31 protein-coding genes and 1 CRISPR repeat array (1 of these 32 running past the window's edge) are annotated in these 44,679 nt (G+C 72.0%); of the genes, 16 read left to right on the forward strand and 15 right to left on the reverse strand.

Annotated features, from left to right (window positions below):
- A CRISPR array of direct repeats spans positions 1-737; the repeat unit is 36 nt; unit sequence GTGATCCGGAGCGATTCGCTCCGGCCTCATTGAAGC (it extends 2,134 nt beyond the left edge of the window).
- 135 nt (positions 738-872) lie between these two features.
- From C7456_RS11010 to C7456_RS11025, 5 genes are all read right to left on the reverse strand, one after another.
- On the reverse strand, positions 873-1,760 hold the full coding sequence (locus C7456_RS11010) for a cytochrome c oxidase subunit 3 (RefSeq protein ID WP_109723798.1): 888 nt from the start codon (positions 1,758-1,760) through the stop codon (positions 873-875).
- Positions 1,761-1,870: 110 nt separating this feature from the next.
- The gene (locus C7456_RS17650; protein ID WP_281268518.1) at positions 1,871-2,005 is read right to left on the reverse strand and encodes a hypothetical protein; all 135 of its coding nucleotides are present in this window, start codon (positions 2,003-2,005) and stop codon (positions 1,871-1,873) included.
- A 55-nt stretch (positions 2,006-2,060) separates the two neighbouring features.
- Positions 2,061-3,677: a cytochrome c oxidase subunit I gene (ctaD, locus tag C7456_RS11015; RefSeq protein ID WP_109723799.1), complete on the reverse strand. Its 1,617-nt coding sequence runs from the start codon at positions 3,675-3,677 to the stop codon at positions 2,061-2,063.
- A gap of 56 nt (positions 3,678-3,733) precedes the next feature.
- A complete protein-coding gene (coxB, locus tag C7456_RS11020) occupies positions 3,734-4,657 on the reverse strand; it encodes a cytochrome c oxidase subunit II (RefSeq protein WP_109723800.1) in 924 nt (307 codons plus the stop codon).
- A gap of 20 nt (positions 4,658-4,677) precedes the next feature.
- A complete protein-coding gene (locus tag C7456_RS11025) occupies positions 4,678-5,163 on the reverse strand; it encodes a DUF2244 domain-containing protein (protein WP_245889840.1) in 486 nt (161 codons plus the stop codon).
- 214 nt (positions 5,164-5,377) lie between these two features.
- On the opposite strand from C7456_RS11025, the gene putA reads away from it, so the two are divergent.
- The 7 genes from putA to C7456_RS11060 all read left to right on the forward strand — a co-directional run bounded on the left by putA (position 5,378) and on the right by C7456_RS11060 (position 18,937).
- On the forward strand, positions 5,378-8,533 hold the full coding sequence (putA, locus tag C7456_RS11030) for a bifunctional proline dehydrogenase/L-glutamate gamma-semialdehyde dehydrogenase PutA (protein WP_109723801.1): 3,156 nt from the start codon (positions 5,378-5,380) through the stop codon (positions 8,531-8,533).
- Positions 8,534-8,894: 361 nt separating this feature from the next.
- Positions 8,895-9,941, forward strand: a complete 1,047-nt coding sequence (locus tag C7456_RS11035) for an AraC family transcriptional regulator (RefSeq protein ID WP_109723802.1) — start codon at positions 8,895-8,897, stop codon at positions 9,939-9,941.
- A gap of 209 nt (positions 9,942-10,150) precedes the next feature.
- The gene (locus tag C7456_RS11040; RefSeq protein ID WP_109723803.1) at positions 10,151-12,262 is read left to right on the forward strand and encodes a TonB-dependent siderophore receptor; all 2,112 of its coding nucleotides are present in this window, start codon (positions 10,151-10,153) and stop codon (positions 12,260-12,262) included.
- 245 nt (positions 12,263-12,507) lie between these two features.
- Positions 12,508-13,743, forward strand: coding sequence for a parallel beta-helix domain-containing protein (locus C7456_RS11045; protein ID WP_109723804.1), 1,236 nt, complete (start codon positions 12,508-12,510; stop codon positions 13,741-13,743).
- Positions 13,744-13,757: 14 nt separating this feature from the next.
- Positions 13,758-14,900 carry an SO2930 family diheme c-type cytochrome gene (locus C7456_RS11050; RefSeq protein WP_109723805.1) on the forward strand — a complete coding sequence of 381 codons (1,143 nt, stop codon included), beginning with the start codon at positions 13,758-13,760 and terminating at the stop codon, positions 14,898-14,900.
- 61 nt (positions 14,901-14,961) lie between these two features.
- Positions 14,962-17,433 (forward strand): TonB-dependent receptor, encoded by a 2,472-nt coding sequence (locus C7456_RS11055; RefSeq protein WP_109723806.1) that lies wholly within the window; start codon positions 14,962-14,964, stop codon positions 17,431-17,433.
- A 97-nt stretch (positions 17,434-17,530) separates the two neighbouring features.
- Positions 17,531-18,937: a coniferyl aldehyde dehydrogenase gene (locus tag C7456_RS11060; protein ID WP_109723807.1), complete on the forward strand. Its 1,407-nt coding sequence runs from the start codon at positions 17,531-17,533 to the stop codon at positions 18,935-18,937.
- A gap of 231 nt (positions 18,938-19,168) precedes the next feature.
- On the opposite strand, the gene C7456_RS11065 is transcribed toward C7456_RS11060, so the two are convergent.
- Positions 19,169-20,596: an OmpP1/FadL family transporter gene (locus tag C7456_RS11065; RefSeq protein WP_109723808.1), complete on the reverse strand. Its 1,428-nt coding sequence runs from the start codon at positions 20,594-20,596 to the stop codon at positions 19,169-19,171.
- A gap of 236 nt (positions 20,597-20,832) precedes the next feature.
- On the opposite strand from C7456_RS11065, the gene C7456_RS11070 reads away from it, so the two are divergent.
- Both C7456_RS11070 and C7456_RS11075 read left to right on the forward strand, forming a co-directional pair.
- Positions 20,833-21,129: a YcgL domain-containing protein gene (locus tag C7456_RS11070; RefSeq protein ID WP_109723809.1), complete on the forward strand. Its 297-nt coding sequence runs from the start codon at positions 20,833-20,835 to the stop codon at positions 21,127-21,129.
- A 90-nt stretch (positions 21,130-21,219) separates the two neighbouring features.
- Positions 21,220-24,678 carry an ankyrin repeat domain-containing protein gene (locus tag C7456_RS11075; protein WP_109723810.1) on the forward strand — a complete coding sequence of 1,153 codons (3,459 nt, stop codon included), beginning with the start codon at positions 21,220-21,222 and terminating at the stop codon, positions 24,676-24,678.
- Positions 24,679-24,803: 125 nt separating this feature from the next.
- On the opposite strand, the gene C7456_RS11080 is transcribed toward C7456_RS11075, so the two are convergent.
- A complete protein-coding gene (locus tag C7456_RS11080) occupies positions 24,804-26,636 on the reverse strand; it encodes a monovalent cation:proton antiporter-2 (CPA2) family protein (protein ID WP_109723811.1) in 1,833 nt (610 codons plus the stop codon).
- A gap of 62 nt (positions 26,637-26,698) precedes the next feature.
- Here C7456_RS11080 and C7456_RS11085 point away from each other — a divergent pair, with 62 nt between their 5' ends.
- The 3 genes from C7456_RS11085 (at position 26,699) to C7456_RS11095 (ending at position 28,660) form a co-directional block, all read left to right on the forward strand.
- Entirely contained in the window at positions 26,699-27,481 is a 783-nt protein-coding gene (locus C7456_RS11085) for a glutaminyl-peptide cyclotransferase (protein ID WP_109723812.1), read from the forward strand.
- A gap of 82 nt (positions 27,482-27,563) precedes the next feature.
- Positions 27,564-28,199, forward strand: coding sequence for a DUF5671 domain-containing protein (locus C7456_RS11090; RefSeq protein WP_109723813.1), 636 nt, complete (start codon positions 27,564-27,566; stop codon positions 28,197-28,199).
- Positions 28,196-28,660 (forward strand): hypothetical protein, encoded by a 465-nt coding sequence (locus C7456_RS11095; protein WP_109723814.1) that lies wholly within the window; start codon positions 28,196-28,198, stop codon positions 28,658-28,660. The genes C7456_RS11090 and C7456_RS11095 overlap by 4 nt, the downstream gene beginning before the upstream one ends.
- 108 nt (positions 28,661-28,768) lie before the next feature.
- On the opposite strand, the gene C7456_RS11100 is transcribed toward C7456_RS11095, so the two are convergent.
- Both C7456_RS11100 and hemB read right to left on the reverse strand, forming a co-directional pair.
- Positions 28,769-29,710, reverse strand: a complete 942-nt coding sequence (locus C7456_RS11100; RefSeq protein WP_109723815.1) for an alpha/beta hydrolase — start codon at positions 29,708-29,710, stop codon at positions 28,769-28,771.
- Positions 29,711-29,851: 141 nt separating this feature from the next.
- On the reverse strand, positions 29,852-30,844 hold the full coding sequence (gene hemB / locus C7456_RS11105; protein WP_109723816.1) for a porphobilinogen synthase: 993 nt from the start codon (positions 30,842-30,844) through the stop codon (positions 29,852-29,854).
- 182 nt (positions 30,845-31,026) lie between these two features.
- Here hemB and C7456_RS11110 point away from each other — a divergent pair, with 182 nt between their 5' ends.
- On the forward strand, positions 31,027-32,559 hold the full coding sequence (locus tag C7456_RS11110; protein ID WP_109723817.1) for a S53 family peptidase: 1,533 nt from the start codon (positions 31,027-31,029) through the stop codon (positions 32,557-32,559).
- Between the two features lie 178 nt (positions 32,560-32,737).
- On the opposite strand, the gene C7456_RS11115 is transcribed toward C7456_RS11110, so the two are convergent.
- The 6 genes from C7456_RS11115 to C7456_RS11140 all read right to left on the reverse strand — a co-directional run bounded on the left by C7456_RS11115 (position 32,738) and on the right by C7456_RS11140 (position 40,623).
- Positions 32,738-33,559 (reverse strand): heme ABC transporter ATP-binding protein, encoded by an 822-nt coding sequence (locus tag C7456_RS11115; protein ID WP_211306311.1) that lies wholly within the window; start codon positions 33,557-33,559, stop codon positions 32,738-32,740.
- Positions 33,556-34,617, reverse strand: coding sequence for a FecCD family ABC transporter permease (locus tag C7456_RS11120; RefSeq protein ID WP_109723818.1), 1,062 nt, complete (start codon positions 34,615-34,617; stop codon positions 33,556-33,558). The genes C7456_RS11115 and C7456_RS11120 overlap by 4 nt, the downstream gene beginning before the upstream one ends.
- Complete coding sequence (locus C7456_RS11125; protein ID WP_170120208.1) at positions 34,614-35,384, reverse strand: heme/hemin ABC transporter substrate-binding protein; 771 nt, start codon at positions 35,382-35,384, stop codon at positions 34,614-34,616. The genes C7456_RS11120 and C7456_RS11125 overlap by 4 nt, the downstream gene beginning before the upstream one ends.
- Positions 35,385-35,718: 334 nt before the next feature.
- Positions 35,719-36,804, reverse strand: coding sequence for a hemin-degrading factor (locus tag C7456_RS11130; RefSeq protein ID WP_170120209.1), 1,086 nt, complete (start codon positions 36,802-36,804; stop codon positions 35,719-35,721).
- Between the two features lie 14 nt (positions 36,805-36,818).
- Positions 36,819-39,131, reverse strand: a complete 2,313-nt coding sequence (locus tag C7456_RS11135; RefSeq protein ID WP_109723821.1) for a TonB-dependent hemoglobin/transferrin/lactoferrin family receptor — start codon at positions 39,129-39,131, stop codon at positions 36,819-36,821.
- Between the two features lie 406 nt (positions 39,132-39,537).
- Positions 39,538-40,623, reverse strand: a complete 1,086-nt coding sequence (locus C7456_RS11140; RefSeq protein ID WP_109723822.1) for an ABC transporter ATP-binding protein — start codon at positions 40,621-40,623, stop codon at positions 39,538-39,540.
- Positions 40,624-40,803: 180 nt separating this feature from the next.
- Here C7456_RS11140 and C7456_RS11145 point away from each other — a divergent pair, with 180 nt between their 5' ends.
- From C7456_RS11145 to C7456_RS11155, 3 genes are all read left to right on the forward strand, one after another.
- Positions 40,804-42,159 (forward strand): GH1 family beta-glucosidase, encoded by a 1,356-nt coding sequence (locus C7456_RS11145; RefSeq protein ID WP_109723823.1) that lies wholly within the window; start codon positions 40,804-40,806, stop codon positions 42,157-42,159.
- A 45-nt stretch (positions 42,160-42,204) separates the two neighbouring features.
- Positions 42,205-43,224, forward strand: a complete 1,020-nt coding sequence (gene glk / locus C7456_RS11150) for a glucokinase (RefSeq protein ID WP_109723824.1) — start codon at positions 42,205-42,207, stop codon at positions 43,222-43,224.
- Between the two features lie 152 nt (positions 43,225-43,376).
- Entirely contained in the window at positions 43,377-44,060 is a 684-nt protein-coding gene (locus C7456_RS11155; RefSeq protein ID WP_109723825.1) for an HAD family hydrolase, read from the forward strand.
- Positions 44,061-44,679 lie beyond the last annotated feature (619 nt).

Genomic DNA, 44,679 nt, shown 5'->3' on the forward strand with positions numbered 1-44,679 from the left:
ATTGAAGCATCCCATTCTTGCCGAGCATATTTCAATTGGCGAACGTGTGATCCGGAGCGATTCGCTCCGGCCTCATTGAAGCAGCCAGCCGCTGACTGTCGCTTCAGTCGTGCGCGCAGGTGATCCGGAGCGATTCGCTCCGGCCTCATTGAAGCTGGTTGGTGGCCGTCCGTGGCCGTGGGCAATCAGGCCGGTGATCCGGAGCGATTCGCTCCGGCCTCATTGAAGCTGAAGCTCGCCGGTGCCGTTGTCGTTGGTATCGACGGGTGATCCGGAGCGATTCGCTCCGGCCTCATTGAAGCGCCTTGCCAGTCAGCTCGTATTCGTCAACGATCTCTGTGATCCGGAGCGATTCGCTCCGGCCTCATTGAAGCTGGCTCCAGAGATGCCCTTGCCCCTACCAATCAGCCCGTGATCCGGAGCGATTCGCTCCGGCCTCATTGAAGCCCGGTGCTCTGCTTCGCCGTCGCCTGCACCTTGTCGGTGATCCGGAGCGATTCGCTCCGGCCTCATTGAAGCGGGAAATGGTCCAGGACGCCCTCGACGTACTTCAGGAAGTGATCCGGAGCGATTCGCTCCGGCCTCATTGAAGCGTGGCCAGCAGGCGGTCGAAGCGGATATCGTGATTGGTGATCCGGAGCGCTCCGCTCCGGCATCATTGAAGGATCGCACGCGACAGTGGCGACTGCTCGATGTGCAGCATGATCCGGAGCGCTTCGCTCCGGCACCATTGAAGCTACGATTTTGTCATTGAGGTCGCGATCGTGCGCCGTGATCCGGAGCACTTTCACTCCAGCCTCATCGAAGCATACAGAAGACTCAGCTCACAACCCTGCCATCTATGACCGAAATCAATATCGTTTCAGCAGGCGTCAGAGGATGTAAACGAACATGAACAGCCCCAACCAAACCACGTCCACGAAGTGCCAGTACCAGGCCACCGCCTCGAAGCCGAAGTGGTGGTCCTTGTTGAAGTGGCCCTTCAGCACGCGCAGCCAGATCACCGCCAGCATGATCGTGCCCAGCGTCACGTGCATGCCGTGGAACCCGGTGAGCATGAAGAAGGTGGAGCCGTACACGCCGCTCTGCAGGGTGAGGTTGAGCTCCTTGTAGGCCTCGATGTACTCGTGCGCCTGGAACCACAGGAAGGTGGCGCCCAGCAGCACGGTCAGGCCCAGGAACAGCAGCACCTTGCCGCGGTGGCCGGCCTTCAGCGCGTGGTGCGCGATGGTGATGGTGACGCTGGAGGAAAGCAGGATCAGCGTGTTGAGCAGCGGCAGGCCCCACGGCGCGATGGTCTGGAAGTCGCCGCCGACGTGCTCGGGGCCGTTGCCGCCGGTGGCGCCCCAGGCCGCGCTGTACTGGCTCCACAGGAACTGGTGGGTGAGCACGCCGTGGCCCTCGCCGCCCAGCCACGGCACCGAGTAGCTGCGCGCGTACCACAGCGCGCCGAAGAACGCGCCGAAGAACATCACCTCGGAGAAGATGAACCACATCATGCCCATGCGGAACGAGCGGTCCACCTGGTCGTTGTAGTTGCCGGCCAGCGATTCCTTGATCACCGAGCGGAACCAGCCGAAGAACATCGCCAGGATGCCCAGCGCGCCGATCAGGAGCACCGTCTTGCCGAAGCCCGACTCGCCCGGTTCGGCGTTGAGCCAGTGTGCGGCGCCATACACGGTGACGAACATGACCACCGCGGCGACGATCGGCCATTGGCTCTTGGACGGAACGAAATAAGCGCCTTGCTGCTGACCCATGGTGAGATCCCCGTGGAATTCTCTTGATTTGGCTTACCACCCCGCCCTACCGCGCGGGTACTGCATGCGATGCGCCGCCGGCCGGGGCCGCGGCGCGCCGCTCCGGACCGCTACGAGATCCGCAGCATGCTCAGGATCGACAGCAGGAAGATCGCCACCGCGATCGTGCCGGTCACCCAGAGGGTGCGGCGCACGCCGCGCCGGCGTGCCTCCTGCTGCTGGTCCATCGTTTGCGGGCTCGTCATCGGTCCGGTTCCGCCGGGCGCGGCCGCCGCGGGGCGGCGCGCCCGGCCGGTCGCGTCAATCCTCGACGTGCCCGTGCGCCAGTTCCTCGTCGTGGATCACCGGCGGCACCTCGAAGGTGTGGAACGGCGCCGGCGACGGCACGGTCCACTCCAGGCCCTTGGCGCCTTCCCACACGCGGTCGGCGGCCTTCTTCTTGGAGAAGAACACGCAGTGGATCACCACGCCCAGGAAGATCAGCTGCGAGGCGCCGAACAGGAAGCCGCCGATCGAGCTGATCATGTTGAAGTTGGCGAACGCGACGTTGTAGTCCGGGATGCGGCGCGGCATGCCGGCCAGGCCCAGGAAGTGCTGCGGGAAGAACAGCACGTTCACCCAGATCACGCTGTTCCAGAAGTGCACCTTGCCCCAGAACTCCGAGTACATGTGGCCGGTCCACTTCGGCAGCCAGTAGTAGGTGGCGGCGATGATGGCGAACACCGCGCCGGTCACCAGCACGTAGTGGAAGTGCGCCACCACGAAGTAGGAGTCGTGGTACTGGAAGTCGGCCGGCACCAGCGCCAGCATCAGGCCGGAGAAGCCGCCGATGGTGAACAGGATCACGAAGGCGATGGCGAACAGCATCGGCGTCTCGAAGGTCATCGAGCCGCCCCACATGGTGGACACCCAGTTGAACACCTTCACGCCGGTCGGCACCGCGATCAGCATGGTGGCGTACATGAAGAAGATCTCGGCGCCCAGCGGCAGGCCCACCGCGAACATGTGGTGCGCCCACACGATGAACGACAGGAAGGCGATCGAGGCGATCGCGAACACCATCGCCTTGTAGCCGAAGATCGGCTTGCGCGCGAAGGTCGGGATGATCTCCGAGACCAGGCCGAAGGCCGGCAGGATCATGATGTAGACCTCGGGGTGCCCGAAGAACCAGAAGATGTGCTGGTACAGCACCGGGTCGCCGCCGCCGGCCGCGTTGAAGAAGCTGGTGCCGAAGTACTTGTCGGTGAGCAGCATGGTCACCGCGCCGGCCAGCACCGGCATCACCGCGATCAGCAGGAACGCGGTGATCAGCCAGCTCCACACGAACACCGGCATCTTCAGGAGGTCCATGCCCGGCGCGCGCATGTTGAGGATGGTGGCGATGATGTTGATCGCGCCCATGATCGAGCTGATGCCCATCAGGTGCACGGCGAACACCACGTAGGCCAGCGAGTCGGTCTGCAGCGCCAGCGGCGGGTACATCGTCCAGCCGCCGGCCGGGCCGCCGCCGGGCAGGAACAGCGTGGACAGCATCAGCGCGAAGGCGAACGGCAGGATCCAGAACGAGAGGTTGTTCATGCGCGGCAGCGCCATGTCGGGCGCGCCGATCATCAGCGGGATCATCCAGTTGCCCAGGCCCACGAAGGCCGGCATCACCGCGCCGAAGATCATCACCAGCGCGTGCAGCGTGGTCATCTCGTTGAAGAAGTACGGCTGCACCAGCTGCATGCCGGGCTTGAACAGCTCGGCGCGGATCACCATGGCGAAGCTGCCGCCGATGAAGAACATCAGCAGCGAGAAGACCAGGTACAGCGTGCCGATGTCCTTGTGGTTGGTGGACATGCACCAGCGGACGAAGAAGTTGGACGGCGCGCCGTGGTGCCCGTCGTGGTGGTCGTGGGTGGCTGCGTGGGCCATGGCCTTGCACCTCTACCTAATGCGAATGCTCTGGAATGGCGGACCGCGGAGCGCGGTCAGCCCTGATGCGCCGGGGCGGCTGGCACCTGCGCGGTGGCCGGCGCAGCGGCGCTGCCGGCGGCGGCCGGGGCCGGCGCGGCGGCGGGCTTCTGCTGCGCCGCCAGCCACTGCTCGAACTCGGCCTTCGGCACCGCCTTCACCACGATCGGCATGAAGCCGTGGTCCTGGCCGCACAGCTCGGCGCACTGGCCGCGGTACACGCCCGGCTCCTTGATGTTGGTCCAGGCGGCGTTGACGATGCCGGGGATGGCGTCCATCTTCCAGCCGAGCTGCGGCACCCACCAGGAGTGGATCACGTCGCCGGCAGTGATCACGAAGCGGATCTTCACGCCCACCGGCACCACCAGCGGGTGGTCCACGTTGAGCAGGTAGGTGTTCTCGCCGTTCTCCTGCACCGCCTTCGGGTCCAGGCCGGAGCGCAGCTCGCGGGTCTCGTCGCTCAGCGCGTCGAGCCGGGACATGAAGCCGACGTGCTCGACCGGCTTGCCCTGGTAGTCGACGTAGTCGTAGCGCCACTTCCACTGGTAGCCGGTGACCTTCACGGTCATCTGCGCGCCGGTGGTGTCGGCGAAGGTGGTCAGGCCGCCGGTGGCCATGTAGGCCAGCACGATCAGGATCAGCACCGGGACGGTGGTCCACACGATCTCGAGCATCGTGTTGTGGGTCCACTTCTCGGCCACCGCGCCGCGCGACTTGCGGAAGCGGAACATGGCGATGAACATCGCGCCGAACACCAGGATGCCGATCGCCACGCACACGCCGAGGGCGACGTTGTTGAGCAGGTAGGGCCGGTACGACCACTCGGTCACGCCGCGCGTCATGTTCAGCTGCCCCGGCCGGGGGTTGGCCCACGCCGCGCCGGCGAACAGCGCACAGACCGCCGCCGCCCATGCCTTGATCCTGATGCCGCCAGAAGTCATGTCTTGCACCTTTGTTGAACCTACCTGCGCGGCTGGCCCTGCATCCCGGCCAGCAGCACCTTGAGTTTCCCCGACAGCTCGGCGCGCTCCTCCTCGGCGAGGAAGCTGCCGATCTCCAGCTCGCGCCCGTGCGAACGCAGCAGGAGCCGGTTGTGTCCATGCCCCGGCGCCAGCCGCACGCGCACCCAGTAGGACTGGAAACGCACGCGCCGCCGCCCGGGCAGGGATTGCACCTCCAGCGACGACGAGTCGAGGGTGATGCGCTCGCTGCGGTCCCCCGCGCGCCAGGCCCGCCCGAGGGCGAAGGCCACCGCGAAGGATTCCACCAGGGCGAACAGCGGGGCGAACACGTTGCCCTGCCACGCCCCCAGTCCGGCCGTTGTCAGCGCCAACACCGCCAGCACCACGATCAAGCGACGCAGGCCGCGTCGGCTGAGTGCGCGGTTGGGCTTGAGCCACAGCGTCACGCACGGCAGGCCGCCGTCGGCAGGTCGAAGCACGATCATGGAAGATCCGGCGTGCCTGGAACGGCGGAATGATAGGCCCCACCGACCCCGGCCGGCAAGAATGTCGCACCCGCTTGACCTGGATCAGGGCTTGCGCGGCGCCCCGCGCGGCCCCGCGCGGGACGCCTGCGGCGGCGCGTACGGATGCGTGCGGGCGACGCCGGAGCGTACAATCGCGCGCTTTCCCCATCCCGCGATCCCGCCGGTTTTCCCCGTGAGCCAACCCATCCTCAGCCCCGAACTTCCCGCCGGCGCGTCGCCCGCGCGCGCGCGCATCACCGCCGCGTGGCTGCGCGACGAGACCGAGGCGGTCAACGACCTGCTCGCCCAGGCCACGCTGCCGCCGGCCGAGCGCGAGCAGGTGATCGACGTCGCCGCCGGCCTGGTCACGCGCGTGCGCGCCCGCGCCAAGGACCAGAGCGCGGTCGAGTCCTTCATGCGCCAGTACGACCTCTCCAGCGAGGAAGGCGTGCTGCTGATGTGCGTGGCCGAGGCGCTGCTGCGCATCCCCGACAAGGCCACCGCGGACAAGCTGATCCGCGACAAGCTGGGCGACGCCGACTGGAAGAAACACTTGGGTCAAAGCGAGTCGCTGTTCGTCAACGCCAGCACCTGGGGCCTGATGCTCACCGGCAAGCTGGTCAACCTGGCCGAGGAGACCCGCCGCGACTTCACCGGCGCGCTGCGCCGCCTGGTCGGCCGCGCCGGCGAGCCGGCGATCCGCCTGGCGGTGCGCCAGGCCATGCGCATCATGGGCCACCAGTTCGTGATGGGGCAGACCATCGACGAGGCGCTGGACCGCTGCGCGAAGAAGGAATACGCGATGTACCGCTATTCCTACGACATGCTCGGCGAGTCCGCGCTCACCGCCGAGACGGCCGAGCGCTACCAGGAGGACTACCGCCGCGCGATCGCCCGCATCGGCGCGCGCGGGCCGTTCGCCAACCACACCGACGCGCCGTCGATCTCGGTGAAGCTCTCCGCGCTGCACCCGCGCTACGAGGTGGCCAGGCGCGGGCAGGCGCGCCGCCAGCTCACCGAGAAGCTGCTGGAGCTGTCGCAGCTGGCGATGAAGCAGGGCATCGCGCTCTCCGTGGACGCCGAGGAGGCCGACCGCCTGGAGCTCTCGCTGGACATCATCGGCGAGGTGTTCGCGCATCCCTCGCTGGAGGGCTGGAACGGCCTCGGCATCGTGGTGCAGGCCTACTCCAAGCGCACCCCGTTCGTGATCGACTGGCTGATCGAGACCGCGCGCGCCAGCGGCCGCCGCTGGTACGTGCGCCTGGTCAAGGGCGCCTACTGGGACGCCGAGATCAAGCGCGCGCAGGAGCAGGGCCTGGCCGGCTACCCGCTGTACACGCGCAAGCCCAACACCGACGTGTCGTACCTGGCCTGCGCGCACAAGCTGTTCGACGCCGGCAGCGAGCTGATCTACCCGCAGTTCGCCACCCACAACGCGCACACCATCGCCGCCGTGCACCACATCGCGCGCGGCCGGCCGTTCGAGTTCCAGCGCCTGCACGGCATGGGCACCGACCTGTACGCCGAGGTGATCGGCCCGGACAAGTTGAACGTGCCCTGCCGCGTCTACGCGCCGGTGGGCACGCACGAGGACCTGCTGCCCTACCTGGTGCGCCGCCTGCTGGAGAACGGCGCCAACACCAGCTTCGTCAACCGCGTGGTGGACGAGTCGCTGCCGGTGCGCGAGCTGGTGGCCGACCCGTGCGAGACGGTGCGCGGCTTCGCCTCGATCCCGCACCCGCGCATCCCGCTGCCGGTGAATCTCTATGGTGAACTTCGGAAGAACTCCATGGGCGTGAACTTCTCCAACGACAACGAACTGAAGGTCCTCGCCGAGGCCGTCAACGCGCAGGCCGGCCCGTGGACCGCCGGGCCGCTGGTGCCCGGCGGCCAGGGCAACGGCCCGGCCGTGCAGGTGACCAACCCGGCCGACCGCCGCCAGGTCGTCGGCAGCTACGTCAGCGCCGACGCCGCGCTGGTGGACCGGGCGCTGGCCAACGCGGTCGCCGCGCAGCCGGACTGGGACCGCCTGCCCGCCGCCAGCCGCGCCGCCATCCTGGAGCACGCCGCCGAGCAGCTGGAGGCGCGCCGCGGCGAGTTCATCGCGCTGTGCGTGCGCGAGGCCGGCAAGACCCTGCCCGACGCCATCGCCGAGATCCGCGAGGCCGCCGACTTCCTGCGCTACTACGCGACGATGGCGCGTCGCCTGTTCGGCCATCCGGAGCAGCTGCCCGGCCCCACCGGCGAGAGCAACCAGCTCTACTTGAACGGCCGCGGCGTGTTCGTCTGCATCAGCCCGTGGAACTTCCCGCTGGCGATCTTCCTGGGCCAGGTCTCGGCGGCGCTGGCCGCCGGCAACGGCGTGATCGCCAAGCCGGCCGAGCAGACCAGCCTGATCGGCCACGCCGCGGTGAAGCTGCTGCACGAGGCCGGCGTGCCGGCCGCGGTGCTGCAATACCTGCCGGGCGACGGCGCGGTGGTCGGCGCGGCGCTGACCCGCGACCCGCGCGTGGCCGGCGTGGCCTTCACCGGCTCCACCGAGACCGCCTGGGCGATCAACCGCGCGCTGGCCGCGCGCAACGCGCCGATCGCCGCGCTGATCGCCGAGACCGGCGGCCAGAACGCGATGATCGCCGACTCCTCCGCGCTGCCCGAGCAGGTCGTCAAGGACGTGATCGCCTCCGCCTTCCAGTCCGCCGGCCAGCGCTGCTCGGCCGCGCGCGTGCTGTTCGTGCAGGAGGACATCGCCGACAAGGTGGTCGGCATGCTGGCCGGCGCGATGGCCGAGCTGAAGGTGGGCGACCCCGGCCAGCTGTCCACCGACGTCGGCCCGGTGATCGACGAGGACGCGCGCAAGATCCTCGCCGAGCACGCCGCGCGCATGGACAAGGAGGCGAAGAGGATCGCCGAGGTGCCGCTCGACCCCGCGGCCACCGCGCACGGCACCTTCTTCGCCCCGCGCGCCTACGAGATTCCCTCGCTCGCCACGCTGACCCGCGAGGTGTTCGGCCCGGTGCTGCACGTGATCCGCTGGAAGGGCGAGGACCTGCCCAAGGTGATCGAGCAGATCAACGCCACCGGCTACGGCCTGACGCTGGGCGTGCACAGCCGCATCGACGACACCGTGGAATACATCCGCAGCCACGCGCGCGTGGGCAACTGCTACGTCAACCGCAACCAGATCGGCGCGGTGGTCGGCGTGCAGCCGTTCGGCGGCGAGGGCCTGTCCGGCACCGGCCCGAAGGCGGGCGGCCCGCACTACCTGCTGCGCTTCGCCGGCGAGCGCACGCTCACCATCAACACCACCGCCGCCGGCGGCAACGCCTCGCTGCTGACCATCGGCGAGTGAGGGGCGGCGCGCCGGCACGGTTCGCGCAGCCGGCGAATCCCCGAGGTGTTTTTTCGCGGCCGCAGGCCGCTCCCACGGGCTCGCGGCAGCCTGGGTGGGAGCGGCCTCCGGCCGCGATGGTCCGCCGCCGAAACCGCCCGGAAGCATCGCCGCCCGCATGGCACCGGCGGCCAGCGCCGGGCCCGCTACGTCCGCCCCCAGCGACACGGCCGGCGTGTTTTTCGCGGCCGGAGGCCGCTCCCACAGGCCCGCGGATGCCACGGCAGGTTGTGCGCCGCGCAAACGGCGCCGGGGCGCGCGTGCTAAAAAAGCGGGCAGCCGGCATCCGCCGGCCGCGACCGCCGCCGCCATCGCCCTCGCCATGCTCCGCACCGTCCCGTCCGCCTCCCGCGACCCGCGCTACACCGCGGCGGAGATCCCGCCGAACGTGCTGGTCTACCTGACCGAGCTGGCGACGGCGCGCGGCGTGCCCTGCGAGGGCTGGTTCGCCGGGCTGGGACTGCAGCGCGGCCAGCTCAGCGACCCCTCGCTGCGCGTGTCCTACCGCCAGGCCAGCACGGTGATCCGCCGCGCGCTGCGCAGCTTCGGCGCGGGCGACATCGGCCTGGTGGTGGGCCGCAACGAGACGCTGGGCAGCTTCGGCCTGCTCGGCCTGGCGATGATGACCTCGCGCACCTTCGGCGAGGCGATGCGCGTGGGCATCGAGCACCACAAGGTCTGCGGCGCGCTGCTCGAGGTCGGCTTCGAGGCGCTGGACGAGCACGAGGTGGCGCTGGTGGCCTGGCCGCGCTTCAGCGACCCGGAGCTGCTGCCGTTCCTGTGCGAGGAGCTGTTCGCCAGCTCGCTGGCGATCGCGCGCCAGCTGCTCGGCCCGGCCTTCCGGCCCGGCGGCGTCGAGCTGAGCTATCCCGCGCCCGCCCACGCGGCGGCCTACCGCGAGGTGTTCGGCTGCGAGCCGCGCTTCGGCGCCGCCTGCAACCGCGTGCGGGTGGACGCGGCCTGGCTGGCGCGCGAGCTGCCCGGCTACAACCCGCTCACCGCGCGCCAGGCGCTGGCGCTGTGCAAGCAGCAGAACAGCCGCGACGGCGCCAGCCAGGAGATCGTGGCGGCGGTGGAGCGCCTGCTGCGCAGCCGCCTGCGCCAGCCGCCGACGATCGGCGACGTGGCGCGCACGCTCAACCTGAGCGAACGCTCGCTGCGCCGGCGGCTGGCCGAGAGCGGGCGCATCTTCCGCGAGATCCACGACCGCGTGCGCGCCGAGCGCGCGCTGCAGCTGCTGCACGACGGCACGCTCAGCGTGGCCGAGATCGGCCGCGAGATCGGCTTCAGCGATCCGCGCGAGTTCCGCCGCGCCTTCAAGCGCTGGACCGGGATGCCCCCGCGCAGCGCCCGCCGCCACGCGGCCTGATCCTTCCTCCCCCCGTACCCGCCGCACCGGCGGCCGCCGCGCGGCGGCAGGCCGGCGCCGCGCCCTGCGGCGAACCGCCGCGCGTGGAAGCCCCCCACCGGCCGGCACGGCACTTGAGTTAAAAATAAGAATCATTATTATCTTGTCGCTCGCCCGTGGCCGCGCCTGGCCAGCAGGGGCATCCATTTCCGCAGGGACCCAGTTACCCCATGTCCACCCGCCTTCCCCGCAGCGCCCTCCTGGCGGCGCTCACGCTCGCCCTCGCCGGCACCGCCCACGCCGCCGGCCAGACCGACGCCGGCACCGCGCCGCCCAGGGCCGGCGCGCGCCAGGACGACCCGCACGGTGCCACGCTCGAAGCGGTGAACGTCGTCTACTCGACCACCAAGACGGAAACGCCGGCGGTGGAGATCCCGCAGTCGGTCAGCACGGTCACGCCCGACCGCATGCAGCTGCACGGCGTGCAGGGCCTGGACGAGGCGGTGCGCTACCTGGCCGGCGCGGTGGGCGGCAGCTACGGCGCCGATCCGCGCAGCGACTGGATCCTGGTCCGCGGCTACGACCCGGCCAAGTTCCTCGACGGCCTGGCGCTGCCCAACGGCGACTGGACCGCCGACTCGCGCATCGAGCCCTACGGCCTGGAGCGCGTGGAGGTGAACAAGGGGCCATCCTCGGCGATGTACGGCCAGCTGCCGCCCGGCGGCATGATCGGGATGACCAGCAAGCGCCCCAGCCTGGAGGCGCCGCACGAGGTCGTGGCCACGGTGGGCAGCTTCGACCAGAAGCAGCTGGCCGGCGACACCGGCGGCCAGCTCGACGACGCCGGCCACTGGCTGTGGCGCGTGGTGGCGCTGGCGCGCCAGGGCGATTCCAACATCAGGCACTCGCAGGACGACCGCTACTACCTCGCGCCCAGCCTGACCTGGCAGCCGGACGAGGACACCTCGTTCACCCTGCTGCCGCGCTACCAGCGCACGCTGTCCGACGGCGTGGGCGGCTTCCTGCCCGCGCAGGGCACGCTGTATCCCAACCCCAACGGCCGCATCCCGCGCGACGTGAACCCGGGCGAGCCGGGCTACGACTACTACCACAAGACCGACGAGTCGATCGGCTACGCCTTCACCCACCGCTTCGACGACGTGTGGTCGTTCCGCCAGGACCTGCGCCTGCAGAACGCCAAGGTGGACCACCGCTCGATCGGCAGCCTCGGCCTGCAGGACGACCTGCGCACGCTCAACCGCTACAACTACCCGCTGGTGGACCACGCGAACGTGTTCGCCGTGGACAACCAGGTCGAGGCCAGGCTCGACCAGGGCAGCCTGCGGCACGACGTGCTGGTGGGCGTGGACTACCTGCACAGCCGCAACGACTACAAGTCGGGCTTCGGCGCGGCCGCGCCGATCGACATCTTCGACCCGGTGTACGGCGCGCCGATCCCGCCGGCGCCGTACACCTTCCACACCAACAGCCTGCTCGAACAGCTGGGCGCCTACGTGCAGGACCAGGTCATCCTCGGCAAGTGGGGCATCGTCGCCAGCGGCCGCCAGGACTGGGTCAGCAACGACGTGAAGGACCTGATCGCCGGCACGCGCCGCAAGCAGGACGACAACGCCTTCTCCGGCCGCCTGGGCGTCAACTACGCCACCGACCTCGGCCTGGTGCCGTACCTCGCCTACTCGCACTCGTTCAAGACCACGGTGGGCCAGACCTTCGACGGCCGCGCCTACAAGCCGATCACCGGCGACCAGTACGAGGCGGGCGTGAAGTACCAGACGCCCGGCGGGCGCTCGCTGATCACGGCGGCGGTGTACCGGCTCACCCAGAAGAACGCGCTGACGGTCGATCCCGACCACATCTTCTTCTCGCTGCAGCAGGGCCAGACGCGCACGCGCGGCGCCGAGCTGGAGGCGGACGTCGCGGTGACCGACCACCTCGACGTGACCGCGGCCTACGCCTACACCGACGCCAAGGTCACCCGCGCCAACGACGCCACGCTGGGCAAGCAGGTGGCGCTGGTGCCCCGGCGGCAGGCCTCGCTGTCGGCCGACTACGCCGTGCACGAAGGCGCGCCGGCCGGCCTCGGCTTCGGCGGCGGCGTGCGCTACGTCGGCCCGCACTACGGCGACGCGAACAACCAGTTCCGCACCGGCGGCTACGTGCTCTACGACGCCAACGCGCACTACGACGTGGATCGCTGGCGCTTCCAGGTCACCGCCGCCAACCTGTTCGACCGCGCATACGTCACCGCCTGCAACAGCGCCATGTGGTGCTACTACGGCTACCCGCGCGAGATCACCGTGTCGGCGCGCTACCGCTGGTGAGCGGCCGCCGCGCCCCGGACCGATCCACCGGTCCGGGGCATCCCGCCTCACGGCGCGCCGCCGGCAGGCCGCCAGGCGGCCTTGCCCCGCCGGCGCGGCGCGGAAAGGCCCGCCCGCATTCAAACGCTCGTCACACTGGCCGATTACCCCCCCTTGCGGCGCCGCTTCGACCCTCCCCTCCGCCCCGGCATTCCGTGACAGTTGCAGCGTCACGCCGACATCCGCTACCGGGGAGGTAAGCGACCATGCGCAGGACCCTTCCGTTGCTCGCCTTGCCGCTGGCGCTGGCCGCCTGCAACCGCGCGGCGCCGCCGGCGCAGAGCGGCGCCGACACCGCGTTCGAGGCCAGGCTGCAGGAACAGCTGCTGGACGCCAGACCCGGCAGCGTGATCGAGATTCCCGCCGGCCACTACCACCTGCAGCGCGGCCTCAGCCTGCGCACCGACGGCGTCACCATCAGGGGCGCCGGCATGGACAAGACCGTGCTGTCGTTCAAGGGCCAGGTGGTCGGCCCCGAGGGCCTGCTGGTCAACGCCAACGACTTCACCATCGAGAACCTCGCCCTGGAGGACACCAAGGGCGACGCGCTGAAGATCAACCAGGGCCGCAACGTCACCATCCGCGGCGTGCGGGTGGAGTGGACCGACGGCCCCAGGACCACCAACGGCGCCTACGGCCTGTACCCGGTGAAGACGCAGAACGTGCTGATCGAGGACTCGGTGGTGATCGGCGCCTCCGACGCCGGCATCTACGTCGGCCAGTCGCAGAACATCGTGGTGCGGCGCAACCGCGCCGAGCAGAACGTGGCCGGCATCGAGGTCGAGAACTCGATCGGCGCCGACGTCTACGCGAACACCGCGACCAAGAACACCGGCGGCATCCTGGTGTTCAACATGCCCAACCTGTCGCAGGCCGGGCACGCCACCCGCGTGTTCGGGAACAAGGTGTTCGACAACAACACCGGCAACTTCGCCGCCAAGGGCGCGGCGGTGGCCAGCGTGCCGGCCGGCTCCGGCGTGGTGGTGAACTCCAACGACAAGGTGGAGATCTTCGACAACGACATCGCCGACAACCAGACGGCGAACATCATCATCTCCAGCTACTTCTCCACCAACTACTACAACACCCGCGGCGTGGCGGCCGACTACAACCCGTACCCGAAGGGCATCTACGTGTACGGCAACCGCCTCAAGGGCGGCGGCGACTCGCCCGACGGGCTCAAGCTCAAGACCCTCAAGGCCGCGGTGTACGGCCTCACCGGCCGCTTCCCCGACGTGCTGTGGGACGGCTACGTGGACGAGAAGTCGCTGGTGAACGGCCTGCCGCCGCCGGCGGACCGCATCTGCCTGAAGGACGTCAACGGCGTGATCGACGCCGACGGCCCGCACGGCTACAAGAACCCGAGCACCGATCTCAAGCCGTTCCAGTGCGACCTGCCCAAGCTGCCGCCGGTGGTGCTCGATCCGGCGCCGAAGGCGTGAGGAGGCTCGCCCGGATGAGCAAAGGCTGGACGCGCGCGGCCGCGCTGCTCGCCCTGCTGCTGGCCGGCTGCCAGCGCGGCATGCCGCCGGTGGCCTTCCACGCCGAGGGCCGCCCGCCGAGGCTCAGCGACTGGCACGTGGTGGAGGCGCGCGGCGGCAGGCTGGTGCTGAACCGGGGCGTGGTGCCCTACGACCTCAACACGCCGCTGTTCACCGACTACGCGCACAAGCTGCGCACGATCTGGATGCCCAGGGGCGTCTCCGCCAGGTACGACCCGGACGACACCTTCGACTTCCCGGTCGGCACCATCATCAGCAAGACCTTCTACTACCCGCGCGCCGCCGACGGCACCTTCACCCACGTCGCGCGCACCTACGACAGCTCGAAGGACTTCGCCGGCGAGGGGCTGGACCTGTCGCGCGTGCACCTGGTCGAGACGCGCCTGCTGGTGCGCCGCGCGGACGGCTGGACCGCGCTGCCCTACGTGTGGAACGACGCGCAGACCGAGGCGACCCTGCAGCGTACCGGCGCGGTGGAGCCGCTCACCCTGGTCGCCGACGACGGCAGCCGCGAGGACTTCAACTACGTGGTGCCCGACGAGAGCCAGTGCGCCAGCTGCCACGCGCAGGACTGGATCAGCCGCAAGGTGCACCCGATCGGCCCCAAGGCGCGCCACGTCAACAAGGACTACGCCTACGCCGGCGGCGTCGAGAACCAGCTCGCGCACCTGGCCAAGCTCGGCTACCTGAGCGGCGCGCCGGCGCCCGCGCAGGCGCCGCGCGACGCCGACTGGAGCGACCCGAAGGCGCCGCTGGACGCGCGCGCGCGCGCCTACCTGGACATCAACTGCGGCCACTGCCACAACGCGCACGGCGCGGCCAACACCACCGGCCTCACGCTGGACTGGCGCACGCCGGAAGACCGCCACCTGGGCCTCTGCAAGCCGCCCACCGCGGCCGGCCAGGGCACCGGCGACCACCTGTTCGACATCGTGCCGGGGCTGCCGGATGAATCGATCCTGCCGTTCCGGATGGCCTCGAAGGAGCCCGGCGTGATGATGCCGGAACTGGGCCGCAGTACCGTGCACCGCGAAGGCGTGGCACTGATCAAGGCATGGATCGCGGCGCAGTCGGGGAGCTGCGTGGCGATCCACTGACAGGCTCGACAACGCGGCGCGGCCTTCGCCGCCGCGCCGACCGATGCAAGGGGAGCTCGGCATGCACATGCGTCAACGACCACTCGCGACCACCCTGCGCCGCCTGCTCGCCGGCGGCGCCCTGCTGCTGTGCGCGCCGCTGGCGGCGCAGGACGCGCCGCAGGAAAGCGCCGCGCCGCCCGGGGCCGACGCCGCCAAGGCCACCCAGCTCGGCAACATCACGGTGACCGCGCAGAGCCGCTCGCAGGAGATGCAGTCGGTGCCCATCCCGCTGCAGATCGTCACCGCCCGGCAGGTCGACACGCTGGCCGCCACCGACCTGTCGAAGATGAGCCTGTTCGTGCCCGGCCTGGTGGTCGGCGGCGACCAGCCGACCCAGCCCAGCTACCAGATGCGCGGCATCAGCACCGACGACTTCGGCGTCGGCACCGAGTCGGCGGTGGGCGTGTACATCGATGGCGTCTACGCCGCGCGCTCGGGCGGCGCGCTGCTGGCCTTCAACGACATCGCGCGCATCGAGGTGCTGAAGGGCCCGCAGGGCACGCTGTTCGGCCGCAACGCGGCGGCCGGCGCCATCTCCATCGTCACCAACGAGCCCACCGACAGGCTGGAGGGCAAGGCGCGGCTGCGCTTCGGCAACTACGGCCGGCGCTACGGCGACGCGCTGCTCAACGTGCCGCTCAACAAGGACATGGCGCTGCGCGTGAGCGTGCTGGACAACCAGAGCGACGGCTGGGCGAAGGACGCCGCCACCGGCCAGCACTACGGCAAGGACGACGACTGGGGCAGCCGCGTGTCCTGGCGCTGGAACGTCACGCCGGACACCCGCGTGCTGCTGTCGTGGGACCACGAGGAGCTCAAGCAGCCGCCGCATCCGGCGTTCGGGCTGATCCCGGCGTCGGCCTACGTGGCGCGGCCCGGCTCCGGGGTGATGGTGCCGCCGTTCCCGGCCGATCCCTCCACCTATCTCAACCCGCTGCACGCCCCGCTCTACAACGACGCGGTGGGCGCCGCCGAGACGCGCCGCTTCGACGGCGCCACGCTCAACATCGACCACGGCTTCGACTGGGGCAGCCTCACCTCGATCACCGCCTGGCGCGGCTTCGACACGCTCAACCTCGGCGACTACGACGGCACCGACAACCTCGACACCTACCTCGACACCGCCAACGTCGAGCACAACAACAGCTGGTACCAGGAGTTCAAGCTGGCCGGCAACACCGCGCTGATCGACTGGGTGGCGGGCGTCAGCTGGTACAGCGAGCAGGCGCGCCAGACCAGCCAGACCAACGTCTACACCGACAGCATCGACACCCTGGCGACCAACGTGCAGGGCGCGGCCTACACCGACACCTTCGCCTTCTACCAGTCGGTATTGCAGACCCTCGGCGCGCCGTGGAACCAGTACCCGCTGCTCGGCCTGCCGTGGGGCGAGCGCATCAACAACGTGGGCCGCTTCAAGGCCTATGCCGCCTACGGCGACGTGATCTGGCACCTCAGCGACCGCCTCGACCTCACCACCGGCGTGCGCTTCACCCGCGACCAGAAGGAATTCTCCTGGTTCAACCCGCCGCGCTCGGCGCCGCAGCTGGACGCCAGCATCGCCGGCCTGATGCCGCTGCTCGACGCCTTCGGCATCGACCCGTCGATTTTCCAGCAGAACATCATCTTCAACGCCGCCAGCGGCGCGCCGGTGGGCGTGCTGGTCACCAGCCACGACACCTGGAACAACGTCAGCCCGCGCGTGGTGCTGGACTACAAGTTCACCCCCGACGTGATGGGCTATGCCTCGGTCACCAAGGGCTACAAGGCCGGCGGCTACAACAGCGTGCAGATCGGCTCGCACTTCGCGCCGGAAAAGGTGACCAACTACGAGGCCGGCCTGAAGACCGTGTTCCCCGAGGCCAACCTGCTGCTCAACGGCTCGGTGTACTACTACCGCTACGACAACAAGCAGTCGCTCACGCTCGATCCGAACAGCACCGGCAACGGCATCCCGCGCTACCTGGTCAACAGCGCCGACCAGGAGGCCAAGGGCGTCGAGCTGGAGGCGCAGTGGCAGCCGCTCGACGGCCTGCGCCTGGGCGGCAACCTCGCCTGGATCGACGCCACCTACCGCGACTACGTGGCGCCGTCCGGCGCCGACCTGTCCGGCGAGCCGACCGGCGAGCCGTACCTCTCCTACGCCGCCAACCTGGCCTACACCTGGCACGGCGTGGCCGGCGGCGAGCTGGAGTTCGACCTCAACCACGCCTACCGCGGCAAGTCGCGCTGCAACCGCGATTCGCAGCTGCAGGGCACCTGCCAGGTCAGCCCCAACTTCGAGACCGGCGCCGCGCAGCAGCGTACCGACGCGCGGCTGGACTGGCGCGCGCCGGGCGACCACTGGGGCATCGCGCTCTACTGCAACAACGTGTTCAACAAGCGCTACGTCACCGGCGTGAGCAACATCACCGAGTCGGTGTTCGGCACGCCCTACGCCTCGATCACGCCGCCGCGCATGTGGGGCGTGGAGCTGCGCGCGAGGTTCTAGCGGGGCATGGCCGCGGCGCGGACGATGGCGTCCGTGCCGCGGCCATGCGCCAGCGCGTACGATTCAGGCCGTCGGCTTTCCATCGCAGGCCCTTTCCATGAGCGACACCGCATCCCCCCTCGGCGAACGGCTCGAACGCATGCGCGCCGCGCAGCGCGCCCAGCCGATGCCCGACTGGCCCGCGCGCCGCGCGCGCCTGCGCGCGCTGGAGGCGCTGCTGCTGCAGCACCGCGACGCGATCGGCGCGGCGATCGACGCCGACTTCGGCGGCCGCCCGCGCGAGGAGACCGACCTGCTGGAAATCTTCCCCGGCCTGTCGGCGGTGCGCCACGCCCTCGCCCACGGGCGGCGCTGGATGAAGCCGAGGCGCCGCCTCGCCGAGCTGCTGTTCCTGCCCGCGCGCACCGAGCTGCGCCCGCAGCCGCTGGGCGTGGTCGGCATCATCGTGCCGTGGAACTACCCGCTCTATCTCGCCGTCGGCCCGCTGGTGGACGCGCTGGCCGCCGGCAACCGCGCGATGGTGAAGATGAGCGAGTACACGCCGCGCTTCTCCGCGCTGTTCGCCGAGCTGGCGGCGCGGCACTTCCCCGGCGGCGAGGTGGACGTGGTGACCGGCGACGCCGACGTGGCGCAGGCGTTCTCCGCGCTGCCGTTCGACCACCTGCTGTTCACCGGCTCCACCGCGGTGGGCCGCCACGTGATGCGCGCCGCCGCGGCCAACCTCACCCCGGTGACGCTGGAGCTGGGCGGCAAGTCGCCGGCCATCGTCGGCCCCGGCGCGGACTTCGCGCGCGCGGTGGAGCGCATCGTGTTCGGCAAGCTGGTCAACGCGGGGCAGACCTGCATCGCGCCGGACTACGTGCTGCTGCCGCGCGGCCGCGTGGAGGAGTTCGTGCAGGCCGCGCGCGCCACCGCGGCGCGGATGTACCCGGACATCGCGCGCAACGGCCAGTACGCCAGCATCGTCTCCGAGCGCCAGCACGCGCGCCTGCGCGCGCTGCGCGACGAGGCGGTGGCGGCCGGCGCGCGCGCCGAGGCGCTGGGTGCCGAGGACCCGGCGCGGCGGCGGCTGCCGCCGACCCTGCTGCTCGGCGCCACCGACGCGATGCGGGTGATGCAGGAGGAGATCTTCGGCCCGCTGCTGCCGCTGCTGCCGTACGACACGCTGGACGAGGCGATCGCCTACGTCGCGGCGCGGCCGCACCCGCTGGCGCTGTACCTGTTCGAGCGCGACCGCGCGGCCATCGAGAAGGTGCTCTCGCTCACCGTGGCCGGCGGCGTCACCGTCAACGACACGCTCTACCACATCGCCCAGCACGGCCTGCCGTTCGGCGGCATCGGCCCGTCCGGCATGGGCGGCTACCACGGCGAGGCGGGCTTCCGCACCTTCTCGCACCTCAAGCCGGTGTTCCGCCAGGCCCGCCTCAACGGCGCCGGCCTGCTCAACCCGCCCTACGGCGCGCGCTTCCGCCGCATGCTGGCGCTGATGCTCAAGCGCGGCTGAAGCCGGCGGGGGCGGCTTCTCCAGCCAGGTATCGCGGCCGGAGGCCGCTCCCACCAGGCCAGCCGCGGGGGCGGCCTCCGGCCGCGACACCCGATAGCTGAACCTTAGAGCCGAGACAATCTCCATCTGACTCGCGCGCGCAGCCCAGCCGGGTGGACCGCTCCCCGCTTCTGAAAAGAACGCCCCGCATTGCGGGGCGTTCTACCTGGCAACGCTTCCGTCCGGCGCGGCTCAGAAGCGGTACTGTGCCGACACGCTCAGCAGGTTGCCGTAGTCGTCGTAGCTACCGTTCAGCACGTCGCCGGTGGAGCTTGTGGTGTTGACGTGGGCATTGTTCACGAACACGTGCACGTACGAGGCGTTGATCTCGAAGCGATCGCTGGCCTTGTAGCCGATGCCCACCGCCGCAAACTGGCGTGTGGAATCGGGCACGCGGGCATCGCGGGTGGCGTTGTAGGTCGGCGTGGTGTCGATCGCGATGCCGCCGCGCAGCGTCACCTTGTCGTTGAGGTAGTAGTCGCCACCGATCGAAGCGAACCAGGTGTTGCGCCACTGGAACGGCTCCACCGTATCCGGCTGCGCCGGGTTACCGTACTTGACCGTGAGGTCCTTGAACACGTCCCACTTGGTCCAATTGACGTCGATACCCAGGCCGAACTTCTCGTCCTGGTGCCAGTAGCTCAGGCCCGCGGTGGCCGGCGTGGTGAAGTCCGCCGAGCCGGTGGTGTGCGTGAACGGCACGCCGCCCAGGCCCGCCAGCAGCGGCGCCACCGCCGGGTTGGACAGCAGTGCACCCACATTGTTGGGCACCTGGAAGTTGGCGGTGCCGGTGAGCTTGTGGTCGATCTTGGAGCGGTAGTTCAGCGCCAAGCGGTCCTGTGGGGTGAGCTTCCAGAATGCGCCGACCTGCCAGCCGTAACCCCAGTCGTCGCCCTTGATCTTGGCGTAGCCGTCGCTGCCCTGTGGTACCAGCAGACCCACCTGCTGCAGGAACGCCGGCGGCAGCGCGCCGGCCTGCACGCCCTGCTGCGCCAGGCCCAGCGCCACGGCGTTGAAGTTCACCGCCGAGGTCAGCTCGGCCGAGGTCTTCTGCGCGATCGCGCTCACGCCCAGGCTGAAGTCATCTGTAACGTCGTAGGAGGCCGACAGGGTCGCGTCCAGCGACTCGAAGCGCGACTTGACGGCGTTGTAGCGGCCCACCCAGTCGCGGTCGTATTCGGTCTGGAAGCCGAACGGCACGGTGAAGCCCAGGCCCAGGTGCCAGCGATCGGCGATCTTGCCGGCGATGAACAGCGAGGGCACTGGCAGCGTGGTGCCGGCGTCGCCGCCGTTGCCGCCGCTGATCGGGCGGCCGAGCGCGTCGTGCGCGCTGCCGTTGAACTTGGCGCTGAAGTTGATCGCGGTAACGTCGCCCTGCACGTAGACGCCATCCAGCAGGGTCATCGCGGCCGGATTGTTGGCGACCACCGAGGCGTCACCACCGGCCGCCGTGGAGCCGGCATAGGCGCGGCCCATGCTCTTGGCGCTGTCCTCCTTCAGTTGGAAGGCGCTGGCGCGGGCCGCCTGCGGGACCGCGAGCGCACCGGCGATGGCGACGCTCAGCACGGCCAGCGCCAGCGGTCGCGCAGCGCCCTGGAGGGAACGGAAAGACTTCTGCATCGCTTGCTCCTGCTAATTGTTTGGATACGGCTCGGGGTGGACGGAACCGCGCTCGGCGATTATTTTCATACGCGCGTTTGACGTTCCTGCGCGCCACTCTGCCCACCCCTTCCCGGCCTTGCAAGTGCGACCGCAGCATGCGCGCCGTGGACATCGCCGTGACGCCGCATCGCTAACCTAGGGCCGCCGACGTCCGCATTCCGCGGTCGCGTCCCGCCTGCCGATCCGAGCCGCCCATGCACTGCTACGTCTACGCCAGCCAGCACAAGAGCGACACCTACGTGTGGCTCGCCGCGCGCGACGATTTCGCCGCGCTGCCGGAGTCGCTGTCGCTGCTGCTGGGCGACCTGCGCTTCGTGCTGGAGGTGGAGCTGGACGAGCGGCGGCAGCTGCCGCACGAGGACAGCCGCGTGGTGCTCGAACACCTGCGCGCGCAGGGCTGGCACCTGCAGCTGCCGCCGAAGGAGACGCTGGCGGTGGGCCACGTGATCGCCCAGCGGCACGGCCAGCCGGCGGACGACCGCGACGCCTGAGCCGCGCCCTCCGCGCTTGCGCAACCGGCGTGCAGATCGCGTTAACGCCGGGTTACCTTCTGCCGCGCCGCCGCTTCCTATACTCGCCGCATGACCGATCCCAAGCCGCCGCGCCGCCCCGCCTTCCTGCAAGCACTCGCCTGGTTCGTACCCGGATGGATCGCGGTGGCGATCGCCGCGCTGGGCGCGCACCCGCTGAGCCTGGTCCCGCTGCTGGCGGCCAACGCGCTGACCATGGCCGCGGTGTGCCACGCGATCGGCTTCGACCCCGAGCCGCGCTTCGGCCGCACCGTGCTGCGGCGGGGCGCGGCGCACCTGGTGCTGTTCACCGGCTATGTGGCGCTGGTGTTCCTGCTGATCGCCTGGCCGATGCTGCTGCTGCACCAGGCGCCCAGCCTCGGCGCCGCGCTGGGCCTGGCGGCGGCGCTGGTGCTGGCGCTGGTGGTGCTGTGGCGGATGTGGCCGGCGTTCGGCCTGCTGTTCGTCTGGGACGACGCCTACCCCGCGCAGAGCGAGGGCTCGTGGATCTTCACCGCGATGGCGCGCAGCCTCGCCTTCGGCCGCCACCTCTCGCGCGAGGAGCGCTTCTTCACGCACTTCCTGCCCGCCTCGTTCGCGCTGCTGGCGCTGGCCTTCCTCGCGCTGGCGCTGGCCGGCCTGTACGGCGTGCTGCCGCCCGAGCTGCGCACCGCGGCGCTGGCGATCTACGGCGTGGCGGTGCTGCCGCTGGGCTGCCTGGTGATCGCCAACCGCACCCTGCGCGCGCTGCTGTGCGAGCGCCAGCTGCCGCGCCGCCGCGCCGGCGACCGGCCGTTGCCGGAAGCGCGGCCGCCGGCGCCGCGCCCGGTGCTGAGCGAGCAGGAGCGCACCGCCGGCACGCCCGAGCAGGCCGCCGCGCTGCTGGCCGCCACCCGCGACGGCGACATCGAGCGCGCGCTGGCGTTGCTGGAGGCCGGCGCCGACCCGAACACCGCGCCCGACCCGGCCGACCGCGACCAGCGGCCGATGCTGGTGCTCGCCGCGCTGCTGCCCGACACCCGCCTGCTGCGCGCGCTGATCGCCAAGGGCGCCGACGTCAACCGCGCCAGCGGCGGCCTCACCGCGCTGCTGGCCGCCACCCGCGACAGCTGGCACGGCCGCGCCGAGGCGGTGATGACCCTGCTCGCCAACGGCGCCAGCCCGCTCGCCACCGACGCCGAGGGCAACACGCCGCTGCACGGCGCGGTGCTGAGCGGCGAGCCGATCGTCGCGGCGATGCTGCTGGACGCCGCCGCGCCGCTGGACGCGCTCAACCGCGCCGGCGCCAGCCCGCTCGCCGTGGCCTGCCGCGCCGCCAACTGGCCGCTGGCGAAGTTCCTGCTCGAGCGCGGCGCCAAGCCGGCGCCCGCCGGCGGCGAGCCGGCGCTGGTCGCCGCGGCGGGCATTCCCGACGACGATCCCGCGGGCGTCCGGCTGCTGCTCAAGCACCGCGCCGCGGTGAACGCGCCGGACGCGCAGCGCCGCAGCGCGCTGATGGCCGCCGCGGCCGAGGGCCACGAGCAGATCGCGCGCGCCCTGCTCGCCGCCGGCGCCGACCCGAACCTGGCCGACCGCCACGGCAGCACCGCGCTGATGGAAGCCGCGCGCAGCGGCGCCAGCGGCATCGTCGCGCTGCTCGCCGAGGCCGGCGCCGACGCGCGCGCGCGCGACGGCCACGGCCGCGACGCGCTGTCGTTGGCCTGCCAGTCGCCGCGCGCGCGCGGCGACACCGTGCGCGCCCTGCTCACCCTGGGCGCCGAGCCCAAGGCCGCCGGCAGCGACGGCCGCAGCCCGCTCGACCACGCCGCCGCCGCCGGCCGCTGGGACCTGGTCGCGCTGCTCGACCCGGACACGCCGCTGCCGGCCAACCTCAGCCAGGACGCGCTGGCCGAGGGCGCCGACACGCCGGAGCACCTGCTCGACGCGCTGCGCTTCGGCCACTGGGCGATCGTCTCCGGCTTCGCCGAGCGCGTGGCGTCGTGGCCGGCCGCGCAGCTGGCCCAGCTCTACCTGGAACTGGCCGCGCCGGGCCTGGGCGCGCAGCGCCGCTGGCTGCTGGAGCACGGCCTGTCCGCCGAGGCGCGGCTGCCGGCGCAGCTGATCGACGACGCCGACACCGGCGAGCGCGCCGAGCCCGCGCTGCCGCCGCTGGGCCGGCGCCTGTTCGACGCGCTGCTGCTGCAGCTGCCGGCCGCCACCGAGGCGGTCGAGGACCTGCTGCAGGCCGGCGCCAGCCCGGCCGGCGCGGGCCTGCTGGCGCTGGCGCTGGAACGCCTGGGCGGCAGCGTGCAGGGCGCGGCGCTGCCGCTGGCGATGCTCGAGCGCGGCGCCGACCCGTTCGGCCCCGACGCGCGCGGCCGCACCCCGCTGCACCTGGCCGCGGCGAACGACCAGCCCGCGCTGCTCGCCGCGCTGCTCGCGCGCGGCTGCGACCCGAACGCGCGCGACGCGGCCGGGCGCACCCCGCTGTTCGCCGCGCTGGAGCACGGCGAGGCCGCGCTGCCGCTGGTGCGCGCGCTGGTCGCGCACGGCGCCGACGCCGAGGCCGCCGACGCCAACGGCGAGACCCCGCTGGGCCTGGCGCTGGAGCACGGCGCGGTGGAGCGCTGGCTGGACTGGGGCGACTGGCCGCGCCCACGCCGCCCGCTGCGCGCCACCGACCTGCCCGAGGCCGCGCGCGCCGGCGCCACGGTGGCGGTGGAGCGGCTGCTGGAACTGGGTTTCCCGGTCGACGCCCGCGACGCGCAGGGCGCCACCGCGCTGCTGCACGCCTGCGGCGCCGGCCACCGCGAGATCGCCGCGCGCCTGCTCGACGCCGGCGCCGATCCCGCGCTCGCCGCGCAGACCGGCATCACCCCGCTGGCCGCCGCGGTGGCGGCGCGCCGCGAGGCGCTGGTGGCACTGCTGCTGGAGCGCGGCGTCGCCGCCGACCAGCGCCTGCCCGGCGGCGCCACCGCGCTGATCCTGGCCGCCGGCCTGGGCCACGCCGAGCTGGCCGAGCTGCTGCTCGACGCCGGCGCCGACCTCAAGGCCGCCGACGACGCCGGCCGCACCGCGCTGCACGCCGCCGCGCAGTTCGGCTTCGAGCGCAGCGACAGCCTGCGCGCACGCCGCCTGTTCGACGCGCTGCTCCGGCGCGGCGCCGACGTCAACGCCGCCGACCGCGAGGGCAAGACGCCGCTGCTGCTGCTGCTGGGCGCGCACCTGCGCCCCGGCAGCGACTGCGACCCCACCCACCTGGGCGCGCTGGTGCCGGTGCTGCTGGATGCCGGCGCAAGCCACGCGCACGCCGACCAGCGCGGCGTCAGCGCGCTGCACGCCTGCGCCATGCACGCGCTGCTCGCGCCCGCGCGCGTGCTGCTGGTGCGCGGCGCCGACCGCGCCGCCGCCGACGCCTTCGGCCGCACCGCGGCGGACGTGGCGCGCCAGCTCGGCTACGTGGACGTGGCGCACGAGCTGGCCGCGCGCGGCCCCGGCGCGGTGCCCAGCGTGCGGCAGATGCTGCGCCAGCCGGCGCAGCCGGCCGAGTAGGCCGCGGAAACTTCCTGGAGGGAATGCCCTCGGGCGTGCTCTGCGCGGGAGCGGCCTCCGGCCGCGAATCGGCATCCATCGCGGCCGGAGGCCGCTCCCCCACGCTGCAGTTGCCGTGCAGAACCTCAGGCCACCGGCGGCTCGGCCTCGCCCTCCTCCGCCGCCTGCGCCGCCTCCGGCGAGGTGTCGGCCTGGAACAGCTGCGCCAGGTCGGCCAGCGCCTCGCGCGTGGTCTGCACGATCTTCGCCTCGTCGTCGTAGACCAGGTACTGCCGCCGCAGCAGCTCGGCGTCCTGGCGGCGGAAGCGCTCCACCCGCTCGGCCGCCTGCTCCGGCGCCACGCCCAGCGCCTCCAGCGTGAGCTTGGTCATCTTCAGGCTGGAGTAGTAGGTCTCGCGCACCGGCTCGTCTATCCCCAGGTCCATCAGCCGCCACACGTGCTGGCGGTTGCGCGCGCGGGCGACGATCCTCAGGTGCGGGTACATGCGCCGCACCACGCGCGCCACGCGCAGGCTCGACTCCGGGTCGTCGCTGGCCAGCACGAACACCTCGGCCTTGTCCGCCTGCGCCGCGCGCAGCAGCTCCGGCCGCGCCGGGTCGCCGTAGAAGATGTCGTTCCAGCTGCCGAAGCGCTGCACCAGGTCCAGCTGCTCCACCGAGTGGTCCAGCGCCACGAACGGCACGCCCTGCGCGCGCAGCACGCGCGCCACGATCTGCCCCATGCGGCCGTAGCCGGCGATGATCACCCGCGGCGAGTGCGCCACGATGGTGTCGTACTCGCGCGCGGCCCTCTTCTTCGCCTTGACCCCCAGCGCGCGGCCGACCAGCGCCACCAGCAGCGGGGTCAGCGCCATCGACACGGTGATCGCCAGCACCAGCATGCCCTGCTGCCGGCCGCTGACCAGCCGCTGCTCGCCGGCCAGCTTGAGCACCACGAAGGCGAACTCGCCGCCGCCGGCCAGCAGCGCCGACAGGCGCAGCGCGTCGCCGCGGTCGAGCAGGCCGACCAGCCGCCCCAGCGGCCACAGCAGCGCGCCCTTCGCCAGCAGCAGCAGGCCGACCAGCGCCAGCACCGCCAGCGGCCGCTGCAGCAGCAGCAGGAAGTCCATCGACATGCCCACGCTGACGAAGAACAGCCCGAGCAGCAGGCCCTTGAACGGCTCCAGGTTCGATTCCAGCTCGTGCCGGTATTCCGAGTCGGCCAGCAGCACGCCGGCGAGGAACGCGCCCAGCGTCACCGACACGCCGGCCAGCTCCATCAGCCAGGCGGTGCCCAGCACCACCAGCAGCGCGGTGGCGGTGGACACCTCCACGATGTCCGACTTGGCCACGAAGCGGAACACCGGGCGCAGCAGGTAGCGGCCGCCCGCCACCACCGCCACGATCATGCCCACCGTGCGCAGCGCCGCGGCGAGGTCGAAGCCGTGCGCGCCGGCGGCGTGCGCCAGCAGCGGCACCGCGGCGATCAGCGGGATCGCCGCCAGGTCCTGGAACAGCAGGATGGCGAACGCCTGCCGCCCGTAGGCGCTGCCGGCCTCCTTGCGCTCGGCGAGGATCTGCAGGCCGAACGCGGTGGACGACAGCGCCAGCGCGCCGCCCACGATCGCCGCCGCGTTGGCGGTGAGGCCGAACAGCAGGTAGCCCAGGCCGCCGATCGCCAGGCTGCACGCCAGCACCTGCAGCAGGCCGGTGCCGAACACCGCGCGGCGCATCACCCACAGGCGCTGCGGCGACAGCTCCAGGCCGATCACGAACAGCATCAGCACCACGCCGAACTCGGAGATCGCGCCGATGCCCTCGGTGTCGCCCACCAGCCCGAGCACCTGCGGCCCGATCACCACGCCGGCCACCAGGTAGCCGAGCACCGCGCCGAGCCGGAAGCGCTTGGTCAGCGGCACGATGACCACCGTCGCCAGCAGCAGCACCAGCGCGGTGGCGAGGAAGTGGCGGTTGTCCACGCGCGTCTCCGTTCCGTCCTGGCCCGATTATTCCATGCGTCCGGCTGTGGGATGATGCGCGGATGGACACTCCCGCGCTCCGTTGCCTGCTGCCCGTCCTGCTGCTCGCCGCCGGCGCGGCGCAGGCGGCGATTCCCGTGTACGGCTACCGCGTGGTGCGCAGCTACCCGCACGACACCGGCGCCTACACCGAGGGGCTGTTCTACCGCGACGGCCACTTCTACGAGAGCACCGGCACGGTCGGCCAGTCCAGCATCCGCAAGGTGGACCCGGCCACCGGCGAGGCGGTGCAGCGGCGCAACCTGCCGCCGCCGGACTACGGCGAGGGCATCGTGGCCTGGAAGAACCGGCTGTACGAGCTGACCTGGCAGTCGCAGCACGGCTACATCTACGACCTGGCCACGTTCGCGCCGCTGGGCAGCTTCACCTACCCGGGCGAGGGCTGGGCGCTGACCACCGACGGCACGCGGCTGTACATGAGCGACGGCACGCCGGACATCCGCGTGCTCGACCCGGTCACGCTGGACGAGACCGCGCGCATCCGCGTCACCGCCGACGGCCAGCCGCTGGCCAACCTCAACGAGCTGGAGTGGGTGAAGGGCGAGCTGTACGCCAACGTGTGGCTGACCGACCGCATCGCGCGGATCGACCCGAAGAGCGGCCGGGTGACCGCGTGGATCGACCTCGCCGGCCTCGCCCCGAAGCCCGACGAGACCGCCGACCCCACCAACGACGTGCTCAACGGCATCGCCTACGACGCGGCGCGCGACCGCCTGTTCGTCACCGGCAAGCGCTGGCCGAAGATCTACGAGATCGAGCTGGTGGCGCCCGCGCCGGCGCCTTGAATCGCCCCGCCGGCGCCCTTGCCTTCGGCGCCGGCTTGCGGCTGAATCGGCCACATCGGCGCGGGGACCGGGGGAGCAACGCATGGCAGGCGGCACGCAGGAACTGGAATCGTTCGTACGCGAAGCGCTTGTCCGCGGCTGCCCGCGGCAGGACGTCGCCCGGGTGCTCGCCGACGCCGGGTGGACGGCGGAGCAGATCCGGGGCGCGCTGTCCGCCTATGCCGAGGTCGCCTTCCCGGTGCCCGTGCCGCGGCCGCGGCCCTATCTCTCGGCGCGCGAGGCGTTCCTCTACCTGGTGCTGTTCACCACGCTCTACCTGAGCGCCTACCACCTGGGCAATCTGCTGTTCGAGCTGGTCAACCGCGCCTTCCCCGATCCCGCCGTCAGCGACTACGGCCTCGCGCAGCGCATCCGCTGGTCGGTGGCATCCATCGTGATCGCCTTTCCGGTGTTCCTGCTGCTCTCGGCAAAGATCGGCCGCGAACTGGCGCACGAGCCAGTCAAGCGGCTGTCGGCGGTGCGCCGCTGGCTGACCTACCTGACCCTGTTCGTGGCGGCGATCGTGCTGATCGTCGACCTCACCACCCTGGTCGACCGCGTGCTCGGCGGCGAGCTCACCGTGCGCTTCGTGCTGAAGGTGCTGATCGCGGGAGCCATCGCCGGCACGGTGTTCGGCTACTACCTGCGTGACCTGCGCCGCGACGAGCGTACGGCGTGAACGCGCATGGCGGCAGGGCGATCGCGGCGCTGGCCACGCTGGCGATGCTCGGCGCGGTGGTCGCCGGCCTGGCCGTCATCGGCTCGCCGGCGCAGCAGCGCCGGCAGCGGCTGGACGAGCGGCTCATCGCCGACCTGCGCACGCTCGCGCTCGGCATCCAGAACTACTGGGACCAGCACAAGGCACTGCCGGCGACGCTGGCGGAACTCCATCCGCGCGCCGGCACGGACGTCGATCCGGTGAGCGGCACGCCCTACGGCTATGCCGTGACCGGCCCCGGAAGCTTCCGCCTGTGCGCCGTCTTCGCGCTGCCTTCGCCAGTCGAGGACATGCCCGCGGACGGCTTCTCCGCCACGCTCGACTGGCGCCATCCGGCCGGCGCGCATTGCTTCGACGGCGACGTCCACGCGACGCCGAAGGCGCCGCTGGAGACGATGCGCCCCGGCCTCTTCATCCGCTGAAGCGAGGCCGCTGGCTGCGCCTGCGCAGCGGGCGATCGACCCCGGCACCGCTCGCAGCGCCGGCCCGTGATGGCAGTAGTGCCGGGCATGCCCGGCACACGAGCATGCTCAGTCCCGGATCACGCCGATGCTCCGCAGCCACGCCTCGGCCAGCCCGGTCCAGCCGGTGACCGGCAGCGCCGTCCGCCGCAGGCCGAAGGCGTGCCCGCCCTGCGCGTAGAGGTGCATCTCCGCCGGCACGCCGGCTTTCGCCAATGCCGCGTAGTAGACCAGCGACTGGTTCACGCCATCCACGTGGTCGTCCTCCGCCTGCAGCAGGAAGGTGGGCGGCGTCTCGCGGGTGACCGGCACGTCGGGATTCAACGTGCCCGCGTCGGTCGCCAGGTGCCCCGGATAGATCGCCAGCGCGAAATCCGGGCGGCTGCTTGCGCGGTCCGCCGCATCCACCGGCGCGTACAGGCGGCGCCTGAACTGGGTGCTGGTCTCGGCCACCAGGAAGCCGCCGGCCGAGAAGCCGATCACGCCGATCCTGTGCGGGTCGACGTGCCACTCGGCGGCGTGGGAGCGCACCAGCCGGATCGTCCTCTGCGCGTCCTGCAGCGACGGCACCGACAACCTGAGGTTGTGCGGACGGCAGTCGCAATGCCAGTCGTAGGGCGCGCTCGGCACGCGGTACTTGAGCAGCACGCAGGTGACGCCCCTGGACACGAGCCAATCGCAGGCCTCGGTGCCTTCGAGGTCGATGGCCAGGATCTCGAAGCCGCCGCCCGGGAACACCACCACGGCGGCACCCGTGTTCGTCCCCCGGGGCGCATAGACGGTCATCGTGGGCGTGGCGACGTTGGTCACCGCCGTCACCGGGCCGCCCCCGATCAGCGCGGCCGGGTTGCTGGTCGCCTTTTCCGGCCCCGGGACGGGCCGCGCACCGGGCGGCGTCCCGGGCCATACCGGCATTTGCGCGTGCCCGGCGGCGGGCTGCCAGGCCGGCGACTCCGCATGCGCGCCCGTGCATGCCACCAGCAGGCACAGGGCCGCGGTCCACAGCTTCATGGTGCCTCTCCGTTCCTGGCACCCGGCCAGGGCTGCGCGATCAGGACAGGGAACCGGGAAAACCCCGTTGCCCCATCCTGGGCGCCGCCTCGGGCCTTCGACGGCCGCTTGCGGGGATTTTTCCGGGCCGCGCGGCCGCGCTCACCCGCCGCGCAGCCAGCGCGCCGCGTCGACCGCGTAGTAGGTGAGGATGGCGTCGGCGCCGGCGCGCTTGAACGCGGTGAGCGTCTCCAGCACCACCGCCTGCTCGTCCAGCCAGCCGTTCTGCGCGGCGGCCTTGAGCATCGCGTACTCGCCGCTCACCTGGTAGACGAAGGTCGGCATGCCGAAGGCGTCCTTCACCCGGCGCAGCACGTCCAGGTACGGCAGGCCGGGCTTGACCATCACCGCGTCGGCGCCCTCGGCGATGTCCAGCTCCACCTCGCGCAGCGCCTCGTCGGCGTTGGCCACGTCCATCTGGTAGGTGTGCTTGCCGCCCTTGCCGAGGTTGCCGGCCGAGCCCACCGCGTCGCGGAACGGGCCGTAGAACGAGGAGGCGTACTTCGCCGAGTAGGCGAGGATGCGCGTGTGGATGTGGCCGGCCTTTTCCAGCGCGTCGCGGATCGCGCCGATGCGCCCGTCCATCATGTCCGAGGGCGCCACGAAGTCCATGCCGGCCTCGGCCTGCGCCAGCGACATCCTGATCAGCGCCTCGACGGTGGGCTCGTTCATCACGTAGCCGCTCGCGTCGACCAGGCCGTCCTGGCCGTGCGTGGTGTAGGGGTCGAGCGCGACGTCGCCGATCAGGCCGAGCTCGGGATACTGCGCCTTCAGCGCGCGCGTCGCGCGCTGCATCAGGCCGTCGGGGTTCCACGCCTCGCGCGCGTCCTCGCTCTTCACGCCCTGTCCCGGCGAGGGGAACAGCGCCAGCGCGGGGATGCCCAGCGCGACGCACTCGCCGGCGAGCCCGAGCAGCCCGTCGATCGACAGCCGGCTCACGCCCGGCATCGACGGCACCGGCTCGGCCCTGCCTTCGCCCTCGATCACGAAGGCGACCATGATCAGGTCGCTCGGCAGCAGCGTGTGCTCGCGCATCAGCGCGCGGGAGAAGGCGTCGCGGCGCATGCGGCGCATGCGGATGGCGGGGAAGCTCATGGAGTGGGACGCTCTATGGAACGGAGGGCCGCGCCATTCTACCGCCGCCTCCGCCGCGGGGCCGCGGCGTTTCGCCGCGACGGGCCGGCGCGCCGAACGCCCCGCCAACATTCCCCATACGCCTTCGCTACGCGCGCGGTCGCAAGGTGCGGCCGGTCCCCGCCCACAAGAGGAGCCACGCCATGCGCAAAGCTTCCCGTTCCGACGCTCCCTCCCGCTGGCCGCTGCCGCACGGCGCCCGCTACCTGGGCCCGCACGAAGGCGAAGCACCGATCGAGGTCACCGTGGTCATGCGCCGCCGGCGCGGCAAGGCGCCCGCGCCCGCGAGCTGGCCGCACGCGCCGCGCTGGTCGCGCGAGGAATACGGCCGGCGCTGCGGCGCCGATCCGGCCGACCTGGAACGCCTGCGCGGCTTCGCGCGCAAGCACGGCCTGGAGGAAACCGACTGCCAGGCGCACCGCCGCGTGCTGCGCCTGCGCGGCACGCCGCAGGCCCTGCAACGGGCCTTCGGCGTGACGCTGGGACGCTACCAGCCGGAGGACGGCCGCGCGCCGTTCGTCGGCTGCGACCGCGCGCCGACGCTGCCGACCGGGGCGATCGCCGTGCTGGGCCTGGACCGCCGTCCCGTCGCGCGCCCGCACTACCGCCGGCCGCAGGCGCAGCCGAACGCCAGCTACACCCCGCTGCAGGTCGGCCGGCTCTACGCCTTCCCCGAGGGCACCGACGGCGCCGGCCAGACCATCGCCATCATCGAGCTCGGCGGCGGCTACGACGAGAACGACCTCGCGCAGTACTTCCGGCGGCTCGGCGTGTCGCCCGCGCCCGGCGTGACCGCGGTGTCCGTCGACGGCGGCGCCAACCAGCCCGGCGGCGACGCGGACGCCGAGGTGATGCTGGACATCGAGGTGGCCGGCGCGCTCGCGCCCGCCGCGAAGCTGGTCGTGTACTTCGCGCCGAACACCGACCAGGGCTTCTACGACGCCATCTCGCAGGCCGCGCACGACGACCGGCACCAGCCCTCGGTGATCTCGATCAGCTGGGGCGGCCCGGAGGACGGCTGGAGCGCGCAGGCGCGCGAGGCGATGCAGTCGGCGCTGGAGGACGCCGCCGCGCTGGGCGTGACGGTCACCGCCGCCGCCGGCGACGACGGCTCCGCCGACGGCGTGGACGACGGCGCGCCGCACGTGGACTTCCCCGCCTCCAGCCCCTACGCGCTGGCCTGCGGCGGCACCACCCTGGTCGCCGACGGCGACGCGATCGGCAGCGAGACGGTGTGGAACGAGACGCAGGCGAACGAGGGCGCCACCGGCGGCGGCGTGAGCACCGACTTCCCGCTGCCCGACTGGCAGCAGGACGCCGGCGTGCCGCCCGCGCCGGGCCAGTCCGCCGCCGGCCGCGGCGTGCCCGACGTGGCCGGCAACGCCGACCCGCTCACCGGCTACCAGGTGCGCGTGGACGGGCAGGACACGGTGATCGGCGGCACCAGCGCGGTGTCGCCGCTGTGGGCGGCGCTGATCGCGCGCTGCAACCAGCGGCTCGGCAAGGCGGCGGGCGACGTCCACGCGGCGCTGTACCGCACCGGCGACGATGCCTTCCGCGACATCGTGCAGGGCGACAACGGCGACTACCAGGCCAGCACCGGCTGGGACCCGTGCACCGGCCTGGGCAGCCCCAACGGCCAGGCGCTGGCCGAGGCGCTGGCGGCGCAGGCCTAGGGCTCCCTCTCCCCGCCGGGGAGAGGGTTGGGGTGAGGGGCCGCCCTTGCCGACGAGCCGATGGCGGCGGGAGGCTTTCGTCCCGAAGCAGCCGCTCGTTGGATGACCTGCACGACCGGACTTCTCCGCAAGAGCGGCCCCTCACCCTGCCCCCTCCCCAAAGGGGAGAGGGAAAAGGCTAGGGCGCCGGGGCCAGCAGCCAGCCGTCGTCGTCGCGCAGCGGCACGCGCCGCAGCGGCAGGCCGTAGACGCGCGAGAGCGTTGCCGGCTCCAGCGCCTGCGCCGGGCTGCCGTGGCGCAGCAGCTGGCCGTGCGCCAGCAGCGCCACCTCGTCGGCGTAGCGCGCGGCGAGGTTGAGGTCGTGCAGCACCGCGACCACGCCGTAGCCGCGCCGCGCCAGCGACCGCGCGTGGCGCAGCACCAGGTGCTGGTGGGCGATGTCCAGGCCCGCCTCCGGCTCGTCCAGCAGCAGCCAGGCCGGGCCGTCCGCGCTGTTCCAGACCTGCGCCAGCACGCGCGCCAGCTGCACGCGCTGCTGCTCGCCGCCGGACAGCTCCAGGTAGCTGCGGCCGCGCAGGTGCGCCGCCTGCACCGCGGCCAGCGCGGCGGCGGCGACCGCGTGGTCGGCGGCGCGCAGGCGCTCGCCGTGCGGGCTGCGGCCCAGCAGCACCACTTCCTCCACGCGGAAGGCGAAGCCCAGGCGCACGTTCTGCGAGAGCATCGCGCGGCGGCGCGCCAGCTGCGGCGCCGGCCAGTCGGCGAGCGCGCGGCCGTCGAGCGCGGCCTCGCCGCGGCTGGGCCGGCGCAACCCGGCCAGCACGCCGAGCAGGCTGCTCTTGCCGGCGCCGTTGGGCCCGACCAGCGCCAGCAGCCGGCCCGGCCAGGCGCGCAGGCTCACGCCCTGCAGGATGCGGCGGCCGCCGCCGTCCAGGGTCACGTCGCGCGCCTCCAGCAGGCCGCGCGGCGCGCGGTCCATGCGCCAGTCCAGCGGCGGATTCATGCGGCCGCCTCGCCGATGCGCGTGCGCAGCAGCAGCCACAGGAAGAACGGCCCGCCGAGCAGCGCGGTGAGCACGCCGATCGGCAGCTCCGCCGGCGCCACCGCCACGCGCGCCGCCGCGTCGGCGGCGATCACCAGCGCGCCGCCGGCCAGCGCCGAGGCCGGCAGCAGCAGGCGGTGGTCCGGCCCCCACAGCAGGCGCAGCACATGCGGCACCAGCAGGCCCACGAAGCCGATCACCCCGCACATCGCCACCGCCGCGCCGGTCGCCAGCGCCACCAGCGCGACCAGCCGGCGGCGCAGCCGCGCCGGGTCGAAGCCGAGCAGCGCCGCCTCGTGCTCGCCCAGCAGCAGCGCGTTGAGCGCGCGCGCCTGCCGCGGCAGCAGCAGCACCGGCAGCAGCATCGGCGGTGCCACCGCGGCCAGGCGCACCCAGTCGGTGCCGCCCAGGCTGCCCAGCGTCCAGAAGCTGAGGTCGCGCAGCTGGTGCTCGGTGGCGAGATAGGTGAGCAGGCCCACGCCGGCCATCACGACCGCGTTGACCGCCACGCCCGCCAGCAGCAGCGTGGCCATGCCCGGCCGCAGCCGGCCGATCAGGTAGACCAGCAGCGTGGCCGCCAGCCCGCCGCCGAAGGCGGCCAGCGCGACGCCGAACGAGCCGAGCAGGGCCGGCAGCGCGGCGAGCAGGCCGCCGCCGAGCACGATCATCCCGATCGCGCCCAGCGCCGCGCCGGCCGAGATGCCGACCAGCCCCGGCTCGACCAGCGGATTGCGGAACAGCCCCTGCATGGCGGCGCCGCTCGTCGCCAGCGCGGCGCCGACCAGCGCGGCCATCAGCACGCGCGGCAGGCGCAGCATCAGCACCACCATGTCGTCGCCCTGCGCGGGCCGGCCGGCCAGCCAGCGGCCCAGCGCGCCGAGCACCTCGCCGGCGCCCAGGCGCAGCGCGCCGCAGCCCAGGCCCAGCAGCGCCGCCGCCAGCAGCAGCGCGGCGAGCCCGCCCAGCACGTAGGGGCTGCGCGCGCGCGTGCGCTCCCGCGGCAGCGCGATGCTGCTCATGGCGCGGCGGCCGCCAGGGTGCGCTGCAGCGCGCGCTCCTGCGCCGCGTTGCGCGGACCGAAGCCGAGCAGCGCCTGGCCGTCGACGAACACGATGCGCCGCGCGCGCCCGGCCGGCGTCTGCGCCACGCCGGGCAGCCTGAGCACGCCGTCGACGCCGCCCAGCGCGTCGGCGCGCTCGCGCATCAGTACGATCGCGTCGGGCGCCAGCGCGACCAGCGCCTCGGCGGAGACCGGCTTGTAGCCCGCGTAGCCATGCACCGCATTGACGCCGCCGGCCAGCGCGATCGCCGCGTCCGCCGCGGTGTCGCGGCCGGCCGCCATCGGGCTGCCGGCACCGGCCGTCATCAGGAACGCCACGCGCGGATGCCGCGGCATCGCCGCCACGTCGCGCGCCAGCGCGGCGTACTCGCCTTCGAGCTGGCGCGCCAGCCGCTCGGCGGCGGCCGGCCGGCCGAGCAGCGCGCCGAGGCGGCGCAGCTTGGCCACCACGTCGGCCGGCGCGCGCGTCGGCGGCATCGTCTCGATGCGCACGCCGGCCTGGCGCAGCTGCGCGAGCGCCTGCGGCGGCCCGGCGTCGTGGGTGGCCAGCACCAGCGACGGGCGCAGCGACAGCACGCCCTCGGCGGCGAGCTGGCGCACGTAGCCCACGTCGGGCAGCTTGCGCGCCGCGTCGGGCCACTGGCTGGTGCTGTCCACGCCGACCAGCGCCGCGCCGGCGCCGAGCTCGTAGACGGCCTCGGTGATGTCGCCGCCCAGGGCGACCACGCGCTGCGGCGGTGGCGCGGCGGTTTCGGCGGCGTGCAGCGCGGGCAGGCAGAGCAGTGCGAGGGTGGCAAGGAAAGCGTGAAGGCGGTGGCCGGCGCCACGCTTCGGCCGGACCCTCGCCCGCCCCGGATCAGGTCCGGGGCAGGCTCTGCCGGCACCCTCTCCCGCAGGGAGAGGGATTCCCTCCCCGACGCCGCGCGGGTTTTCTCCTCTCCCTCCCGGAACACGCGGATTTTTCCTCCTCCCTCCGGGAGGAGGTGCCCGAAGGGCGGATGAGGGTCCGGCCGAAGCGCGCACCCCACGCCGCTCCCCCTTGCCAGAAACGATGGCTTCATCACGCATGCCCCGCCTCCTCCAGCCCGTCGGCCAGCGCGCGCCAGGCGTCCAGCTCCGGCGTGCCCGGCTTGCGCTGGCCGAACAGCTGCGCGATCTGGCCGCCGCGCGCGTCGTACAGCTCCAGCGAGGTCACCGCGCCGTCCGGCGTGAGCTTCTTCACCACCCAGCTCTCGGCGACGTGGTCCTCGCGCAGGTGCAGGTTGAAGTCCGCGTCGAGCACGTTGAGCCACGGCCCCATCGTCTTGACGTTGCGCACCGGCCCGGTGTGGATCTGCACCACGCCGGGCGAGCCGACGAACACCATGACCGGCAGGCCGCTGCCCGCCGCGCTCTCCAGCACCGCGCGCACCGCGTCGTTGCGCACCGGCCGCGCGAACTCGCGCCCGGCCAGGCGCAGCGCCTGGGTGCGCGTCGTCTCGTGCCTCTTCAGCAGCGCGAAGAAGTCGTGCGGGTCGCGCAGCGCGCGCCAGCCCGCGCGCAGCGAGGCGACGTCCACCTGCGCGTCCTCGCGCAGGCGCGGCAGCGGCTCGGCCACCGCGCGCAGGTCCAGCAGCGGCGACTGCACCGCGGCGGCGAAGCGCGAGATCAGCCGGCTCCACGCCGCGCGGTCGCCGTCCTCGGTGAGGTAGACCTTGTGCACGGCGCGGCCGTCACCGTCGAAGAACTGCAGGCTCTCCAGCTGGCGCCCGCGCGACTCCTCGCGCACCGCGAAGCCGAACACCCAGTGCCGGAGGAACAGCCGCAGGTCGATCGCCCCGTTGAGCACCATGCCCATCGCGCCGCCGATCTCGATGTTGCCGAACGCGCCCTTCTTCTCGTGCACGCAGCTGTCGTTGCGGGTGAGCGCCATCACCCGGCCCAGCGCGGGCAATGCCTGGACCAGCTCGGGCCACGGCCCGTCCAGGCGCGCCACGCCGTCGCCGCAGCGGCTGGCGACCAGCTCGCCCTCGCTCACGCCCAGCCGCTCGGCCAGGTCGCGCGCGCGCAGGCCGGGCTCGCGCTGGCGCAGCTGCTGCCAGGCTTCCTGCAGCTGCCGCGGCGGCATCGCGGGGGCCGGCTTCGTCGTCGGGGAAGGAATGGACATGGCGAAGCCTCCGTTCAGAACGCGAGCCTGGCGGCCACGCTGAAGGCGCGGCCGGGCATGCTGAGGCGGTCGGCCGGCAGGCCGCCGGTGCCGGCGTCGTTGAGGCCGTTGCCGCTGACCAGGTTGCCCAGCACGCCACCGTTCAAGTTGCCCCAGTCCCAGTACTTGCGGTCGCCGAGGTTGCTCACGCCCGCGTACAGCTCCAGCTGCGCGAGGGGCGCGTAGTGCGCGTACAGGTCGAACGTGGCGTAGCCGCCGGGACGGAACGCGGACGGATCGCCGAGCCGCGTGTGCCGGCGCACGCCGGTGCCGACCAGCTCCGCGCCCCAGTCCGTCGCGTCGTAGCTCACGCCCAGCACCAGCTTGGCCGGATCGACGGTGTTGAGCGGGCTGTAGCCGTCATCGCCCGGCTCGACCAGGCGTCCGCTGGCGACCGCCGCGCTGCCGCGCAGCGACCAGCCGTCCAGCGCGTCGGCGAAATAGCCGAGGCGCAGCGCGCCGGCGGCTTCCGCGCCCTTGACGAAGGCGCGCCTGGCGTTCACTGCCTGGAACAGCAGGTTCATGCCGGGCGGCGCCTGGTACCAGGACGGGACCTGCCCGGTCGGCAACGCATAGCCCGACCAGATGAAGTCGCGGTAGCGGTTGTAGTAGCCGCCCACGCTGAACCAGCCGGCCTCGCCCTTGCCGCGCAGGCCCAGCTCCGCGCCCTGGCTGGTCTCCGCCTTCAGGCGGTCGTTGGGCAGGAAGGCGATGTTGAAGCCGGGGAACGGCTGCTCGTTCCACGCGCCGGCGATCTCGCCGTACAGCGGCGGACGGAAGCCCTGCGCGTAGTCGAGGTAGGCGCTCAGCATGTCGTCGAGGCGCCACACCAGGCCGAGCTTGGGCACGGCGCGGGTCCTCCGGTAGTCGTCGGGCGCGTAGCCGGGGTTGTAGGCGCTGTACAGCGCGTCGGCCTGCGGCTGGTAGGCGTAGCGCTCCACGCGCACCGCCGGGGTGAGGGTGAAGCGGCCGTCCGCCAGCGCGATCTCGTCCTGGCCGAAGGCGGCGTAGCGGTCGGTGTGGCTGGCCGGGATCAGGTGCAGCGGGTAGTTGCCCGGCAGGAAAGCGGTGCTGCTGCCCTGCGCGCCGGTGCGCAGGTTGACGCCGTAGCCGTCCACGCGCGACTGCGCCCAGGTGCGCGAGGCCTCCACGCCGTAGCTGATCGTCTGCGCGACGGCACCGCCCTCGCCGAGCTGCCGGACCGCCACCAGCTTGCCGCCGGCGACCTTCTCCTGCAGCGGCAGGTTGTCGTAGTAGCGCGCGATGGTGTCGCCGCGCACCAGGTTCTCGGTCTGCGTGGCGGTGCGCGTGCGGCTCTTCTGCCAGTAGGCGTGCCAGTCCAGCGTATCGGCCAGCGCGCCGTCCAGCTTCGGGAACCACTGGCCCACGCTGGCGCGCACGCGGGTGTCGGCGTCCTGCGAGTCGTAGTAGCCGGTGCCGGGGGCGAGCTGCGACAGGCCGTCGGTGCGCGTGCGCGTCCGCGCGCCGTCCAGCACCACGCGGTCGGTGCGGCCGCCGGCGGCGGTGTGCACGTACTTGCCGAGGAAGCTGTCCTGCCGGTAGCTGAGCGGATCGGGCCGCGTGCGCGCCGCGCCGGTGCCGCCGACGTCGCCCTGGTTGGCGGTCTCGTGGCCCTCGCGGTGGCCGGCCTGGAACAGCAGGCCGTTGCGCGCGTCGCCGCCGGCCAGGGTGAGCGTGGAGGACAGGCTGCGGTCGCTGCCGTCGTACTGCTCCTTCAGCGCCAGGTAGGTGTCGCGGCCCTCGCGCAGGTAGTCGGCCGGGTCCTTGGTGGCCAGGCTCACCACGCCGCCCAGCGCGTCGGACGGGTACAGCGCCGAGGCGGGGCCGCGCACGATCTCCACCCGCTTGATGTCGTCCAGGTCGATGAAGTTGCGCCCGGCGCGGAAGCTGCCGCCGGCGACGTCGGCGCCGAACGCGGCCGGCAGGGTGACGCCGTCGACCTCGATGCGCGTGCGGTTGCCCGAGAGGCCGCGGATGTTGAAGCTGTCCAGCCCGAAGCGGCCGGCGGTGCCGACCACCGACACGCCCGGCTCGTAGCGCACCAGGTCGCGGATGGTGAGCACCAGGTGGCGGTCCATCTGCACGCGGTCGATCACCGAGACGGTGCCGGCGGTATTGAGCTGGATCGCGGGGCTGAGCGCGGTGACCTGCACGCGCGGCAGCTCGGTGGTGTTGTCCGCGGTCGCGGGGACGGCGGGTTCGGCGGCCAGGACGGGCAGCGCCAGGAGGGCGCCGAGCGCGGCGGCCAGCGGGGTGATGCGCAACATGCGGGTGTCCTTTGCAAGCGGTGGGCACGGGGGCTTGCTGGCAAAGGAGGCGGAGAACTCGCGCCTGCGCTGGCGGGCCGTTTCGGTAGGTATGGGCGGTGCCGCGCGCGAGGCGGGCACGGGCTCAAATGAGAATTTATCTCATTTGCGCGAGGCAAGCCAAGTGTCGCCGCGCGGCGCCGCCGGCCGCCGACGCGGCAGGCCGCTCCTGGCCCTCGATCGTCATTCCAGCGAAAGCTGGAATCCAGTCAGGTACTTCGTGCGCAAGCACGCAAAACCTGTTTCGCGTGCTGCGCACAACGTGATTTCACTGGATTCCAGCTTTCGCTGGAATGACGGCGGGGAAGCGATGAATGCCGGCGCGGGGCACGCGCGTCCGCGTCCGGGCAGCCCGCGCGACGCGCGCTCAGTCGCCGATCCGCCCGCCGCTCGCGGCGTCGAAGAAATGCAGCCGCTCCGCGGCGAAGCGCAGCGGCAGCGTGTCGCCCGGCGCGGGCAGCGTGCGCGGCGGCAGGCGCGCCACCAGCGGGCGGCCGTCGAAGCGCAGGTTGAGGAAGACCTCGTTGCCGACCGGCTCGACCACCTCCACCCGCGCCGCCAGCACCGCCTCGGCGGCGGGGGCCGGCTCCAGGTCCTCCGGCCGCACGCCCACCACCACCTCGCGGCCGGCCCAGGCCGCGGGCGCGGCGGGCGGCTCGCCGAGCGCCAGCGCGCCGTGCGGCGTCTCCAGCCGCCAGCCGCCGTCGCGGCGCAGCGTGCCGCGCAGGAAGTTCATCGCCGGGCTGCCGAGGAAGCCGGCCACGAACAGGTTGGCCGGCCGCCGGTACAGGTTCATCGGCGTGTCGATCTGCTGGATGCGCCCGCGGTCGAACACCACGATGCGCTGGCCCAGCGTCATCGCCTCGATCTGGTCGTGGGTCACGTAGACCATCGTCGCGCCGAGGCGCTGGTGCAGCCGCGCGATCTCCACGCGCATCGCCACGCGCAGCCGCGCGTCGAGGTTGGACAGCGGCTCGTCGAGCAGGAACACCTTGGGATCGCGCACCAGCGCGCGGCCCAGCGCCACGCGCTGGCGCTGGCCGCCGGACAGCGCGGCGGGGCGCGCGTCCAGGCGGTCCTCCAGCTCCAGCGTGCGCGCCACCTCGCGCACGCGGCGCGCCACCTCGTCCCGCGCCGCGCCGCGCAGGCGCAGGCCGAAGCCGAGGTTCTCCGCCACCGTCATGTGCGGGTACAGCGCGTAGTTCTGGAACACCATCGCCACGTCGCGCTCCTTCGGCGCGACCTCGTTGACCACGCGGCCGTCGATGCTGAGCGTGCCGGCGCTGATCGGCTCCAGCCCGGCGATCATCCGCAGCAGCGTGGTCTTGCCGCAGCCGGACGGCCCCACCAGCACCATCAGCTCGCCGCTGGCGATCTCGAAGCTGGCCTCCTCCACGGCGACGTGGCCGTTCGGATAGACCTTGCGCAGCTGGTCGAGACGGACGCTGGCCATGCACGGATCTCCGGCCGCCCCGCCCGGGGCCGCCTGGTTGGATGGATGGGCCGCCAGGCCCGGAACGCGCCAGGGGGACCCTGCCTCGTGCGGCACGGCTGCACAAGCGCGGGCGTTCGGATATTCTCGGACGAAAACGTTTGCAGCAAGCCGCAGCGCGGCATCGAAGGACGCTTGCCCATGACCCGCCGCAGCTACCGCTTCCCCGACGGCTTCCTCTGGGGCGCTGCCACCTCCGCCTACCAGATCGAGGGCTCGCCGCTCGCCGACGGCGCCGGCCCCAGCATCTGGCAGCGCTTCGCGCACACGCCCGGGATGATGGCCAACGGCGACACCGGCGACGTGGCCTGCGACCACTACCGCCGCTACCGCGACGACGTGCGGCTGATGCGGGCGCTGGGCCTGCAGAGCTACCGCTTCAGCATCAACTGGGCGCGCGTGCTGCCGGAGGGCACCGGGCGGGTGAACCCCAGGGGCCTGGACTTCTACTCGCGGCTGGTCGACGAATTGCTGGAGCACGGCATCGCGCCCAACGCCACGCTGTTCCACTGGGACCTGCCGGCCGCGCTGGACGACCGCGGCGGCTGGCTCAACCGCGACAGCGCGCACTGGTTCGCCGAGTACGCGCAGGTGATGTTCAGGGCGCTGGACGACCGCGTCACGCGCTGGACCACGCTCAACGAGCCGTGGGTGGTCACCGACGGCGGCTACCTGCACGGCGTGGTGGCGCCCGGCCACCGCAGCAAGTACGAGGCGCCGATCGCCGCGCACAACCTGATGCGCGCCAGCGGCGCCGGCATCCAGGCCTACCGTGCGCACGGCCGGCACCAGATCGGCGTGGTGTTCAACATCGAGCCGAAGTACCCGGCCAGCGACGGCGCGGAAGACCAGGCCGCCGCGCGCCGCGCGCACGCCTACATGAACCAGCAGTTCGCCGATCCGGCGCTGCTCGGCAGCTACCCGGAGGAGCTCAAGGAGATCTTCGGCGACGCCTGGCCGGACTTCCCCGCCGACGACTTCCGGCTCACGAAGCAGCCGGTCGACTTCGTCGGCATCAACTACTACACCCGCGCGGTGGTGCGGCACGATCCCGCGCAGTACCCGCTGCGCGCCGCGCCGGTGCGCCAGCCCAACCGCACCCACACCGAGACCGGCTGGGAGGTCTACGAGCAGGGGCTCACCGACACCCTGCTCTGGTTCAAGGACCGCTACGGCGACGTCCCGCTCTACGTCACCGAGAACGGCGCGGCCTTCTACGACCCGCCGGTGGCCGAGGGCGAGGTGCTGGAGGACCCGCTGCGGGTGGACTACCTGCGCCGCCACCTCCGGGCGCTGCACCGCGCCATCGGGGCCGGCGTGGACGTGCGCGGCTACTACGCCTGGTCGCTGCTGGACAACCTGGAGTGGTCGCTGGGCTTCGCCAAGCGCTTCGGCCTCTACCACGTCGATTTCGCCACCCAGAAGCGCACGCCCAAGGCCAGCGCGCGGCTCTACGCGCAGGTGATCGCCAGCCATGGCGCGGCGCTGGACGAATAGCCGCCGCTGCGGCAGGCTTGCAAGGCTACGATCCCGGAATTGTTCATGAGCTCTTCCACCCCGGCCGCCCCGACCCTGCTCGCGGACCTCGGCGGCACCAACGTCCGCTTCGCCCTCGCCGATCCCTCGCTGGCCATGCCGCTGCGGCTGGACAGCGTGCGCCGCTACCGCGTGAAGGACTTCCCCTCGCTGGCCGGGACCATCCGCCAGTACTTCGCCGACAGCGGCCTCTCCGCCAGGCGCGCGGTCATCGCCGCCGCCGGCCGCATCGCCGACGGCGAGACGGTGCAGATCACCAACAACCCGTGGGCGGTGTCCGCGCACGGGCTGCAGGCCGAGCTGGGGATGGAGCGGGTGCACTTGGTCAACGACTTCGCCGCGCAGGGCATGGCGGTGCCGCTGCTGGCCGCCGACCAGCTCACCCCGGTGGGCCCGAAGCTGCTGCCGCAGCTCGGCCGCAAGCCGGCGCAGACCTTCGTGGTGGTGGGCCCGGGCACCGGGCTGGGCGTGGCCGGCCTGCTGCTGCGCGAGGGCCGCTGGACGGTGCTGGAGACCGAGGGCGGCCACGCCGGCTTCGCCGCGCACACCGCCGAGGACGTGGAGATCCTGCACCGGCTCAACGCACGCTTCGGCCGTGTCTCCAACGAGCGCATGATCTGCGGCAACGGCCTGGTGAACCTGTACCTCGCGCTGGCCGACATCGCCGGCCAGCCGGCCGAGGAGTACACCCCCGAGGACATCACCGCGCGCGCGGTGGCGGGCAGCGACGCGCTGTGCGTGCGCACGGTGGAGACGCTGGCCGGCATCTTCGGCAGCGTGGCCGGCGACCTGGTGCTGAGCCTGGGCGGCTGGGACGGCGTCTACCTCACCGGCGGCGTGCTGCCGATCCTGTTGCCGTGGCTGCAGCACGGCGGCTTCCGCGAGCGCTTCGAGGCCAAGGGCCGCTTCCGCGAGACGATGGAGCAGGTGCCCACGGTGGCGGTGATGCACCCGGAGCCCGGCCTGCTCGGCGCGGCGGCGCTGGCCGTGCTCGACGCCGGCGCCACGCTGCTGCCGCCCGGCTGATCGCGCGGCCCAGCCGATGCGCCGGCGCCGCGGGACGGCCAGCGTCCTTCGAAGGCGACATCCCGCGCGCATCGCGGCTTTAGAGCCCCGCGCTGCGCGGACCGCCGGCATGCGCGACACTAGGCCCCCTCCCCGCCGCCCGGATCGCCTTCATGTCCCGCACCTCCACCGCCTTCCTGTTCGACCTCGACGGCACCCTGATCGACAGCGTCTACCAGCACGTACTGGCCTGGAAGGAAGCGCTGGACGCGGAGGGCGTGGAGCTTTCGGTGTGGCGCATCCACCGCAAGATCGGCATGAGCGGCGGGCTGTTCACCCACATCCTGCTGCGCGAGACCGGGCTGGAGATCACCGAGGAACGCCTGGCGCGCCTGCACCAGCGCCACGTCGAGGCGTTCAACCGCCAGCACGCGCAGGGCTCGGTGCGCCCGCTGCCCGGCGCGCGCGAGCTGCTCGCCTACCTCGACGGACAGCGCATCCCGTGGGCGGTGGCCACCAGCGGCCGCATGGCCACCGCCGCGCACAACCTCGCCGCGCTGGGCGTCGATCCGGCCAAGGTGCCGGTGGTGACGCGCGACATGGTGCGCCACGCCAAGCCCGATCCCGACCTGTTCCTCGCCGCCGCCGGGCGGCTGGGCGTGGACGTCCAGCGCTCGCTGGTGATCGGCGACAGCATCTGGGACATGCTGGCCGCGCAGCGCGCCCGCGCGCTGGGCGTGGGCCTGCTCTCCGGCGGCTACGGCGAGGACGAGCTGGCGCGCGCCGGCGCGTTCCGCGTGTACGAGGACCCGGCGGACCTGCTCAAGCACATCGACGAGGTGGCGGCGCGTGGATAACTCAAAAAGTCTTTGCGATTTTCTGTGATCTATTTCACAAACTTTAAACCTGTTGAGTAGTACACGATTCCAATCATCCTAGATGATGGAAAGCTAATGATAAATACATTCGCTTTTAATGGAATCGACCCATCAGGCATATACATCAATCCTGATGGAACTATCGTCTACCAGAATAAGAAACTTGAAGCCACGATTAAACGCGACATAGCGATGTCGCCCGCGCTTAGATCAACCAATACTGGTGATTGCACAAATGGCTCTTGTCCCGGTAGCGACAATTTGAACTGCTCAAACGCCAGCTGCCCAGGAGCAAATAACTACGGCCAATGTTAGCTTCGAAATCGGAGTCAAGCCATGTTAGGTGAAGGGACGCTAGCTAGAGCACTTTCCCCCGATTTCCTTGAACTCATATTGCTGCCCACCGAAAAATGCAATTTTCGGTGCACATACTGTTATGAAGACTATGCTCTTGGCCGTATGCCACCTAGCATCATAGCTGGTGACCTGCCCCCACTGAGCCGTACCAAGTGAAGCTGTAAAGTCCGTCAACCACGAGGACGGACATGAAGAAGAGTCGCTTCACCACCGAGCAGATCATCGGGTTCATCAAGCAGGC

The organism is Fulvimonas soli (assembly GCF_003148905.1).
Taxonomy (GTDB): Bacteria; Pseudomonadota; Gammaproteobacteria; order Xanthomonadales; family Rhodanobacteraceae; genus Fulvimonas; species Fulvimonas soli.

Excerpts from the sequence above, each read along its gene's own strand:
- C7456_RS11110 (WP_109723817.1), top strand. The coding sequence starts at position 31,027 with ATGCGCAAAGCTTCCCGTTCCGACGCTCCCTCCCGCTGGCCGCTGCCG.
- C7456_RS11145 (WP_109723823.1), top strand. The coding sequence starts at position 40,804 with ATGACCCGCCGCAGCTACCGCTTCCCCGACGGCTTCCTCTGGGGCGCT.
- C7456_RS11120 (WP_109723818.1), bottom strand. The coding sequence starts at position 34,617 with ATGAGCAGCATCGCGCTGCCGCGGGAGCGCACGCGCGCGCGCAGCCCC.
- C7456_RS11045 (WP_109723804.1), top strand. The coding sequence starts at position 12,508 with ATGCGCAGGACCCTTCCGTTGCTCGCCTTGCCGCTGGCGCTGGCCGCC.
- C7456_RS11130 (WP_170120209.1), bottom strand. The coding sequence starts at position 36,804 with ATGTCCATTCCTTCCCCGACGACGAAGCCGGCCCCCGCGATGCCGCCG.
- hemB (WP_109723816.1), bottom strand. The coding sequence starts at position 30,844 with ATGAGCTTCCCCGCCATCCGCATGCGCCGCATGCGCCGCGACGCCTTC.
- C7456_RS11155 (WP_109723825.1), top strand. The coding sequence starts at position 43,377 with ATGTCCCGCACCTCCACCGCCTTCCTGTTCGACCTCGACGGCACCCTG.
- C7456_RS11060 (WP_109723807.1), top strand. The coding sequence starts at position 17,531 with ATGAGCGACACCGCATCCCCCCTCGGCGAACGGCTCGAACGCATGCGC.
- C7456_RS11135 (WP_109723821.1), bottom strand. The coding sequence starts at position 39,131 with ATGTTGCGCATCACCCCGCTGGCCGCCGCGCTCGGCGCCCTCCTGGCG.
- C7456_RS11140 (WP_109723822.1), bottom strand. The coding sequence starts at position 40,623 with ATGGCCAGCGTCCGTCTCGACCAGCTGCGCAAGGTCTATCCGAACGGC.
- coxB (WP_109723800.1), bottom strand. The coding sequence starts at position 4,657 with ATGACTTCTGGCGGCATCAGGATCAAGGCATGGGCGGCGGCGGTCTGT.
- C7456_RS11065 (WP_109723808.1), bottom strand. The coding sequence starts at position 20,596 with ATGCAGAAGTCTTTCCGTTCCCTCCAGGGCGCTGCGCGACCGCTGGCG.
- C7456_RS11090 (WP_109723813.1), top strand. The coding sequence starts at position 27,564 with ATGGCAGGCGGCACGCAGGAACTGGAATCGTTCGTACGCGAAGCGCTT.
- C7456_RS11085 (WP_109723812.1), top strand. The coding sequence starts at position 26,699 with ATGGACACTCCCGCGCTCCGTTGCCTGCTGCCCGTCCTGCTGCTCGCC.
- C7456_RS11115 (WP_211306311.1), bottom strand. The coding sequence starts at position 33,559 with ATGAATCCGCCGCTGGACTGGCGCATGGACCGCGCGCCGCGCGGCCTG.
- C7456_RS11025 (WP_245889840.1), bottom strand. The coding sequence starts at position 5,163 with ATGATCGTGCTTCGACCTGCCGACGGCGGCCTGCCGTGCGTGACGCTG.
- C7456_RS11010 (WP_109723798.1), bottom strand. The coding sequence starts at position 1,760 with ATGGGTCAGCAGCAAGGCGCTTATTTCGTTCCGTCCAAGAGCCAATGG.
- C7456_RS11055 (WP_109723806.1), top strand. The coding sequence starts at position 14,962 with ATGCACATGCGTCAACGACCACTCGCGACCACCCTGCGCCGCCTGCTC.
- C7456_RS11035 (WP_109723802.1), top strand. The coding sequence starts at position 8,895 with ATGCTCCGCACCGTCCCGTCCGCCTCCCGCGACCCGCGCTACACCGCG.
- C7456_RS11070 (WP_109723809.1), top strand. The coding sequence starts at position 20,833 with ATGCACTGCTACGTCTACGCCAGCCAGCACAAGAGCGACACCTACGTG.
- C7456_RS11100 (WP_109723815.1), bottom strand. The coding sequence starts at position 29,710 with ATGAAGCTGTGGACCGCGGCCCTGTGCCTGCTGGTGGCATGCACGGGC.
- glk (WP_109723824.1), top strand. The coding sequence starts at position 42,205 with ATGAGCTCTTCCACCCCGGCCGCCCCGACCCTGCTCGCGGACCTCGGC.
- C7456_RS11075 (WP_109723810.1), top strand. The coding sequence starts at position 21,220 with ATGACCGATCCCAAGCCGCCGCGCCGCCCCGCCTTCCTGCAAGCACTC.
- C7456_RS17650 (WP_281268518.1), bottom strand. The coding sequence starts at position 2,005 with ATGACGAGCCCGCAAACGATGGACCAGCAGCAGGAGGCACGCCGGCGC.
- C7456_RS11050 (WP_109723805.1), top strand. The coding sequence starts at position 13,758 with ATGAGCAAAGGCTGGACGCGCGCGGCCGCGCTGCTCGCCCTGCTGCTG.
- ctaD (WP_109723799.1), bottom strand. The coding sequence starts at position 3,677 with ATGGCCCACGCAGCCACCCACGACCACCACGACGGGCACCACGGCGCG.
- C7456_RS11040 (WP_109723803.1), top strand. The coding sequence starts at position 10,151 with ATGTCCACCCGCCTTCCCCGCAGCGCCCTCCTGGCGGCGCTCACGCTC.